Here is a 57671-nt window from a genome sequence, read left to right as displayed (position 1 = left end):
AAGTTATCTGCGCTACCAAGGCGATAGTTTTGCCAATACCTTTGATGCGAACTCTTATATTCGCATCACCAAAGCGCTGGATTATTTCGATCTCGCGCGCGAATACAACGATGATCCGGTGATTGCATTCCAGCAAACCAAAGCAAAATTTTTGGTGATTTCATTTAGCACTGACTGGCGTTTTGCACCCGAGCGCTCGCACGAAATTGTGAATGCATTGGTTGGCGCAAATCGTTCAGTGACCTACGCAGAAATCGAATCCAAACACGGCCATGATGCCTTCTTACTGCCCGATGAACGCTACCAGCAAGTCTTCGGTCGCTACCTTGCCGGAGTGGAAATCTGATGCGTATTGATCTCAACGAAATCCAGCACTGGATTAAACAAGGTAGCCGCATTCTCGATTTGGGTTGTGGCGATGGCACACTGCTAAAATTTTTGATCGATACCAAACAAGTACAAGGCTATGGTTTGGAAATCGACGCAGCGCAAATTAATGCCTGTATCGATAAAGGCTTAAACGTTATCGAACAAAACCTCGATCGTGGTCTGGGAAATTTTGCCGATAAAAGTTTCGATACAGTACTGATGACTCAAGCGCTGCAAACGCTGCATTTTCCGCATTTGGTATTGGATGAAATGTTGCGCGTAGGCAAAGAGTGCATAGTCACCTTCCCAAATTTCGGCCACTGGAAAGCGCGTTTACATTTAGCACTGCGCGGCCGTATGCCGGTATCGGATCTGCTGCCCTACGAATGGTACAACACACCAAACATTCACTTTTGTACCTTTAAAGATTTTGAAGTGCTCTGCCGCGAGCGCAATATCAAAGTGATTAACCGCCAAGTGGTGAATGAGCAATCCGGTCAAGGCTTAAAAGATTTTATGCCCAACCTGTTTGGTGAAACGGCGATTTATCATTTAAGTAAATAAAAAATAACTCTCAAAAATAAGGACAGTTTATGAATATTTTAAAATGGGTTGCAGTTATTGTTATTGCGTATGCCGCGGGATATTTTTCTCGCTCGCCAGAACCTGTGGTAGCGCCGGAAGTTATAGCAGATTGTTTGCGGCTGGATGCGTTTAAAGAAGTACAAAGTGCGTTGCAGGAAGGTCAGGAGCGATTTGAACGGTTAAAGGCAGCAAAGGCAGAGAGCAAAGCAAGTTCATCAAGAATGAACGAACAGGAAAAAATTGCTGAGCAGCCTGTGCCCGATATTTACCCACAAAAAATACCGGAAAATGCTATCCCTTTGGCCGGTACAGGAATTGATCCAAAAGACTATCCTCCAAAGAGTGAATCTAATATCACGGATGAAGAAATCGATAACTTGGTTGCTGCGCCTTTTAATGAAAGCCTTAAACGCACTATCGGGCCATTGCGTGAAAAGTATAAGAGTTTTGCAGAAGCAACCGAGCAAAGCGATTGGGATTCCAATACGCAAAACCGAATGACAGATGCATTGCTAGGTAATCAATATTCCAAATTTATCGAATTGGAATCGCTAATCTGTCGAGCAGATTACTGTGAAATACGTGGTCGGGAATCAAAGTCCGGCGTGTTTGGTTTAATCATGTCAGAAATGATGCTGCAGGATTGGTGGAAAATGGGTCACTCTCAATGGACTAATGGGATAGACAGCAACGCATTTTATGCACTTATCACAAAAGCTCCTGAAATACAGGGGCAGCAATAGTTGAGGTGGTATATGAAATTAATTGTTAGTTTTTTAGGCGTGCTCTTTTGCTCGATGCTTGCACAGGCCCAAATCGATCAACCAAAAGAAATCAGTACCACCGAAAAATTTGGCGATTACACAGTGCATTACACGGTTTTTAACAGCACCGATATTCCTGCCAAAGTTGCAGAAGCCTATAAGCTGGTGCGTGGTAAAGATCGCGCATTGGTGAATATCAGTCTTACTAAAACGGAAAATGGTGTAACCAGTTTGGGGTTGCCCGCACAGGTCAGCGGGAAAACTAAAAATTTAATGCAACAGCAACAAGCATTGAAGTTTATTGAAATTAATGAAGGTGATGCGACTTACTATTTGGCGCCTTTCGTGTTTAACAATGAAGAATTTCTGCACTTTGAAATTCAGGTTAGTGAGAGTGAAAATTCAAAGCCTATGTTGGTTAACTTTAACCGAACGCTTTATTTTCAATAAAACGGAATAAAATTTTGTACGGAAAGGCGCCCAGTGGCGCCTTTTCTTTCAGCGATGTTTTTAACATCGATAAACAACAGATTAATTGATATGAAAAAAATTGTCCTCGCCAGTGGTAATGCCGGTAAATTGCGCGAATTTCAGCAGCTATTAAATGGCTGCGGTTTTGAAGTGCTGCCACAGTCGGATTTTTTTAGCGAGAACGCTGAAGAAATCGGTTTGACCTTTGTGGAGAACGCCATTATCAAAGCGCGCTATGCTTGTGCCAAAACCGGTTTGCCGGCGATTGCGGATGATTCCGGTATCGAGGTGGATGCACTTAATGGTCGCCCCGGAATTTATTCCGCGCGCTACGCAGGCGAAGGCGCGAAGGATGCGGATAACAACATTAAACTGCTGCAAGAGTTGGATGGCGTTCCAGCTGAAAAACGCACAGCGCGCTACCACGCGGTGCTCGCATTTATGCGTCATGCAGAAGACCCGACGCCGATATTATGTCACGGCACATGGGAAGGTGTGATTCTAGATGCGCCGCGCGGGGAAGGTGGTTTTGGTTATGATCCATTGTTTTTTGTGCCCACTCATAATTGTGCATCGGCCGAGTTAAGTAAAGACGAAAAGAATCGCATCAGCCATCGCGGCAAAGCGATGCAGGAGTTGCTGCAAAAATTATCTGCATTGATTAACTAAGTTGTCGGTATCGGATATGTCCCTGCAATTACCGCCGCTCTCGCTTTATGTACATGTACCTTGGTGCATTCGCAAATGTCCTTATTGCGATTTCAATTCCCATCAGGCGAAAAATGATATTCCTGAAACGGATTACGTTGCTGCACTGCGTTTTGATTTGGAACAGGATAAAGCTCTGGCGCAAGGCCGCAAACTTACCAGTATATTTTTGGGTGGCGGCACACCGAGCATGTTATCGGCACAAGCAATTGGGCAGATATTAATTGATGCTGAAAATATCATTGGTTTTGAACCGGGTATTGAAATCACCCTTGAGGCAAATCCCGGAACATTTGAGCAGGAAAAATTTTCCGGTTTTCGCGCCGCTGGGGTAAATCGCTTATCGATTGGTATTCAAAGTTTTAATGACCAGCAATTAAAACTGCTTGGCCGAGTGCATGGGCGCGATGAAGCACTGCGGGCAGTTGGCGTCGCGCGCAAAGCCGGTTTCAATAATATAAATCTGGATTTAATGCACGGTTTGCCAGAGCAATCAGTTGATGATGCCAAAGCGGATTTACAACAAGCAATTGATCTCGCGCCGGAACATCTCTCCTGGTATCAACTCACTATCGAACAAAACACGGCATTTTATTCCGCGCCACCAGTGTTGCCGGAGGAAGAAATTCTTGCGGATATTCAGGATGCTGGTATCGAATTACTGGCCGCTGCAGGCTACGAGCAATATGAAATTTCTGCTTACGCGCGCGATAAAAAACGTGCGCGGCATAATCGCAATTACTGGGAGTTTGGCGATTATCTTGGCGTAGGTGCAGGTGCTCACGGCAAAATTACGTTACCTGCTGAAAATAAAATCCTGCGCTTATGGAAAACTCGTCTGCCCAAACATTATTTGGATGCAGTAAACAGCCAGAAAATTTCCACCAACCTCGGCGGGCATCAAAATGTATTTGGCGGTGGTAGCGATTTATTATTGCCCGATGCATTGCCGCTGGAATTTATGATGAATGCACTGCGTTTAAATGACGGTGCTCCACAAGCCTATTTTAAAGCGCGAACCGGTCTTGATTGGTCGACTATTGCTGCAACTTGGCTGCACTTGGAACAGCAGGGCTTGGTTGAAATAGTGAATGATGTTATTCGGCCTACGGCGATGGGACGTCGTTTTCTCAATCGTGTGTTACAGGCTTTTATGAAGGATGATGAAGAGTAAAAGGCAGGTAATCTTTAGTAAATGCCATTGCCTCTGTAAGTTGTTCCATAGTTTTATTGGCTTTTAAATCAGAGGAGCCGATAAATGACCGATACTAGCCGCCGCAATTTTTTAACTACCAGCGCTATCGCGGGAGCCGCATTGGTCGCTGGTGATGCCTTAGCCAAACCTGCAACTGAGAATGCTGCCATGCCTAAATTACTTCACCATGTTTTTTTCTGGCTGAAAAATCCGGACTCAAAAGAAGACTTGGCTAAATTGATTGCCGGTGTTCAATCGCTTGCGGCAATTGAAACTGTGCGCAGTATTCACGTGGGCGTACCAGCGTCGACTGAAAAGCGTGAAGTGGTGGATAACTCCTATCATGTGTCTGAATTATTGGGCTTTGATGATGTAGCAGGGCAGGATGCTTACCAAGTACATCCGCTGCATCAAAAGTTTGTCGATGAGCATCAGCATTTGTGGAGCAAGGTTGTGGTTTATGATGCGCTTGCTGTGAAATAAATTATGTAAGCAATGAAAAACAAAAAGCCCGCTGGGATTATTCGCAGCGGGCTTTTTTGTTGGTGCAGCTTATTCAGTAATTAAACGATTAGAGTTCAATATCGTAATCGATAATCACCGGCATATGGCTGGAAAACTGTTGGGTTTTGTAGATAGTCGCGTATTCGACTTTAGGGCCCAAGCTATTAGACACAACTTGGAAGTCAGTACGCCAGCCATCACCATCATCTTTCAAACCGTTTGGCCACCAGCTGTATTCGTCGCCATCTTTATTCACTTTACGGAAAGCATCGACATAACCAATTTGGTTAAACAATTGGCTCAGCCATTGACGCTCATGCGGTAGGAAACCGGAGTTATGCTGATTGGTGGTGCTATTGCTCACATCTTTCGGTGTGTGCGCCATTTGCCAATTGCCACAGAAAATATATTCGCGACGCTTGCGGGTAATTTTGTCCAGATGGGCTTGGAAATCATCAAAGAATTTGATTTTGACTTCTTGCGATTCCATCTCGGAGCTAGCGCTGGGTGCAAGCAGAGAGCCGATACTTAATTGCTCAAAATCCACTTGCAGGTAACGGCCTTCCATATCGACACCAGACGCAAAACCCAAACCATAAATAAGCGCTTTAGGTTGCAAACGGGAATAAATCGCAACACCATTGTAATGTTTAGTGCCTGAATCGAAAAAATAGGAATGGTAACCCTTGAGTTCGAACTCGGGTTTTTCCAGCTCGCGCTCTAGTGCGCGAAGGTCTTGCAGGCAGATAAAATCTGCATCCTGATTCGCGAGCCAAGTGTATAGGCCGCGCTGCGCCGCCTGAAAAATACCATCGACGCTAAGACTGATAACTCTCATGTTAGCCCCTTGATTACGGACTGTGTATCATACCCGAGCTTTGTGTGATTGTGTTACCGTAAAGACTGGGTTTTTTGTGGTAAGCGTTACGATTTTTCACATCCTTACATTTGTCACGCTGTTGCGTCCCAAATGCGGGTCTGGCTCTTGGGCAAGACCTCGTTGTATTTATTTTGTCATCTCAAACTTAGTTCATAGTCGGATACTTTGCATGGAAAAATACCAATTTGACTTCATTCAGCTAGCAGTTAAGCACCAAGCCTTATGCTTTGGTGAATTTTTGCTCAAGTCTGGCCGCACTAGCCCCTACTTTTTTAACGCGGGCAAATTCCAAACCGGGCAGGCACTGGCTGAACTAGGCCGTTATTATGCGGCGGCTATCACTGCATCTGGCGTGGACTTCGATATAGTGTTTGGCCCTGCTTATAAGGGAATTCCGCTTGCGGCGACTACCGCGATTGCTCTGGCCGATGGTCATGATCGCGATCTGCCCTATTGTTACAATCGCAAAGAGGCGAAGGATCACGGCGAAGGCGGAACCTTGGTAGGAGCGCCATTGCAGGGAAAAGTTCTGATAGTGGATGATGTTATTACTGCTGGCACTGCAGTGCGCGAAGTCATGAGCATCATTGATGCAGCTGGTGCAAAACCTGCCGCTGTCTTGATTGGCTTGAATCGTCAGGAAAAAGGTAAGGGTGAATTGTCTGCGATTCAGGAAGTCGAGCAAACCTTCGGTATTCCGGTGATTAGCATTATTAATTTGAATCACATCATCGACTATCTTGAAAGTCAAAGCGGACAAGAGGCGATGGTCGATAAAATAAAAACCTATCGCGCGACTTACGGTGTTGAGCTGGCGTGACACGAACGAGGTAGTTGATCCAGATGCGCAACTTGTTATTGGTATTCATCACTTGTAGTTCGCTGTTGATGAGCGGTTTGCTTGCCGCGCAAAACAATGGCAAAAGCAAGGTGATTTATCGCTATAAAAACAAGGAAGGCGTGACCGTAATGGATAGCACTATTCCTCCTGAGTATGTAAATAGTGGCTATGAGGTGTTGTCGCATTCCGGGCAGGTGATCAAGCGAGTTAAGCCTGTTGCCCAAGGCCCGGAAGCCGAGCGTTTACAGCGTGAACAATTGGCGCGTCAGGAGCGCGAACGCGACGATATTCAATTGCGTCGCAGTTACAGTAATGTAGCTGATATTGATGCTGCCAAACGCCGAAATATGGAAAGCTTGCGTGGCAATATCAATATTCTTGAAGCGAATCAGATGTCGGCCAGGTCGCGCTTGCAGACTTATCAATCGCAAGCGGCAGCATTAGAGCGTGCAGGCCGCACACTGCCTGAGGATTTGTTGAAAAATATCAGCAATCTGGAGCAGGAAGATAAAGATATTCAAGAGCAAATTCAGCAGCGCGAGCAGGAACTGGAAACAGTAGAAAAAAAGTTTGATGCGGATCGTAAACGTTTTATTGAAATCACTAAAAATAAATAGTGAAATGAAAGCATAAAAAAACCGGCAGCTGCCGGTTTTTTTATGCCTGAAAATTTTGTGCTATTAATTTGCCACCAAAAATCCCTGTGCGATTAATTGCCACTGCTCTTGCCAGTGTTCGCTCGGGCGGCGGCGAAATTCGGTGCGTACAAATTCGGCGATGCGACCATCTACCAGTGCGATCATCAAGTTGGCTGCGGCTGCAACCGGCAGTGTTGGATGTAGCCCTTCGCGCAATTCTGCCTCGCGCAACACCTGTTTTAATTGGGTTTCTATGCGATCAAAAAACTGTGCGATGCGCACGCGCAAACGTTCGGTTTCACCGGTCAGGGCATCGCCGGTTAATAAGCGCGTCAAGCCCGGATTGCGTTCGGCAAAGGTCAGCAATAATGCGAGGGTTTTTTCACAGCGTTTTAATGCGGATTTTTCTTCTGCAAGAATCAGTGTGATGCGCGAAAAAATAGTCTCTTCAATATATTCAATCAGGCCCTCAAACATTTTGGATTTGCTGGGGAAGTGGCGATAAAGCGCTGCTTCAGACACTCCAACTTCTTTCGCCAATGCCGAAGTGGTGATGCGTTCACCTGGGCTGGCCTCCAGCATGCGCGCCAAACATTCAAGAATTTGCTGGCGGCGCGGTGTTTTGCTTGGCGATTGAATCATACTGGCTCCATTTTCAATCAGCTCCTATTTATTAAGTCATTGAAGGAGTGATTCCATTTGACTTCATGCGCACCCGAAATTTTCAGGCGCGCATAAGCGGATTATGCGTTGCGAGATTTGTTGGTAATTAATGTACCCACACCGACATCGGTAAATATTTCCAGCAGTACTGCGTGATCAACACGGCCATCAATAATATGCGCGCTGGTAACGCCCGCTTTTACTGCATCGAGTGCGCAGGCAATTTTTGGCAACATGCCACCATAGATAGTGCCATCGGCGATCAAGCCATCAACTTGCTCTGTGCTTAAGCCAGTTAATACTTTGCCTTGTTTATCTTGCAGGCCGGATACGTTAGTCAGCAGCATTAATTTTTCAGCTTTTAAAAATTCCGCCACTTTACCCGCAACTAAATCGGCGTTGATATTGTAGGACGCACCATCTTCACCTACGCCAATAGGTGCGATTACCGGAATGAAGTCGCTGTTGATCAGCATGTCGATAACAGCAGTATTTACATTGGCTACTTCACCGACGTGACCGATATCGAGAATTTCCGGTGCGAGCATTTCAGGTGTTTTATGGGTAACAGTTAATTTTTTTGCTTGGATTAATTTTCCATCTTTACCCGTTAGGCCAATTGCTTGACCGCCGTTGCGGTTAATCAGGCTGACGATTTGTTTGTTAACCGTGCCGCCCAATACCATTTCCACTACGTCCATAGTGGCGCTGTCGGTGACGCGCATGCCGTTGATAAATTCGGATTTGATATTGAGTTTTTCCAGCAGGCTGCCAATTTGTGGGCCGCCGCCGTGCACTACAACCGGATTCATACCAACGAGTTTCATCAGTACGATGTCGCGTGCAAAACTGTTTTGCAGCTCCTCGCCTTCCATCGCATTGCCGCCGAATTTTACGACGACAGTTTTGCCAGTGAAGCGTTGAATATAGGGTAGGGCTTCGGTTAAAACGTTGGCGATATTCATCGCCGATTCACGATTCAGTGACATAAAAAATTAATCCTGTGAAGGTAAATTAAAGGTTAAACGGTTATCAACTTTGAGTAATTCCCGTTTGAATAGTTGTTGGATTTTTTCCAGTGATTCTTGTGATTCCGCTTCAAAACGCAGCGTTAATGCGGGCGATGTATTTGAGGCGCGCACCAGACCCCAGCCTTTGGTGTAATCGACGCGCAGGCCATCAATAGTAGTGATGGTGCCGTTGGCAAAATCACCTGTCTCGCTAAGTTTTTTGATCAGCCCGAACTTGTCTGCATCAGGGACGGCGATTTTAATTTCCGGTGTAGGAAATAGCTGTGGAAATGCAGCAAAAATATCATCAATTTTTTGATCGCGCAGAGTAATGATTTCAAGCAGGCGCGCCATTGCATAGATTCCATCGTCAAAACCATACCAGCGATCTTTAATAAATATATGGCCGGAATATTCGCCGCCGATCAGCGCTTGGGTTTCTTCCATTTTGGCTTTCATGGGCGAGTGACCGGTTTTCCACATGATCGGTCGGCCGCCGTAGCTGCTGATAACCTGATTCAATTGGCGCGAGCATTTTACATCGAACAGCACATCGGCGCCGGGGTTGCGCGCGAGCACATCCTTGGCAAACAGCATCAGCAAACGGTCTGGCCAAATGATGTCGCCTTTGGGGGTTACCACTACGAGGCGATCACCATCGCCATCAAAGGCGACACCTATATCGGCATTGGTTTCCTGCACCTTGGCAATTAATGCCTGCAGATTTTTTTCTTCGGTTGGGTCGGGATTGTGATTGGGGAATTCACCATCGAGATCACAAAACAGTGGCGTAACATCGCAACCTAATTCTTCAAACAGTGCCGGTGCAACCAAACCTGTCACCGCATTACCGGCATCAACCACAATGGACACGTTACCTGCTAAGGCGACATCGGAAAAAATGCGATCGATATAATCGGGAATAATAGTGCGCGGAATTTCTTCGCCCAGCCCTTGGTGAAAACGCTGGGCAATAATACGTGAACGCAAATCGACAACCGCATCATCCGCTAGTGCGCGATTATTAATCACCACTTTAAAGCCGTTGTACTCTTTGGGATTGTGGCTCGCGGTGACCATCACGCCGCTGCTGGTATCGTCAAAATGGAAAGTGGAAAAGTACATTAGCGGTGTGGGAACTACACCGATATTAATAACGTTGCAGCCCGAACGCAGAATGCCGCGAATCAATGCCTGTGTTAGTGATTCGCTGTGCGTGCGACCATCGCGCGCGACAACAATTGCCTGCTCACCCTGATCAATCGCTTCACTGCCAACCGCTTGGCCAATTAATTGCGCAAGTTCGGGTGTGATTTGGCTGCCCACCAAACCGCGAATATCGTATGAGCGAAAAATTTCGGCGGGCACATCGTCTTCATTAATTTTCTTGCGCGCAGAAGCTGCTGATTTTTTACCTGAAGTTTGCTGCAGGCCGAGAATATTTTCATCCTCATCAATCACGGCGATATCGAGAATATCCTGCTTCTGGAATAGCGGGTTGGTCATGGCTTCTTCGGTGTTGATGGATTCTTTGCTGGTAGTAACAGTGTCGGCAACCGAAGGCGCCGGAATATTTTTTTCGCCCAGTTCAATACGCACCAAAATTTTGCTGAGGAACCAGACCAGCGCCAAACTGCCCGCCACAATTAAACCGGTAATGCTCAGCCAAAGTGCTGGTAGTTCTTCGGCCAATTCGAGTGAATGAGTTGATGGTGTGAATTTAACAATCAAATGGCTACCGCCGAGATTACTTTGTTTTGCTTCGCCTGCGGTACCTGTACCCAGCTTGGTAATCACTTGTGGTGGCGTGCCAGTAAATTGTTGCAGCAGTACATATTCGCCGTGATTTTGTTCAACCATTTTGAATAGGTTAATTAATTCGGCGGCATCTATGGTGACCATCAGGGTACCGAGTGGCGGACTTTTTTCATCACTTGCGAGCGGGCGAATCCAGTTAATCATCCAGCGATCATTGATAGCGACCAATTCTGGCAATGCAGCTTGGCGCTGCTCGGCGCGTTGGATTAAATCCAGCTCTGCATAACGAATGGGAAATTCTGCTTCGCGATCCAATTGTGCGCTGCCGAGCGGAATCAAACGTAATTTGAGTGCTGAGGGTGTTTTTTGTAGCCACTCAGTTTCCAATTGATTGCGCGCATCAGGTGTGTTCGCTGGATTGCTTAAATCCAAGCTAGCAATTAATGCAGGCTCGGTGGCTAGCTTGTCGATAAGTTGTGTTTGTTGCTGAAAATAGCGTGTCAGATTTTTATTCTGCTCATCGACTTTTTCTTGCGTTAACTGCAGCAAATTTTCTTGCTGTTGTTGGATTACCAATTTTTGGTAGAGCAGATAGCCCACTATGGCATTAATCACCAGAGCTATTCCGAGCAAGATCAACAGAATTTTTTGTTGCACCGCTGCTTTGCGCTTGGCGGCATCCAGCGCGCGCTGTTCGCTGCGCGAGAGATGCGTTGCTGTGTCAGCTTTGATTTTTAACGGATCCTTTGGGTTCACACCTGTACCTTTTCGCTAGCTAGTTCGTGATGATTATTGTGCTGTTATTTTTGTTGCAAAGAGGGCGATCAATTCGCGCGCCAGCTGTTGTTTACTGCGCTGGCTTATATCGGTAATCGATGAGTTTTCTACCAGTGTGACGGCGTTGTCGTCGCTGTTAAAACCAATCTGGCTATCGCTAATATTATTGGCGATCACCATATCCAAATTTTTGCGTACCAGTTTTGCGCGCGCATACTCCAGCAGGTTTTCACTTTCTGCGGCAAAACCAACCGTAAAAGGTTTGCGTTCAAGCGCGGCGACGCTGGCGATTATGTCGGGATTTTTCACCAGTGTCAGCGTGAGGGTATCGTCCGCGCCCTTTTTCATTTTTTGGCTGGCAACCTGCGCCGGGCGATAGTCCGCCACTGCTGCTGCGGCGATAAACAAATCGCAGCCCTGAGCTTCGCGCAGGCTGACGGCGTACATATCCTCGGCGCTGATCACATCGATGCGATTTACCTGCGCAGGTATTGCGAGCTGGGTTGGGCCGCTGATCAAAACCGTCTGCGCACCTGCTTCTGCGGCCGCTTGCGCCAGTGCATAACCCATCTTGCCCGAGCTGTGATTGCTCAGGTAGCGCACCGGATCTATCGCCTCGCGCGTTGGGCCAGCGGTAATCACCACTTTCTTACCGGCGAGGCTGCCAGGGGTAAACAAACTGGCAGCGGCATCCACCAATTGCAGAGGTTCAAGCATGCGCCCAGGGCCAATATCACCACAGGCCTGCCCACCTTCGGCGGGGCCAAACACATGAACTTTACGCTTGACCAATATAGAGAGATTGGCTTGGGTCGCCTCGTTGTGCCACATGCCTTGATTCATCGCCGGCGCTATGGCGATAGGCGCGGCAGTGGCGAGGCAGATACTGGTGAGCAGGTCATTGCCCATACCTTGGGTGAGGCGCGCGATAAAATCCGCTGTAGCGGGGGCGATCAATACCAAGTCCGCCCAGCGCGCCAGTTGGATATGCCCCATACCGGCTTCGGCCTCCGGGTCGAGCAGTTGGGTGTGTACAGGGTTGCCGGAAAGAGCTTGCAGGGTCAGCGGGGTAATAAATTCCTGCGCCGCTGGAGTCATCACCACCTGCACCTTGGCGCCCGCGTCTTGCAGGCGGCGCACCAGATCGGCACTTTTATAGGCGGCAATACCGCCGGTCACGCCGAGCAGAATTTGTTTATTGGCAAGTGATGTCATAGGTATTGGTCGATCTTTATCGATGCGCTGGTCATCCAGCAGTAAAACGGACGCTTAGTGAACAACCTTAGACCCGCTTTGTGTAATTGGCCACTAACGGCGCTAGCCGCGCGCCGCTTGACGAAAGCGGATAAAGATACCATTCTTGCCCGCGTTTTCGTACCTATCGATAGCATTCAAATCGATAGCAATCAAACGCTGGTTGATCACCCCCGAAAACAATACTCAAGGAATGTTCAAATCCCCCATAAAAGGAATGCATTATGTCTATCGCCCATTGGCCTGCGGCCGAGCGCCCGCGTGAAAAACTCCTCTCCCTCGGCCCGCGCGCCTTATCTGATGCTGAATTGCTCGCCATTTTCCTGCGCGTTGGCTGCGTGGGAAAATCCGCCGTCGATCTTGCGCGCGAGTTATTGCAGGAATACGGCGGCTTGCGCCAGCTGTTGGAAGCATCCCAAACCGAGTTCTGCAAAGGCTTGGGGTTGGGCAGCGCCAAGTACGCCCAGTTACAGGCGGTATTGGAGATGGGGCGACGGCATTTATCGGCGGCGATGAAAGCGGGCGATCTGCTCACTAGTCCGGATTTGGTGCGCCAATATTTAAGTGCCCAATTGCGCCACCAGCCGCGCGAAGTCTTTGCCGTCCTGTTTCTCGATAGTCAGAATCGCCTTATCACCTACGAAGAGCTGTTTTTTGGCACCATTGATGGCGCTTCAGTTTATCCGCGTGAAGTGGTGCGGCGCGCCTTGGCGCACAATTGCGCGGCAGTTATCCTGAGTCATAATCACCCGAGTGGTATTGCTGAGCCTAGTCAGGCTGACTGCCGTATCACTCGCCGCTTGCAGGCAGCATTGGAATTAATTGATGTGCGGGTGATCGACCATATGGTGGTAGGTGATGCGGAGGTGATTTCGTTTGCCGAGCGTGGATTATTGTAATCATTTGTCGGTGTGATGATTTTGATGCCAAAATGCCTCGCACGCCCTGAAATTCTGCTATACCCAGATCGACCCTGAGGGAGATGTATCCCCCTGACTTGTATTGGATGACAATCGTGACTGACCACCTGGATATATTGCTGGACATGCTTTCCGCTCTGCCTGACCCGGTATTTGTATTAACGGAGTCCGGGCGCTACGCCGCGTTGATTGGCGGGCAGGATCGCCAGCATTATCACGATGGCGCGCATCTGGTCGATTTCAGCCTCTACGATGTTCTGCCCAAGGCCAAGGCCGATTGGTTTCTGGAGCAGATTGTCACCACCCTTGAGCAAAACCAGCTGCGAATTGTTGAATACGGCCTCGCTGGTGCCGATGTTGATGGTCTGGATGCACAGCAAGGGCCAGAAGGCGAGATCTGGTTCGAAGGCCGCGTTCAACCGCTGCCAATGCCGGTCAACAATGAGCGCGCGGTAGTCTGGGTCGCCTGTAACATCACCCGCCGTCATCAGTTGGAAGCCCAGCTGCAACAGTTGAGTGAAACGGATGAGCTCACTGGTGCCAGCAACCGCCGCAAATTGCTTGATGCGCTTACTTTGTCGTTGCGCCGTTTTCGCGAGCGGCAGGTGTCTACCGTCGTGGTGTTAATGGATGTGGATTATTTCAAATCCATTAATGATCGCTATGGGCATATCGCGGGCGATCAGGTTTTGCGCGGCATTGCCCATCAGGCGATGACACATCTGCGCGAAGGCGACCTCTTTGCCCGTTTTGGCGGGGAAGAGTTTGCGCTTTTGCTGCCCAATACCTCTCTTGAGGCGGCTTACGTCACCGCTGAGCGCCTGCGTCTGGCGATTGCCAGTGGCGACTTCCTGCCCGATAGTGATCCGTCATTAAAAGTCACTATTAGTATGGGGCTGAGTCATATTCAGGCGCAGGATCAGGATATAGAGTCAGTCTTGCGCCGCGCCGACGATGCCCTCTACCAAGCCAAACACAATGGCCGCAACTGTCTGGTATTGGGTGACTGATTTAATCGCGACAAATCCGTTTATTTTTCAGTCTGATACGAACAAGAGCAGATCGCAGCGATAAATTGTCAGTTTTTTGGTCAAAAAAACAGCTTTTCATTGCTATTGAAGGTCTGTTTTGGTATAAAACGCGGCTCTTTGCGGCAGGGTTGTTAATACGCACTAAGAGAGCGTCATTTTTGAGTAAATTTCCCGCTGAAATTTACTGCTCCGACCCTGAAATTACCCGCGTTTAGGAAAGAATAGGCTGCTTACAACAATGCTCTAGGCTGGTTGTTAGTCTGTTTGACGGTTCTAACACAGCGCTTCCAGCTTAGCGCGCTGAATTTTTTACGAGGCAATAAAATGTCCAAGGTATGTCAAGTTACTGGTAAACGTCCAATTACCGGCAACAATGTTTCCCACGCAAAAAACCACACCAAGCGTCGTTTTTTGCCAAACCTGCAATCTCACCGTTTTTGGGTGGAAGCTGAGAAGCGTTTCGTGACTCTGCGCCTGACTCCAAAAGGTATGCGTATCATCGACAAGCGCGGCATCGACGCTGTGTTGGTTGATGTTCGTGCCAACGGCCACAAAGTGTAATTAGGAGCTATCGTCATGCGCGAAAAAATTCGTCTGAACTCTTCTGCTGGTACTGGTCACTTCTACACTACTGACAAGAACAAGCGCACCATGCCAGAAAAGATGGAAATCAAAAAGTTTGATCCAGTTGTTCGTCAACACGTGATCTACAAAGAAGGCAAAATCAAGTAATTACTTGATTTGCTTGCGAAAAACCCGGTCTTTGGACCGGGTTTTTTTGTTTTCTACGGCGGTGTTTTTACGATTGAGGTTGTTATGCCCGAGTTGCCTGAAGTTGAAACTACCCTGCGCGGTATCGCCCCTCATGTCGTCGGTCGTACCTTGACCGAGTTAATCATTCGCCAACCGCGTCTGCGCTGGCCAATTCCGCCGGAGCTGGCGGATTTGTGTGTCGGGCGCAAACTGCTCAAGGTGCTGCGACGCGGCAAGTATCTGTTGCTCGACTTCGGCAATGGTCATGCGCTTATCCATTTGGGCATGTCGGGCAGTTTGCGCATCGTTAAGCCGGATGAACCGCCTTCATATCACGATCACTTCGATCTGGTGCTCGGCAAACAAGTGCTGCGCTACTGTGATCCGCGCCGCTTTGGCTGTCTACTGTGGGTCGAGGGTGAGCCGGAGGCGCATAAGCTGCTGGCCGATTTGGGCCCGGAGCCGCTCGCCGATGGCTTTACCGCCGAGTATCTCTACGCGCGCAGCCGCAAGCGTACCCAAGCAATCAAGCAGTTCATTATGGACAGTAAAATCGTAGTGGGAGTGGGCAACATCTACGCTAATGAATCCTTGTTTATGGCCGGCATTAAGCCGATCCGTAAAGCGGGCTCACTGACGCGCAAAAACTGCGAAGACCTGGTGCGCGATATCAAATTTGTATTGCAGCGCTCGATTGATCAGGGTGGGACAACGCTGAAGGATTTTGTCGGCGGCGACGGCAAGCCGGGTTACTTCAAGCAGGAGTTACTGGTGTACGGGCGCGGCGGTGAAGCCTGCACCCGCTGCAAAAAGCCGCTCAAAGAGGTGCGCATGAATGATCGCACCACTGTGTACTGCGTGGATTGTCAGAAGTAGGCGAGGTTATTTTCTGGAGGCAAATTTCTGCTTCAGCGCCGCCTCGACAGGGGCGGCGACAAATTTGCTGACATCGCCGCCTAAAAAGGCGATTTCGCGCACAATCGACGAAGATATATAGGAAAGATGCTCGGAAGGCGTGAGGAAGATACTTTCCATAGTCGGTGCTAGCGCGCGGTTCATATTGGCCAGCTGGAACTCATATTCAAAGTCAGACACAGCGCGCAAGCCGCGCAATACCGCCTGCGCTTTCTGCTGGCGCACAAACTCCACCAGCAAAATATCAAACCCACACACGGTCACATTAGGCACATGGGCGAGAGTTTCTTTGGCCAGCGCGACTCGCTCATCGAGGGTAAATAGCGGGTTTTTGCGATTGCTCGCCGCCACCGCCAGAATCACCTTATCGAACAGTTTGCAGGCACGCTCGACCAGATCGATATGGCCGTTGGTGATGGGGTCAAAAGTGCCGGGGTAGACCACTGTGCGCATAGGAGTATTCCGTTGGGTGCCGGTTGGCGGGGCGCGCATGGTACAAAATTCACTGCTGGCTCGCCAGTTAATGCGCCATTTGCGGGTTTATGCATCGGGCTATAAGTCTAGTTGTTATTTTGAATCTATGACTTTGCGTTGCGGTAATACAGGCGGTAACTAATTTGCCCGGCCTGTTTATCGCGATGCAATTGCCAGTTGGCGGGCAGTTGCAACTGGGCGTCGCGCGGCGCTTCCAGATAAATCACTGCCTCATCGGCCAGCCATTCGCGGTTTTCCAGTGCGGCGACTACGGCGTTCCATAAATCCAGCGCAAAGGGCGGGTCGATAAACACGATATCGAACCTGTGTGACACTTGTGCAGAGTTAAGCCATTGCAGGCTGTCTGCCTGTTCGACGCGGCCATTTTCGGCTTTCAGCAGTTGCAGATTGGCTCTGAGTTGCGCCGCTGCTGCCGGATGTTTTTCCAGTAGCAAGCTGGATTCTGCGCCGCGCGATAAGGCTTCCAATCCCAGTGCACCGGAACCGGCAAACAGATCGAGGCAGTGCGCGCCCTGCATATCCGGCGCAAGCCAGTTAAATAGAGTTTCACGGATGCGATCACCCGTGGGACGCAGGCCGTCCACATCGGGAAAGTTGAGTTTGCGCCCGCGCCAGAGTCCGCCAATGATGCGCAATTGGTTGTTTCCGGCGGATTTTGCGCCAGAATTTGTGCGGTTTGCGGTTTTTACGACAAGTTTGGACAAGGCTTTTCTCTATGGGCAGGCGATGGACAGACTATGAGCAGATCAGAAGTGGTAGCATAGCGGCTTTGCGTTTGCCAATCACTGTCAGTTTCAATTTCCTACTTTTATATCCCAGATCAACACTATGTTTTTCAATCTGTTTAAAAAATCCGAAAAGCCCGAAACCCCTACCGAGAAGCCGGAAGACGCTTCGCTTGAATCCCTGGTCGAAACTGCCATTGAGCCAGAGGCTCCCGCAGTAGAAGCGGCGGAATCGGCTCCCGTTGAGGCAACTGCGCCAGCGGTCGAGCCTGTTGTTGAAGTTGCGCCGGCAGTTGTTGAAGCGCCGGCCAAGTTGGGCTTTTTCGCCCGCATCAAGCAGGGATTGAGTCGCACCAGCAGTAACTTTGCCGAAGGTTTGGGCAATTTGTTTCTCGGCCGTAAAACTATCGATGAAGAGCTGTTTGAGGACTTGGAAACCCAGTTGTTAGTTGCCGATGTGGGCATGGAGGCGACTAGCGAGATTATCGACAATCTCACCGCCCGTGTGGCGCGCAAGCAACTCAACGATGTGGATGCGCTCTATAAAGCCCTGCGCGAACAGCTCACCGACATGCTGCGCCCGGTGGAAAAACCGCTGGTGATCGACAGCGGCAAGCAGCCCTATGTGATTCTCGTGGTAGGCGTAAATGGTGTGGGTAAAACCACCACTATTGGCAAGCTCGCGAAGCGCCTGCAAAACGAAGGCAAAAAAGTCATGCTGGCTGCGGGGGATACTTTCCGTGCGGCGGCGGTCGAACAACTGCAAGTTTGGGGTGAGCGCAACAATGTGCCAGTGATTGCCCAGCACACAGGTGCAGACTCGGCCTCAGTTATCTTTGATGCACTAAATGCCGCAAAAGCACGCGGAATTGATGTGATCATCGCCGATACGGCGGGTAGATTACACAACAAAAACCATTTGATGGATGAGTTGTCCAAGGTCAAACGCGTGATGGCCAAAATCGATGACTCAGCGCCCCATGAGGTGCTGTTGGTGCTGGATGCGGGCACTGGCCAGAATGCCGTTAACCAAGCCGAGCAATTCCGCGATGCCGCAGGTGTGACCGGTTTGGTGTTGACCAAGCTTGATGGCACAGCCAAAGGCGGGGTGATTTTTGCGCTGAGCAAGAAGTTTGCGCTGCCGGTGCGGTTTATCGGCGTGGGCGAGGCCATCGACGACTTGCAACCATTTACCGCCGAGCCGTTTATCAAGGCACTGTTTAATCAGGCAGATGTTTAACCAAGCGGACGTTTAATCAAGTTAAATAATTTAGTAGACAGGGTTGGTTGTGATTCGATTTGAAACCGTAAGCAAGCGCTATGACACCGGCTACGAAGCACTGGCGCGTGTGGATTTTGAGGTGCAGGCCGGCGAAATGCTGTTCCTCACCGGCCACTCAGGCGCCGGGAAAAGTACGCTGATGAAACTCATCATGCTCATGGAGCAGCCGTCGAACGGCCATGTGTTTGTCGATGGCCATCATCTCGGGCGCCTGCCCAAAAGCCAGATTCCCTACTTCCGCCGCAATATCGGCGTGGTCTTCCAGAATCACCAACTGCTGTTCGATCGCACGGTATACGACAACGTCGCCCTGCCGCTGCAAGTGGCGGGTTACCCCCATCAGGAAATCGGCAAGCGTGTGCGCGCGGCGCTGGATAAGGTCGATCTGCTCGACAAAGAGCGCTCCAATCCCATGACCTTGTCGGGCGGGGAGCAGCAGCGGGTGGGTATCGCCCGCGCCGTAGTGAACAAGCCGACCCTGCTGCTGGCAGATGAGCCGACCGGTAACCTCGATCCGGAGTTGTCGAACGAGATCATGACCTTATTTCGCCAGTTCAACGAAGTTGGCACCACAGTGATGATCGCCACCCACGATATTGAACTGCTTAAACGTATGAACAAGCGGGTGTTGGGTTTGGTGCAGGGTAAATTGGTACACGACGGGGTGCTCTGGTGAAATCGAATCGTCCCTCCAAGCCCGAGCGCCGCCCCAATCGTATGGGCGCGAGTGCAAATACCCGCAACGACCGCCCGCGCCGCGAACCGCCCATTCGAGCGGAAACACCGCGTGCCCAAGGTGCGGTGCAAAGCCAGATGTCATGGCGCGACAAGTTTGATGCCTGGAGTGCCCATCACAGCAACTCGGCAATTGAAAGCCTGCTGCGCATGCTGGAAACCCCGCTGCAAAGCCTGATGACCTGGCTGGTGATCGCCATCGCCATCGCCCTGCCGGCAGCGCTGTTTGTGGTGTTTAGCAATGTTCAGCAGATCGGTCAGAGCTGGCAGGATTCCAGCCAGATTTCAGTGTTCCTGAAAAAGGATGCCAATGCCAATCAGGCGCAGGACTTGCGCGGCCGCTGGGCGCAGCGTGGTGATGTTGCTCAGGCAACTTATATATCGCCTGAACAGGCGCTGGAAGAGTTCAAGCTGGGTTCCGGATTGGGCGAGCTGGCCAATCATCTTGATGAAAACCCGCTGCCAGCGGTCATTCTGATCAAGCCCAAAATCGGTGGCAACGCGCCCGATGCGCTGAATTCCTTGCAGCAAGCGCTGGTGGCTGACCCGTTGGTTGCCGATGTGCGCTTGGATATGCTCTGGGTAAAACGCCTGCATCAATTTATCACCGTCGCCGAGCGCTTTGTGGTCGCGCTGGCGGGGCTATTGGCGCTGGGGGTGTTGCTGGTGATTGGCAATACCATCCGTATGGCAATTGAGGCTCGTCGCGATGAAATTGTGGTGGTGAAGTTGGTCGGCGCAACCGATGCTTATGTGCGTCGCCCTTTCCTTTACTCCGGTCTATGGTTTGGTGTGGGTGGTGGCATTTTGGCTGCGCTCTTGTTGGCGATAGGTTTTTGGTGGTTGTCGGCACCGGTGGCACAGCTCGCCGATCTGTATCAAAGCAGCTTTCGTTTGCAGGGTTTGGGGTTCATCGAAAGCTTGCAGTTGATCCTGATTGCTGGTGTGACGGGATTAGTTGGCGCCTGGATTGCGGTAGCGCGCCATTTGTATCTGATTCAACCGAGGTAATTCCCCCGTTTTTGTGCGCCAAAAGAAGGTGCAATATCTGCGTAAACTGAACTTTTTCGGTGCTAGCGGAACCAATAAACGGGTGATACACTCGGGCAATATCGAATTTGGAGGTAACTATGAACACAAGCTCAAGTCTGCAACCTGTTGGCATTCTCGCCCCCGGTGCAAACCTGAATGCCTATGTTCAGGCGGTCAGTAGCTTCTCTATTCTCACTGTTGAGGAAGAGCAGGAACTGGCGCGCGATCTGGTCAGCAACGGCAATCTCGATGCCGCACGTAAGCTGGTTATGGCGCACCTGCGCTTTGTGGTGCATATCGCCCGCTCCTATAACGGTTACGGCCTACCACTGGGTGATCTGGTGCAGGAAGGTAACGTCGGTCTGATGAAAGCGGTTAAGCGTTTTGATCCGGACAAGGGCGTGCGTTTGGTGTCGTTTGCGGTGCATTGGATTAAGGCTGAAATCCACGAATTTATCCTGAAAAACTGGCGTATCGTCAAAATCGCCACCACCAAAGCCCAGCGCAAATTGTTCTTTAATCTGCGCGGTGCCAAAAAGCGTCTGGCGTGGTTGAGCAATGATGAAGCTCACGCAGTTGCAGCGGACTTGGGTGTTGATGTTAAACAAGTGCGTGAAATGGAGGGGCGTCTGGCCTCTTACGATGCCGGTTTTGATGCGAGCGATGACGATGACGATGAAGGCTATGTAGCACCTGCGCACTACCTTGAAGATAATCGCTATGACCCGGCAGTTCGCTTGGAAGAATCCAACTGGGAAGAATCCAACGTCAACAGCTTGGAGCGTGCGCTTGAAAAACTGGATGATCGCAGCCGTGTGATTCTGCAGCGCCGCTGGTTGAATGACGACAAGGCAACCTTGCACGATCTGGCTGCCGAATATGGTGTATCCGCTGAGCGTATCCGCCAGTTGGAAAAAAATGCCATGAACAAAGTTAAAAACATGATGTTGGAAGCCTGATTCAAGTATTCATTGCATCCCTAAAAGCCGCGCCTAGCGCGGCTTTTTTATTGCTCATAAATCCACGTCAAGGAGCATGTTGTGCCCCGAATTTTTTTGATGATCGCTGCAATTAGCGGATTTTTCGCCGTAGTTATCGGTGCTTTTGCTGCTCACGGACTGAAAAAAATTCTTACCCCGGATATGGTCGATGTAGTTAAAACCGGGGTTCAATACCAGATGCATCATTCTCTGGCGCTGCTGTTTATCGGCCTCTGGCTCAGTTACAAGCCCGCTACATCAGGTTTAAAAGCAGGTGGCTTGGCATTTATACTAGGCATACTGATGTTTAGCGGCAGTCTTTACGCACTGGCCTTGGGGGCTCCGCGTTGGCTTGGGCCAATTACCCCTCTGGGCGGGCTCTGCTTTTTGGTTGGCTGGGTGTTGCTATTGATCGCCGCATGGCGCGCCTATCCAGATAACTGATTTTCTCACTTCGTATTTTTCACTTCGTAATGTATCCCTTATGTCTGACTTACCTGAACTAACATCTGATTTTGAATCCGGCGAAGATGGCTTTTTAATCAAGCCTGAATTTAAACCCAAAGCCATTCGCAGCTTTGTGATTCGCGCCGGGCGTATCACTGTCGGGCAAAAAAATGCTTTTGATACTTGGTGGCCGGTTTATGGCTTGAGTCTTTTTAAGGGGATGATCGACCCCGAACAGGTCTTTGGTCGCAAAGCACCATTGGTGTTGGAAATCGGTTTTGGCATGGGCGATTCGCTGCTCGAGATGGCGCGCAATGAACCCGAAAAAAACTTTATTGGTATCGAAGTTCACCCGCCAGGTGTGGGGCGATTGATCAATGTGGCGGGGCAGGAAGGGCTCACCAATTTGCGTGTGTACATGGCAGATGCGATGGATGTATTGGAGGATTGTATCCCTGATAATTCTATAGATCGCCTGCAATTGTACTTCCCAGACCCATGGCATAAGAAAAAACACCACAAGCGTCGTATCTTACAGTCAGCTTTTGTTCAGAAACTTCGCCCTAAGATTGCGCCCGCTGGAATATTCCACATGGCAACTGATTGGCAGCCTTATGCTGAGCATATGTTAGAGACGATGAATGTTGCGACAGGTTTTGTGACTGAGTTCACAGAAACCGGATATGCCCCTAGGCCGGATTATCGACCCATTACTAAATTTGAGAGGCGGGGCGAGCGTTTAGGTCATGGTGTATGGGATTTGTTGTTTAAAAAAACATCATAAATTGGCATAAACTGCTTTAGTTTGCTAATGTAACTAGCTGAAAATAATGATGAAAGGGAGTTCTACAGGAGTAAGTTTTTAAGTCGATATTTATCGATAGGCTGTTACCAGCTTTGGAATTTAATCAATCGAGGGAATCAGATTGTTTTGGGAACCTCGCTATTTTCTACGGAGAACTATTAGCTATGAAACACACACGCACACTTGCACTCTCAGCTGCAATCGCAGCAATCATCTCCACCGGCGCTCAAGCAGATGGCAACCCAGCAGTAGAAATTCACGCTGATGGTGGTCGTTATTTCTTTGAAGATACTTACAATGATTCGGCCACTTGGGATTATGGTATCGGCTTCGGCTTGGGTGAAAACTGGATGCTGGATCTGGTTGTTAAGCAGTGGGATTCTGAAATTTCTGCTTTAGGTGATGCGGGCGACGTGGACGGCATCCAATACCGCGCCGACATGCTGTATCACATCACCACTGAAAGCAAATGGCGCCCCTATGTTGCCTTTGGTATCGGCGATCAGGAGCGTGAATACTTCACTCCTACTGACTCCCACACCGAGCGCGACACCATGGTTAACCTGGGTGCTGGTCTGAAGCGTCGTTTGGGTGACAACTTCCAATTCCGTACTGATATCCGTGCATTCAACAGTCTCGACAATGAATACACCGATCTGGCAGTGACTGCTGGTATTGCATTGGTATTTGGCGGCAAGTCAGCGCCAGCACCAGCGCCAGTTGTTGCAGCACCAGTTGATGTTGATAGCGATGGCGACGGTGTATATGACTCACGCGACAAGTGCCCAGACACTGTTAAGGGTCTGAAAGTTGACGAGGTAGGCTGCCCAATCGTTCTGGATAAGACTCTGGAAATCAACTTGGACATCCTGTTTGACACTGCCAAGTCTGAAATCAAGCCAGAATACATGTCTCAAGTGCAAAAACTGGCTGATGCTATGAATCAGTACGAAAACACTGTAGTGCATGTTGAAGGTCATACTGATAGCCAAGGTTCTGATGCTCTGAACCAACGTCTGTCACAAAGCCGTGCAGACTCTGTGAAGGCAGCCTTGATCACCAAGTACGGTATTGCGGCTGATCGCGTAACTGCAACTGGTTACGGTGAGTCTCGCCCAATTGCTGATAACTCAACTGCTGACGGCCGCGCACAAAACCGTCGCGTAGTGGGTTCAGTAAGCGTGAAATACAAAGAAGCAGTAACTCAGTAATCTTGAGTTGTTGTGAAAAGCCCGGCCTTGCGCCGGGTTTTTTTATGGTTTTTAAATAGGCTTAGTTGATGAGTTTAATGTAACCGGTACGAAATTCCGGGTAGCGAAATTGATAGCCAGTGCCGATAAGTCGCTGATTGCTAATCCGTTTGTTGCCGCGCTCGTTGGTGGCATCGGCTGCGAGAAAATCTTTTACTTTCAACTGCTCCGCGATCCAGCTAACTACCTCAAGCATGGGAGTGGGTGATGAGTCTGTTGCGAGATAGATATCGGCCAGTGGCTGTTGATGTTGTAATCCGATCAAATGGTCGAGCACACCAGCGCAGTCGTCGGCATGGATGCGATTGGTGTAATGAGGGCTGGCAGATGCACTGCGCTGTTTCACCTGCTCGATCAAACGATTGCGGCCGGGGCCGTAAATCCCGCTAAAGCGCACAATGCAGTGCGCAAACTCGCTGTGTTGAATAATCTGTTCTGCTTCCAGCAATCGCTTGCCGCTAAAACTGTCGGTTTGGGTGGGCGATTGTTCATCGACCCAACTGCCATCGTTCTGCGCATAAACGGCGGTGCTGGACACAAAGATGATAAGGCGCGGCTGGCGCTGATATTGCTTCAGTGCGGCAACCAAGTGCTGACATGTGTGTACATAAGCCTGCTCATAACCTAAATCGCTACGTTCGCTGGGTGTCATGGTGATGACAATCACATCATAGTTTTCGCTGCTGAAAAGCTTCTCCAGCTGCCCGGCTTGAGTTGCATCGCAAGCTTGATATTGGAGATGGGGCAGATTTGCCGGAGGGTGGCGGCGCAGACCAGTGACTTGGTAGAGAGTGGAATCGAGTTGTTGCGCGAGGCGCTGGCCTATATCACCGCAACCGATAATCAGCAGTTTTTCGGGAGTTGCCTGTTTTTCGTGTGAAGATGCGTTAATTGTCATTTGATAAATGTCGCCAATCTGATAGTTTTAGGCTATTCAACAAAGCCATTGTAATGGAGCTGCATTATGACCCTGACCGAACTGCGCTACATAGTCACTCTCGCCCAGGAACAGCATTTTGGCCGCGCGGCGGATCGTTGTTATGTGAGCCAGCCGACCTTGAGTATCGCGGTCAAGAAGTTGGAGGATGAGCTTGGAATTGCCCTGTTCGAGCGCACCAAATCACGTGTGCAGCCAACCCCGCTGGGTGAACAGATAGTAGCGCAAGCGAATTTGGTGTTGGAGCAGACAGCGGCCATCAAAGACCTTGCCGACGCCGGTAAAGACCAGCTCAGCAGCCCATTATCGGTTGGCGCCATCTTCACCATTGGCCCTTATTTATTGCCGAAGTTTATTCCTCATCTACAACAATTGGCGCACAAAATGCCGCTTTATGTGGAGGAGGGTTATACCCACAATCTGCGTAAAAAGCTGCGCAATGGCGAGTTGGATGTGATCATTGTGGCGCTGCCGTTTGTGGAGCCAGATGTGGTGACGCAGGTGTTGTACGACGAGCCGTTCGTGGTGTTGATGCCCAAGGATCACCCGCTTGCCGCCAAAGACGCGGTCGATCAGGCCGATCTCAGTCATGAGCAGTTATTGCTGTTGGGCGAGGGCCACTGCTTCCGCGATCAGGTTTTAACCACCTGCCCGAGTGTGCAGCATGGCGCAGAGGCTAGTGCTAATAGTAGTAATGTGCGCACTGCTGCTGAAGGTAGTTCGCTCGAAACCCTGCGCCATATGGTCGCCTCAGGTTTGGGCTTGACGATTCTGCCGGCCTCGGCCGCTGAAAGTTCGCTCTACAGCTCCGATGTATTGGTGACTCGCCCCTTTGCGGAGCCATCGCCGAGCCGCACCGTGGCGCTGGCCTGGCGCGCAAGCTTCCCGCGTCACAAGGCGATAGATGCGTTGCGCGCGGCGATCAAAGCCTGCCGTGTCTGATTCAGTGCTAGCTGATGTTCTCTTCCAGCGCTGTTTCCGGCAGCGATAAAACTCTCGATCAAATCCCCACCAGCGCCTTAAAGGGCGTTGGCGCTAATTTGGCTGCTAAATTGGCGAAGATCGGCCTGTTTAGTCTGCAAGATGTCCTCCTGCATTTGCCGCTGCGCTATCTGGATCGCACCCGTATTACGCCGATTGGCGCGCTTCAGCCCAATCTCAATGCAGTGATTGAAGCGGAAGTGCGCGCTTGCGATATCGTTTTTGGTCGCCGTCGCAGCTTGGTGTGCAAAGTTCAAGATGGCACAGGCACCATCACTCTGCGTTTTTATCACTTCAACAATGCGCAAAAGCAGCGGCTGGTCAGCGGCACGCGCTTGCGGATTTTTGGTGAGACGCGCCGTGGCGCCTCGGGTTTGGAGATGTATCACCCCGAATACGATGAGCTGGATACGGCGGCGCCTCTACCGCTGGAGCAGTCACTTACCCCGATTTACCCCGCTACTGAAGGTCTGACCCAACCGCGCTTGCGCTCGCTGGCGGTACAGGCGCTGACCTGGCTCGATAAACACGCGCTCAAAGAGCTGTTGCCCGAGGTGGTGCGCCGTCAGCTTAACCAGTCATCGCTTGCCGATGCGCTGCGCTATCTGCATCAGCCGCCAACCAACGCCAATATCCAGCAGCTGTTGGATGGCGAGCACCCTTATCAGCAGCGCTTGGCGTTTGAGGAGCTGCTTGCCCATCACTTGAGTTTGTTGTTATTGCGCCGCGAAACCCAAGCCGATGGCGCGACACGCTTGAATCTGGATGCCGATTTACACGCGCGCTTTTTGGCGCAATTGGGCTTTAATCTGACTCGCGCCCAAGGCCGGGTGGTGGATGAAATCGCCGCTGACCTCGCCAAACCGATCCCCATGTTGCGTTTGGTGCAGGGCGATGTGGGTTCCGGTAAAACCGTAGTGGCGGCGCTGGCTGCATTGGCGGCGGTCGCGAGTGGCAAACAGGCGGCGATTATGGCGCCGACCGAAATTCTCGCCGAGCAGCACCGCATTAACTTTGGTAAATGGCTCGAACCGCTCGGGATCAAGCTGGGTTGGCTGACCGGCAAGCTCAAGGTTGCCGAGCGGCGCACGCAAATGGCAGCTATCGCCAGCGGCAAGGCGCAAGTGGTGGTTGGCACCCATGCGCTGTTTCAGGAATCGGTCGAGTTTGCCAATTTGGGCTTGATTGTGATCGATGAGCAGCATCGTTTTGGTGTGCACCAGCGCTTAACCCTGTCGGAAAAAGGCACCAGTGGTGATGAAACTCGACGCTCCGGTCTGCTTCGCCCTCATCAATTGATTATGACCGCCACTCCGATTCCACGTACTTTGGCGATGAGCGCTTACGCCGACCTCGACTGCTCGGTGATCGATGAGCTGCCGCCTGGCCGCACGCCGATCAGCACTGTGGTGATCAGCGACAACCGCCGCGAAGAGGTGATCGAGCGGGTGCGGCTGGCCTGTGAGCAGGGGCGCCAAGCCTATTGGGTGTGTACGCTGATCGAAGAGTCTGAAGCGCTGGAGGCGCAAGCGGCTGAAGCGACTGCAGCCAATCTCACTGAATCCCTGCCGCATCTGCGCATCGGCCTGATTCACGGGCGCTTGAAACCCGCAGAAAAAGAGGTGGTGATGGCGGCCTTTAAAGCCAATGAGCTGGATTTGTTGGTCGCAACCACGGTTATCGAAGTGGGGGTGGATGTCCCCAACGCTAGTTTGATGATTATCGAAAACCCCGAGCGCCTCGGCCTCGCCCAATTGCATCAACTGCGCGGGCGCGTCGGGCGGGGTTCGGCGGCAAGTCACTGCGTGCTTTTGTACGGATCGCCACTCTCCAACAACAGCCGAGAACGCTTGCGAGTGATGCGTGAAAGCAGCGATGGCTTTTATATCGCCGAACAGGATTTATTGCTGCGCGGCCCTGGCGAAGTGCTCGGCACCCGTCAGACCGGCGAAATGCAATTCAAGATCGCCGACTTGCAGCGTGACAGCCATTTACTGCCCGATGTGAAAGACGCGGCGCTCTTGCTGATGAGCGATTACCCGCAGGTGTGTAGCCAATTAGTGTTGCGTTGGTTGGGTGAAAACCAGCGCTATTTGCAGGTGTAGATAAGATCTTGCAATTAGGTTTGGCGGATATTTCCACCGGCACTGAGAACTTGAGCGCAGTTATGCTCATCTTCAATCCAAATAGCCTGTGCGGGCGCAAATTTGATCTATGCTTGGTTAAATCATCAGCTGCTAACCGTGGTTACACGCAATTATGTTGGGTGACTATATGAGATTTAAGTTTGCTCGATTACACTCCCCGCATTCCTGTGTGACTGAGTTAGTTAACGCTATGCTTTTCAATCGCTTACCAAAACCAAAAGGAGTAGGCCGTGCCAGTACCTACCAGTGTTCAATCACTGCTCGACAAACAAAATGTGCATTATCAGGTGTCTGACATGCCAGTGAGCGAACATGAAAGAGCACAGTGGCACGACCAGCATTTACGTACCATGAGTGCAGCCAAGTCGGTCATTCTTCAGGATGGAAAAGGGCGGGTGCAGGTGATTTTTGCCGCGGATCGCCTGCTGGATTTGAAAGCCGTTAATCGTCAGCTCGGGCGCGAACTTCACGCCGCCAAGCCGGAAGATATTCACAAGTTCTGCCTGTCCCATAATCTGCATTCCATTCCCGCACTGCCCAAACTGGCAGGCCTGTTGACTCTGATTGACCGCAGTCTGGTTGAGCGCAGTGAGTTGCTGGCGGACTCGGGCGATGAACAACAACTGCTGAAATTCAGCCGCGATGAATTCAAGCAGATAATGGATGACGCCACTATCTGTGACATAGCGGTACCGCTGGAGCCGCTGGAAACGGACGATACCAGCAGCAGCGATACCGACCAGATCCTCGGTGCGGTGCGCAGTTTTACCCAGTTACGTGTAAAACAGCGCTTGGAAGAAACCCTCGAATTACCGCCCTTATCGGATACCGCCCAGCGTATTATCAAGCTGCGCGTGAACCCTAATGCCGATATCAGCGACCTCGCGCAGATTGTTGAAACTGATCCGAGTCTTGCGGCGCAAGTCGTGAGCTGGGCGGCATCGCCTTACTATTCTGCTCCAGGCAAAATCAAATCCATTCACGATGCCATAGTGCGCGTGCTGGGGTTTGATATGGTGCTCAATCTTGCTCTGGGCTTGTCGCTGGGCAAGGCTATGACTATCCCAAAAGAAGGTCCGCACGGTTCTCTGCCTTACTGGCAGCAGGCGGTTTACATGGCGGCGACCATTGAAGGCTTGGTGACGGCGATTCCGCGCGATCATCGCCCCAGCTTTGGTATGGCCTACCTGTGCGGCCTGCTGCACAACTTCGGCTATCTGATTATGGCCGAGGTGTTTCCACCTTATTTCCATAACTACTGCGAACTGGCGGATACCAATCCACACGTCAACCATCAGGCAGTTGAGCGCCATTTGCTGGGCGTGACGCGCGAGCAATTGGGTTCAGCGTTGATGTCACTCTGGTCGATGCCGGAAGAAGTGGTGGTGGGATTACGCCATCAAAACAACCCGCAATATCAAGGTGAACACGCGGTTTACGCCAAGTTGATATTTGTCGCCCAGCGTTTGTTGCAGCAGCACAATATTGGCCGCGGCCCGAAATTGGCGATTCCCCAGCAGGTGTTTGAAGACCTGCACCTCGACCCGGAAAAGGCCAATACCACTGTGGCGAATATCATTGAGTCGAGCGATGACCTTAAACATATTGCCCACGAATTGGCGCCGCATCACTAAGCGGTGTGCAGTGACTAACAAACGCCCCGATTGAAAGAAGCCCCTGTCACAAGGGGCTTTTTGTTTCTGGTCTGTTTGTTTCTGGCACGGGGGAAAATTGAGCGTTATGCTGCGGGCGATTGCTACAAACAGTTGCTACAAACTATCCCAACAACAGCGAACTATAAAAACCTGAATACAAAGAGAGACAACTTATGACCATCGATTTCCCCGCCGCCGATGCGGCAGCAATACTGGTTCAACGTCGTATCAGCGGCGCCCAGGCAGAGCGTTTACCGGAAGCCTGCCGCCCGCAAACCCTTGAGCAGGCACTGGAGATTCAAGCCGCAGTCACCGAGCAATGGTGCGCGCAAATGGACGATAGCATCGGTGGCTGGAAGTGTTTGCTGCCGCCGGAAGACAAGCTGGTGGTTGGCCCTATTTATACCCGTACTATCGATTCAGTTGCGCCAGTGACTCTTTGGACTAAGGTTGCGGCTGAAGGTGAGCGCGCGCGCATCGAGCCGGAGCTGGCATTTTTCTTTGGCAAGGATTTACCTCCGCGCGCCGAACCCTACACGCCTGCCGATGTGGATGCCGCCATCGCCCGCACTCATATGGCGCTGGAGCTGATCAACAGCCGCTACGCTGACCCTGCCAGCTGTGAATTCCCCGAAATGCTCGCCGATGGTCTCGTCAACCAAGGCTTATTTATCGGCCCGCAAGTGGATTCCGACAGCGCGCGCGGCGCCAGCAGTTTTACCATCACCATGACCTGCGCCAATGGCGAAGTAATTGAGCGCCAAGGCTCGCACCCCAATACCCATCCGCGTGCGCCGCTCTACTGGCTGGCTGAATTCCTGCGCAGCCAAGGGCAGGGAATTGTCTCCGGGCAGGCGGTGATTACCGGCTCCTACGCGGGAGTGATTGAAGTGCCGGTCAATACCGACATCCAGATCGACTACGCCGGTCTGGGCAGTATGCAGGTCAGTTTTAACGCCCGTCAGGCGGGCTAGGGGAGCAGATGAGCGAGTCAGAACAGCCAGTTGTATTTGCCTTTTCGTGCGAGATGCCGGTGCGCTGGGGCGATATGGATGCCTATGGCCATGTGAATAACACCGTCTATTTTCGCTACTTTGAAGAGGCGCGCTTCCAGTGGATGCTGGACAAGGGCGTGCCGACGCTGGGCGATACCCATCCGGTAGTAGTGACTATTGGCTGCACCTTTTTGCGGCCGATTTTCCACCCCGACAATTTGCGCATCGATGTGTTTGTTGGCGAACCTGGGCGTTCCAGCTTTATGGTGACCTACAAGGTCTATACCTCAGCCGACCCGGATACCCCCGCCGCCGAAGGCTACTCCAAGGTGGTCTGGGTGAGCGCGACTAACGGTAAATCCGTACCTCTGCCGGATGTAGTGCGCGGCTGGTTTGAGGCCACGTAATGCCGGTCTGGCTGGAGGCGGGCTTCTGGGGTTTTGTCGCCGCCAGCGCGCTTTTGCTCGGTGCGGCCTTGGGCTGGTTTGTCCGCTTTCCGCCCAAGGCAGTCGCCTATGTGATGGCCTTTGGCAGCGGCGTGCTCTTTGCCGCGCTCGGTTTTGATCTGGTCGGCGATGCGTTGGCCGAAGCCGGAATCGGCTGGGTGGCGGGTGGATTTATGGCCGGCGCCGCGGCCTTTTCGCTGATCAACCACTGGCTGAACGCGCCGGTGAAACATCGCAAGCGCTCCCACCATCAGCCGTCGGCCTCCAACAATAGCGGTATGGCGATAGCCGCTGGCACTCTGCTCGACGGCCTGCCCGAATCTATGGCGATAGGCTTATTGGTCGCCAGCGGCGGCAAACTTAGCCTCGCCACTGTGGCGGCGATTTTTATCTCTAACATCCCCGAAGCGCTCTCAAGCACCGCCGGTATGCGCCGCGCGGGTCACAGCGGCTGGTTTATTCTGCGTTTGTGGGGCGGCATGGCGCTGTTGTCGGGGGTGTTTGCGATTATCGGCGCAGTGTTTTTTGGCGCTGCGCCCGCTTATGTCAAAGCGCTGATTACCTGTATCGCCGCGGGTGGAATTTTTGCGATGGTGGTGGAGACCATGATCCCTGAAGCCTTTGCCGAAACCCATGAGTTGTCCGGCTTGATCGCCGCGCTTGGGTTTATCTTGGCGGTGATGATGCAGGCGCTGGAAGCCTGAGCAGGCCATTCTGCCGTGCTGCGAATCAGCTCAACCTTTATTAAGTTCGATATCTCGTGTTGTCACATAAATGCCACACTTCTGTAGCAAAACAGCAGCAGTCAATTTCGACCTGTTTTAGATGATTTCACAAGGTGTTCCTAATGCGTTTAACCCGTCGTCACTTCCTTAAAAATGCCAGCGCTGCCGCTATCGCCCTGGGTGGCTTGCGCGCGTTGCAACTCAATGCGCAGGTCTATGCGCAAGACCCTATCTACGGCATAGATAAAGTGGGGCAGCTCATGGCTGACCCAGCGGGCATTCTCAATTTGCCGCGCCACTTCAGCTACAAAATCATCGCGCGCACCGGCGACCGCATGAGTGATGGCCTGTTTATGCCCAGCGCCTTCGATGGCATGGCTGCCTTCCCAATGCCGGGCGATGCGAGCAAATGTCTGCTGGTGCGCAACCACGAGCTGGATTCAGTGGGTGAAGAAGTCGATGCCTTTGGCGGTGACAAAGACCTCGCGCGCAAAATCGTCGGCAGCAAAGCCTATGATCATTTTGGCGATTTGCCTGTTAATGGTGGCACCAGCACCCTTGTGTACAGCCATCGCAGCCAGCAAATCGAACGCAGCCACCTGAGTCTTATCGGTACAGTGCGCAATTGCGCGGGCGGCGCTACCCCTTGGGGCAGTTGGCTCACCTGTGAAGAAACACTGGTGGGCAAAGATCAGGGCTACGGGCGTGAACACGGGTATCTTTTTGAAGTACCCGCGCAGGCCAAAGGCTTGGTCGAAGCTGTACCGCTCAAAGACATGGGGCGCTTCGTGCACGAGGCAGCCGCAGTGGACAGCACTAATGGCATCATCTACCTCTCGGAAGACTACGAGCGCGGCCTGTTTTATCGGTTTATCCCCAAAACCCCCGGCGTACTGCGCGATGGCGGCCGCCTGCAAGCCTTGGCTATTCGCGGCTGGGAACAGGCAAACACCCGTAATTGGCCAGATGATGCAAATGACAAAAACGCGCGCAAAGTGGCCATGCGCCAGCGCTTTGAATGCGAGTGGATCGATCTGGATGATGTGACCTCGCCCAACGGTGATTTAAGCACTCGCGGCGAAGCCCAAGGGGCGGCGATTTTTGCACGTGGTGAAGGTCTGGCGTTTGCGTTGCGCGAAGACAAAACCCGCGAAATCCTCTTTGCCGCTACCGGCGGAGGGCCGTTGCAAATCGGCCAAATCTGGCGCTATCAACCGAGTGAATTTGAAGGCACGGCGCGCGAAAGTGAGCAGCCGGGGGTGATGGAATTGCTCTATGAAACTCACAACCGCGCGATTATGGAATCCTGCGATAACGTGGCCGTTGCACCTTGGGGCGATTTAATTATCTGCCAAGACAGCTACTCGGAAACGCCGGATACCGTGAACTACCTGCGCGGTCTTACACCAGACGGGAAAATCTACACTCTCGCCATGAACGCGCATCCGGAGCAGGGCGAATTCTGCGGCGCCTGCTTCTCACCGGACGGTAGCACTCTGTTCGTCAACATCCAGAAGCCCGGCTTCACCATCGCCATTACCGGCCCTTGGGCAAATTTACGCAATCAGGCGCAGGGCATTAAGCCCTTGGGCTAACTCTCTGATGCGCTGGAGTATTAATCGCGATCCCCGGCGCGCGCGTGAATAACTAGGCTTCTGCCACCTGCAATTCCTGCCAGTGGATTTTGTCGCTGTGATGCAGCAGGCGCATACGCCCCTGATGATCTTCCACCAGCGCGGTGCAGTTTTCGATCCAGTCGCCGCAGTTGGCGTAGCGTAAACCACCCTCTTCGCGCAGCGCCGGGTAGTGAATATGGCCACAGACTACGCCGTCGTAACCGCGGCGTTTCGCCTCGCCAATCGCCTCGCGCTCGTAGGTTTCAATTGCCGCCTTGGCGCCTTTGATATTGCTTTTGATCAAGCCAGCGAGCGAGAAGTAGGGTTTGCCCATCCACTTGCGCATGCGGTTTGACCAGCGGTTGATAAACAGCAGCAGCTCATAACCGTGGTCGCCAATCACGCGCTTCAACCAGCTGTGGTTGATGTAAGCATCCATCGCATCGCCGTGCATGATCAGCAAATGCTTGCCGTCGGCGGTGACGTATTCGTGCTCCTGAGCGATTTCAATCGGGCCAAATAACTGACCGCTGAAGTGGCGGATCGGTTCATCGTGATTGCCCGGCACATAGACTACACGTACACCCTTGGCGGCCAGCTCGTGGAATTTGAGCATCACTTGATAGTGTTTTTGCGGCCAACAGAAGCGGCGTTTAAGCGACCACAAATCCACAATATCGCCCACCAGATACAGGGTGTCGCAGTGGATGTGATTGAGGAAGTCGAGCAGGTAATCGACCTTACTATCGCGAAAGCCCAAGTGGATGTCGGAAATCCACACAGTGCGGGCATTGATCAGGTGGCTGGTCGGTTTAGGGTGGTTTGTTGCGGGGTCGAGAAAGTCGCTAGCAGTAGCGGTGGCAGATAAAGATGCAGCAAGGGCATTGGCTGGAGGAGTCATAATGCGTTTCCATGGCTGTTTCGCGCAAGTTTGCGGCGATCATGTGACGAAAACGCAACATTTTGATGAACTTTGGGTGACAGCTAGCTCGCTTTTTGTGCCTCGGCGGAGGCGCTGGTGTGATCTTGCAGCAGCCAGTTCAACACTGCTTGGCGGCTTTCCAACATCTCTTTATAAGTTTGTAAAACGATAGGATTGGGATTGAGTTGTTGTTGCAGGTGCTCGATACGTGCGAGCAAAAAGTCCACGTCGTTTTGGACTTTTTCGGCGACTTCCACACTGTTAAACGCTTCATTTCCAATATTTAAAATAGTCATTAGGCATTGTCCTTGCTGATTTTGCCGCCAAGTTGTGCATCAGTGCCAAGGCGGGATGTTGAGCAGTATCGCGGAATTGGAAGTGTGAAAATAGTCGCAATTCTCTCTAAATCTTGTGCGATATTGCCTACAAATGGCGCCTAAATATACAAATTGATGCGCCATTGTGCGGATTAAGTTTGTTGTTTTCTGAGCAGCGTCAGGCTAAACAGCAGGGTGGTGGACAGCACTATCGCAGGCCCTGCGGGTGTATCCCACCAGTAGGAGGCGGCGAGGCCAGCGATTACAGCGCTGACGCCAAGCAGGCTGGAGACAATCGCCATCTGTTCCGGGGTGTGAGTCAGGCGGCGGCTGGCGGCTGCGGGGATAATCAGCAGCGCGGTAATCAGTAGTACGCCGACCACTTTCATCGCAATCGCAATGACCAGCGCCATCAACAACATAAGTGCAGTGCGCACGCGCACCACCGGCACACCTTCTACCTGCGCCAATTCTTCATGTACGGTGATCGCCAGCAGCGGGCGCCAGAGCCAGATCAGCGCGCCAATTACGGCGATGGAAATCACCCAAATACTGATCACATCGGTATGGCTGACAGAGAGAATATCGCCAAATAAATAGGCCATCAGATCGATGCGATTGTCGCTGAAGATGCTGACGCAGATGAGCCCGAGCGCGAGGGTGGAGTGGGACAAAATCCCCAGCAGCGTATCTGTGGCAAGAAAGCGATTGTTTTGCAGCGCGACCAAAATCAGCGCCAGTAGCAAGCAGCCGAGGGCTACGGCGAGGTTGAGGTTGATGTCCAGTAGCAGGCCAAAGGTGACGCCAAGCAGCGCTGAGTGGGCGAGGGTATCACCAAAATAGGCCATGCGGCGCCAGACAGCGAAAGCGCCGAGGGGGCCAGCGACCAGTGCTACGGCGATACCAGCCAGCAGGGCGGAGAGTAAAAAATCAGGCATGGTGGTCGTGTCCGCAGGAGCTGGTGTGTACGTGCGCGCCGGGCTTGGTCTTGATGACATTGCCGTGGGCGTCGTGCTGGTGATCGTGGTGGTGGGTGTAAATCGCGACTTGCGGTGGATTGGCCGCGCCAACTACTTCGCCAAAGAGTGCGAGGTAAGCTGGGTCGTTAGTGACTTGCTCCGGGTGGCCTTCGCAGCAAACGTGCTGGTTGAGGCAGATGACGGTGTCGGTCGTTGCCATCACCAGATGCAGGTCGTGGGAGACCAACAGTACACCGCACTTGCGGCGTTTACGGATTTCGTTGATCAGTGCGTAAAGCGCTGATTGTCCCGTCACATCCACACCTTGTACCGGTTCATCGAGCACCAGCAGTTGCGGATCGCGCAACAGTGCGCGAGCTAGCAACACGCGTTGAGTCTCTCCACCAGAGAGCGACTGCATCGGCATATTGATCAGTTTGTCGATGCCGGTGAGTTCCAGAATTTCGTTTAGATCGACCCGCGCTTTGCCGCCCAGCGCCAGAAAACGTGCTACTGTCAGCGGCAAGCTGGCGTCGATATGGAGTTTTTGTGGCATGTAGCCGATGCGCAAATCCGGCGCTTTGGTGATTTCGCCTTCGTCGACCTTGATCAGCCCGAGCACGGCGCGCACCAGCGTGGTTTTGCCCGCGCCATTAGGCCCAATCAGGGTGACGATTTTGCCGGCTTCGAGGGTTAGGTCGGCGCGTTGCAAAATATGGCGGCCGTTGCGCACCACGCCCAGCCCGCGCGCTTGCAGGAGCAGATCACTCATGGTGATGTCCGCCGTGCTGTGGGTGAGCGGCACAGTTGGCGCAGAGGCCGGAGACTTCCAGTGACTGGGTTTCCACCACAAAACCTGCGTCTTGAGCCACGTTGATAATCTGTTGGCTGAGCGCGGGTTGATCCAGTTCAATGGCAATACCACAGGCGTGGCAAATCAAAAAATGGCTCTGGTGTTTGGTGCCCGGCGCGGGGCAGCCGATAAAGGCGTTGAGCACATTAATACGGTGAATCAGTCCCTGTTCCAGCAGAAAATCCAGCGCGCGATACACGGTCGGCGGCGCCACACGGCGGGTATTCGCCTTGGCCAGCATCTCCATCAAGGTATAGGCGCCGAGCGGTTTGTGGTTTTGCCAAATCAGCTCCAGCACCTGCAAACGTAAATCCGTCAGACGCACGCCGCGACTCTGGCAAAGTTCGCGCGCGGCGCCGAGTGCATCGCTAATGCAATGGTTGTGATCGTGATGGCTACAGGCGATGGGCGTATGTTCCATAAAAAGCTCGGCTGGCTGTGGCGATAGTTGCGCCACTGATTATGTCGGCGTCGAAAAGACAGGGCGATCAAATATGGCGGTCATGTTACACTATAACCTTTTGTCTGGCATGATTTTCACTGGTTTGGTCTGGGTGTGTGTATGAGTAATTGGGGTATTTGGGGCGGCTCGAAAGTGCGCAATCTGGCGCTGATGAGCGTGGCATTGCTATTGGCTGTGCCTGCCCAGGCCAAGTTGCAGTTGTTGGCGAGCATCAAGCCGCTGGCATTGATCGCGCAGGAAGTAGCGGGCGATCAAATTGAAGTCGCTACTTTGCTGCCGGTCACTGCCTCGACTCACGACTATCCGCTCAAGATGTCTGACCACAAACGCCTGCGTGCGGCTGACTTGGTGCTTTGGATTGGCCCGGAAATGGAGAGTTTTCTCGCTCGCCCGCTAGCTAATTTGCCTGCCGACAAGCTAATCACCAGCTACGAGTTTTCCAATCTTCATTGGCCGGAAGAAGCTACAGATGACGCTCATGATCATCAGCACGCCAATCACAGTCACACGGGCAAAGATCCACATCTCTGGCTTGATCCGCGCAATGCAGCAGTGATCGCGCAGGTAGTAGCCGAGCGCCTGGCGCAGTTGCAACCTGGGTCGGCACCAGTGTTTCGCGCCAATGCCGAACGTTTTGCTGTGTCCATGAAAGCATTGGATCAGCAGCTCGCGCAGCAATTAGCACCGGTAAAAAACATTGGTTTTGCGGTTTATCACGAAGGTTACAGCCATTTTGTGAGCCGCTACGGACTGCATCAGGTGGCTTACGTCACCTACACTCCAGAGCAGCGCCCGGGTGCAAAACATCTCAAGATGATGCGCGAAGTGCTCGCCAAAGAGGGCAAATGTCTGTTTATGGAGCCGCACTACAAGGTGCGCGCAATGGACGATATGGCTGCAGATCTGAAGCTGCGCATAGGTTTATTGGACCCGATTGGTGATCAGCAGGTCAGCAGTTATCAACAGCTATTGGAACAGTTGGGGCAGAGCTTTTCGCGCTGCCTCGCAGATACTTGAGGTTGTCGACTCCCAAGATAATCGATTCGTGGATAAAAATTCCTGAATAAAAAAAGCCCCGCTGTGACCGAAATCAAGCAGGGCTAATACACGAGGAGAAAATAAGGGAGATAGTCCAAATACAACAGCTTTGAGAAGCTCACCGCAGCGATGACTAATCGCTGCAGTTACAACTTAAAGAGCAAATTCTTGTGCAATCTTGGCTTCCAGTTTTTGTTCGAGAGTTGCGTTTGCTTTCTCGTTCAATACTTCAGTCTTTGCAGTCAATTCATCAGCAATACGCGCTTCCGCATCTTCCTGAGTTTCAACCCAAGCTGTCTTAACGCCTAAATCGGCAGCAGCCAGAGTCAGTTCGGTATTCGTTACGTCATCAGCAAAAGCGCTGGTGGCAGTCAGTATTAGGGTTGCAAATATCAGTGCAGTCTTTTTCATCGTGGGTTCCTCCGATGGTTTCAAATCCAGTTGCCTTTTGAGCAACCTTTTTGTTTTGGGTTAGGTTTACTCGGTAGCAAAATGAATTTGGGTGTTTCCGTTTTGTTACCTTATGTAACGCATAGTAACAGATATTTTTCCTTTGGCTAGTCTCGAATTAAATCTTTTTGTTATACCTGTCTTAAAAATGTGAATAAATACCGATGGTTATGGGTGAAAGTCAGGTTTTAGTTAAGGTTTGTCGCGTGGTAACACATTTTGTCGCTGGTAACACTTTTTGAGTGAGTTTTGATCTCTGTGTTACCAAATCGTTAGATGATCGGGCATCAATGCCCGGTAAAGGGCTGGATTGCGGCAAACCCCTATAGGGCTTTGGTGTATCCTGCGGCCATCAAACCGCCTTAATTGCAGATTTTTACTATGACCCAGACTCAAACAGCCCGGGCGCCCTTGGTGCTCGTCGATGGTTCTTCTTATTTATATCGCGCCTATCACGCGTTACCGCCCCTGACTAACTCCAAAGGTCAGCCTACGGGCGCAGTAAAAGGCGTCACTAATATGATGCGCCGGCTGCTTAAGGATTATCCGAACAGCCCCATCGCCGTTATCTTTGATGCCAAGGGCAAAACTTTTCGCGATGAGATGTTTGCCGAGTACAAAGCCAATCGCCCGCCCATGCCCGATGATCTGCGTCCGCAGGTGCAGCCGATTCACGACATAGTGGAAGCAATGGGCTTGCCGCTGTTGGTGATTGAGGGTGTTGAAGCTGACGATGTAATCGGCACCCTCGCGCGGCAGGCGACCGAGCAGCAGTTGCCGGTGGTTATCTCAACCGGCGATAAAGATATGGCGCAGCTGGTGAATGAGCATGTCACGCTGGTGAATACCATGACCGAGACAATTCTCGATATTCCCGGCGTGCACGCAAAATACGGTTTTGGCCCTGAGTTGATGATCGATTACCTCGCGCTTATGGGCGACAAGGTGGATAACATTCCCGGTGTCCCAGGTGTAGGTGAAAAAACCGCGCAGGGATTAATTCAAGGTGCTGGTGGTTTGGATGCGATCTACGCTGACTTGGAAAAAGTGCGCACGCTGTCATTTCGCGGCGCGAAAACTATGCCGGAAAAATTACTTGAGCATCGCGACATGGCCTATTTGTCTTATCGCCTCGCGACTATTAAAACCGATGTGGAATTAGCGATTGCGCCGCAAGCGATTGAACGCGGCCAGGCGGATAATAATCGCCTGCGTGAATTGTTTGAGCATCTGGAATTTAAAAACTGGGTGAAAGAATTAGGCGATGATAATGGCAGCGCAACGGCTGCGGTTTCTGCATCGATTACTGAAACTCCCGCCGATAAAAACGAAAGTGTTTTTGTGCAACCCGCTGCACCTGCGGAAGTTCACTACGACATCATTACCGATAAAAATTTATTTGCTGACTGGCTGCAACGTTTGCAGCAAGCGCCGCAGTTTTCGTTTGATACCGAAACCACTGCGCTGGAGATTATGGATGCAAAAATTGTCGGGGTAAATTTTGCGGTTGAAGCAGGTGTTGCCGCTTATGTTCCCTGCGGTCACGACTATATGGGCGCGCCTGAGCAGTTGCCGTTGGCGTGGGTGCTCGAACAATTAAAACCGATTTTGGAAGATGCCAATAAAATAAAAATTGGCCAAAATTTAAAATACGACCGCAGTGTGCTGCTCAATTATGGCATCGAATTGCGCGGAATTAAATTCGATACCATGCTCGAATCCTATGTGTGGAATTCCATCGGCAGTCGCCACAATATGGATGACCTCGCGCAAAATTATCTCGATTATAAAACCGTCACCTTTGAGGAAATTGCAGGCAAGGGTGTCAAGCAGCTCACGTTTAATCAATTAAAAGTGGAAGAAGCTGGGCATTACGCCGCTGAAGATGCGGACATCACTTTGCGTTTGCATCAATTCTTCTGGCCGCAACTTGAACAAGTGCCTTCATTAAAATCTGTCTTCGATTCAATCGAAATGCCACTGGTGCCAGTGCTCTCGCGCATCGAGCGCAACGGTGCCTTGGTGGATGCGAATTTGCTCGGCAAGCAGAGCATTGAATTGGGCGAGCGCTTAATTCAATTGGAGCGCAAAGCTTATGAGATCGCCGGGCAAGAATTTAATTTAAGTTCGCCAAAACAACTCGGTGTGATTTTATTTGAACAGCAAAAGTTGCCGGTTCTGAAAAAAACGCCAACAGGAACACCGTCTACTGCAGAAGAAGTATTGCAAGAATTAGCGTTGGATTATCCATTGCCAAAATTGCTGATGAAGTATCGCGGCCTTGCGAAATTAAAATCCACTTACACCGATAAATTACCGCTGGTTATCAATAAAAGTACTGGCCGCATTCACACTAGTTATCATCAAGCTGTTGCAGCGACCGGCCGTTTGTCATCGCAAGATCCCAACCTGCAAAACATTCCAATTAAAACCGAAGAAGGGCGCCGCATTCGCCAAGCATTTATTGCACCTAAAGGTTATAAATTGGTTGCGGCGGACTACTCGCAAATCGAGCTGCGCATCATGGCGCACTTGTCGGACGACGCGGGTTTATTGAGCGCGTTTGAAAAAGGGCTGGATGTGCATCGCGCTACCGCTGCGGAAGTATTCGGTGTGAGCCTGGATGGCGTGACGCCGAAAATGCGCCGCAGTGCCAAGGCGATTAATTTCGGCTTGATCTACGGTATGTCGGCGTTCGGGCTCGCCAAGCAATTGCATGTGGGGCGCAATGAGGCGCAGCAATATATCGACCGCTACTTCGAGCGCTATCCCGGTGTACAGCGCTATATGAACAATATTCGCGCGCTGGCGCATGAGCAGGGTTATGTTGAAACGATTTTTGGCCGCCGGTTGTATCTGCCTGAGATCAATGCCAAAAACAAAAACCTGCAGATGGGCGCCGAGCGCACAGCGATTAACGCGCCTATGCAGGGTACCGCTGCCGATATCATTAAAACCGCGATGATCAAAGTACAGGAGTGGCTGGATGAGTCGCAACTGGACGCACAAATCATCATGCAGGTACACGATGAGCTGGTGCTGGAAGTGGCTGAATCGCAACTGGAGCAGGTGCGCGAAGGCCTGATTGAGCATATGTCGTCAGCTGCTGCGCTGAAAGTGCCGTTACTGGTTGAGGCTGGTGTGGGTGATAACTGGGATGAGGCACATTGATAAGTTAGGTGTCGCCTAAATGGCTTTTCAAACACACCAAACCTGAATGATGTATTAATAAAGACTGAGCTTGATTGATTTTTAAGCCAAAATTCGATTTTGATCAGTTTTTAAGTATTTGTTTTTAAAGGGTTTTGTATAATTAACAAAGAAATGTGCAAATTTGTAAAAATTTTTTTGAACTTATTTTAAGAGGGGTGGGTCTCAGTAATGTGTGTTTTACGATCATGAGCTAACTCCTCCCCTAATGGCGTTTATGCCAGCTGAGCGAAGAATGCGAAGCCAACCCCGATAATATCGGGGTTTTTTTTGCCTGAAATTTTTATCCGTCTAAAAATTTGTCTGCTCAAAAAACGGCCAAGTGTGCAAGAAATATTGCAGTTACAAAGCTTTACGTTTTCGCCTGAACTTTCTTTGTTAGTGTTCTGTCCTAGTTACAACTCGATTGGATAGCGCTTGTTTCTTCCCCGAGTGTGTATTTTCTCTTTCTTTCCTAGCCCATCTGGCACCACCCCAAGGGTGCCAGTTTTTGTCCGGCGATTCATTGAATCGCCGGTTTTTTTATTTGGGCTTTTTATTAGGGAATGCTTTCTTCTGATGTCGCTGTTTGCTCCGGAGCAAGCCAGAATTGCAACTTTGCCTTGAGTTCATCCAAACCCGCGTATTTCAACGCCGAAAAACACTGGATGCTGACCTGCTGGTCGAGCTTGGCTTGCTTGAGCTGCTTTTGCACCGCAAACAATGAGTTGTTGGCTTGCATGCGGCTGAGCTTATCTGCCTTGGTCAATAGGATGTGCACCGGCATATTGCCGCGCACCGCCCAGTCGAGCATGGTGGTATCAAATTCCTGCAGTGGATGGCGAATATCCATCAACAATACCAAACCTTTGAGTGACTGACGTTTTTGCAGATATTCAGATAAGTCGCGCTGCCACTTGTCTTTTTGCTCGCGCGATACCTTGGCGTAGCCGTAGCCGGGCAGGTCAACGAGGCGCTGATCCTCGCCCACATTAAAGAAGTTGATCAGTTGGGTGCGGCCGGGGGTTTTACTGGTGCGCGCCAACTTTTGGTTGGTTAAGGCATTGATAGCGCTGGATTTACCCGCATTGGAGCGCCCGGCAAAGGCAACTTCGGCGCCAGTTTCAGGCGGGCATTCGCGAATGCTGGGGGCACTTTTGGTGAAATAAGCCTTGGTAAAAACGATATCGGTCAAGATAATAACCCTTCAAAATAGTGTGTTATTAGCGCGTTGGTAATATAATGCCGCCGCTTTTACCGGCCGCCGTGCGCGCCGAAAGCAGGAATCATGCGGAATCAGATGAAATAAAGGGTGCGATTGTAGCTTGTTGACCTGTCATTAAGCGAACCCTCAGCTAAATTCCTACGTATACTTGCCAGTAAAGACGCACGCATAACAATCAGATTCATCGATCAATCGGATTAGCCAATGAAACATATCGTAAGAAATGCACTTTTATCCTTGGGCTTGATCGCTGCAGCGCAGGGCGCTATGGCGGCGGGAGATGCAGCCGCTGGTGCAACCAAAGCAGCCGTTTGCGGCGCGTGTCACGGTGCAGATGGCAATAGCCTGATGGGAACCTTCCCGAAATTGGCTGGTTTGGGCGAGCGTTACTTGCTCAAGCAAATGACTGACATCCAAGCCTGGGATTTGGAACAGGACGCAGAGAAAAAGGCCAAAACCGGCCGCGCAGTAGTAGAAATGACAGGTCAGCTCGCCAACCTGAGCAAACAGGATCTGGAAGACATTGCGGCGCACTTTGCTGCTCAAACTACCCAGTTGTCCGGCTCCAAAAAAATCGAAGTGCAAGTAAACTCAGGTATCAAAGTGGATGGTTTGGAATTGGGCGAGCGTATTTATCGCGCCGGTAACCCAACTACTGGTGTTCCCGCCTGTACCGGCTGCCACGCACCGGACGGCAAGGGCAATATCCCTGCCGGTTTCCCACGTTTGAGCGGCCAGCATCCTGAATACATCGAGAAGCAATTGCGCGCCTTCCGCGCGGGCGATCGCACTAACGATGGCGATCAAATGATCATGCGCTCGGTAGCTGACAAGATGAGCGATGCTGAAATCATCGCCTTGGCTAACTACATTGCAGGTTTGCACTAATCATCAGCGATGATTGAGTGAATTGAAAAAGGCGACCTTGGTCGCCTTTTTCATATCTTTGCTTTACAGATTCTGCGCAGCGCTAGAGAATCCGACCCCAGATTGGGAACTTGGATGACATTTACAGGACTAATGGCGCGATATCCCATTAAAAATTGCCGTCATCAACGGCGTCCACATTCATGAATTACACACTTATCTATTCACAATAAGAGTCTGAGGAGCAGTTTATGCGTATGTTGGTAGCCCTTGTGGGCTTGGTTTTTTCATTAAGCGCCTGCGCGCAAGAGGCATCGAGCGAGTATCTGGAAGGTCAGCACTACATTTTGCTGGAGCAGCCAGTGCGCACTTCCGATCCAAGCAAAATCGAAGTGGCTGAAGTTTTTGCCTATTCCTGCCCACACTGTTTTGATTTCGAACCTCTGCTGCAAGCATGGGAAAAGAAGCAGGATAAAGATGTGTATCTCTCGCAAACTCACGCCATGTGGAATCCACAAATGGAGCCGTTAGTACGTGGTTACTACACTTCGGTAGCGCTGCACTTGAAAGAAAAGACTCACATGGCGGTATTTAACGCTATGCATTTGGAGCACAAGCAATTTGCTACTGCCGATCAATGGGCTGATTTCTTTGCTACCTACGGCGTTGATAAAGCTAAAGCACTGAGCACTTACAACTCCTTTGGTGTTACCAGCCAGATCAAACAAGCGGAAGCGCGTGCGCGTGGTTACAAGGTAACTGGTACTCCCGAGATGGTAGTAGAAGGTAAATACCGCGTTAGTTCGCGCTTGGCCGGTGGCCATGCCGAAATGTTGAAAGTAGTGGACTTTTTGGTTGCCAAAGCACGCGCTGAGCGCGGCACTCAAGCGCCAGCGCAATAATTGCTACTGAGTTTGAAAAAACCCGCTTCGGGAAACCGAAGCGGGTTTTTTTATTGGATTATTTTTTGCCGATAGCGCATGAATCGACGCTGTCTGACTATACTCAGCAAACCTTCCATCTCTTCACTCTGCAGGTTTTAGCGTCTTTATGGCAGTCAATTCGGGCGATAACAACTGGCGCGAGAAGTACCTTAACGCGCTGGATGACCATGATCAGTTAGAGAAATCCTATACCCAGCAACAGGAATTGTTGCGCAGTGCCTTGGTGCGGGTAAGCATTGCGGCTGATGGTCAGGATGAAACCCTCGACCGGATTATGAATAAACTGCGCGAGCAGTTGCGCGGAAATTTGAGTGCAGCGGATTTCAATAGCTTGCTGGCGCAACTGGAAACTGCAGTTTTAACCTTTGAGCAGCAGCGCGAGCAGAGCACGCAGGATATCCGCCAAGCCTTGATGGAAACGGTAAAGCCACTGCAGGGCTTCAAGTTATCGCGCGGGGTCAAAAAAGACCTGAGTGAGTACCTTGCGCAGTTGCCGCAGCGCAGCAAAAAAATCCGTCTCTATCCTGCGCTTTTACAGCAGTTGGCAAATATCCAACAGCAGGCGCTCGCTGAAATCGAACAGCCCAAGCAGGGATTGTTCGATAAATTCCTCGGTGCTAAAACATCCCATAAAATTGACGAATCTGTCGCTAGTGATACTGCTATTGCGAATTCTGTTGTTGATGAGATGGCGGTGGAACCTTTATCGGAAAGCTCGCTAGAGCTTGCGTCACCGGAAACGCCTAAAAATTATTTGGATGCTGAATACTCCGCGCAAATTATTCGCGTGCTCAACCAATTTTTTACCAGTCTTGAAAGCGAACCAGCAATTCAGACAAAAGTAGAACAGATGCGCCACAAGTTGGAGCAGGGTGTTAATGCGGATTCATTGATTCCTTCGCTGGATGCGGTGCGCGATCTGGTGATGGAAGCCTATCTCGCCGCTAATCAGGCATTTGCCACTTATCTGAAGAACGTCAATCAGGAATTGGCGGAAATTTATTCGCTGCTTGGTGGCGCGGTAAAAAATACACGCGATGAACGCGAAGCTTCGCGCAAATTACAAGCCGATGTTATGCGTGAAATGAGCGACTTGGAAAACACGGCGGCGAGTGCGACGGATATTAACCATCTTAAAAATACCGTGAAGTCGCAGCTGGGAAATATTCGTCAAGCGATAGACAGCTATCAGCAGACTGATCAGGCGCAGCAATATCTGGCAGAGCAATTACAGGCATTGGGTGCAAAAATAAAATCCATGGAAGCCGAAGCAGAAAGCAATCGCACTACATTAGAAAAACATCGCCAAAAAGCCTTGCAGGATACGCTCACCGAGTTGCCCAATCGCGAAGCTTACAAAGAGCGTGCAATTGCAGAAGTACAGCGCTGGCAACGCTATGGGCGCCCGCTAACAATTGCGATTTTTGATATTGATTACTTCAAAAAAATTAACGACACCTACGGCCATCAGGCGGGTGACAGGGTGATTAAAGTAATTGGCCGTTCGATTGCAAAGCGTCTGCGCGAGGTAGATTTTTTCTGCCGCTACGGAGGTGAGGAATTTGTGGCTTTGATGCCCGAAACTGATAGTTCAACCGCCTTGGGTGTATTGGAAAAAATCCGCGAAGCCATTGCCAAAGCATCGTTCAATTACAAAGAGCAACCTATGTCGATAACCCTGTCTATTGGGTTAACAGAATTTAAATCTAACGATAATTTGGCTTCGGCGTTTGAGCGTGCCGACCAGGCGCTCTATAGCGCTAAAGCGGCGGGCAGAAATTGCTGCCAGTTAACATGAAGGTATAGACAAATGGTGGGTATCCGCTGTGTGTTGTATTTAGCGTTATTGACTTCACTGCCGGTGTTCTCGGCGCAATTAAACATGACGGTAAATGATGCTGAAGGCAAAAGCATTAAAGATGCCGTTGTTGCGCTAATCCCCATTCAAGCTGTCGACTTTCAAAAAGTGCCTACCGCCATTATGGATCAGCGTGAAAAAATGTTTGTGCCCAAAGTTTTGGCGATTCGCGTCAATACACTAGTGAGCTTCCCCAATAGCGATGATATTCGCCACCATGTGTATTCATTTTCCCCGGCTAAAAAATTTGAACTGCGACTTTATCATGGGTTAACGGCGGAGCCGGTATTGTTCGATAAGCCGGGCACAGTGGTGCTGGGCTGCAATATCCACGACTCTATGGTGGCCTATATCTACGTAGTAGAAACCGATTTTTTTGCTGTGAGCGATGCTCAGGGTAAATTAGAAATAAATGCCCCTGCGGGCAAATACCGCTTGCAGATTTATCATCCGCAATTAAGTGAGGATTATTCCGAGTCCAGTATTACTCTGACTGAGCCGCAGCTAGAGCACAACATAATGCTCGGTAAGTTAAACATGCCCGCACCGTCGAAACCAGCCGACGAATTTTCCAACTTGTTCTAGGCGGATTTGATTCATGCCCAGATTTAGTTACCTGCTCAAACTGCTCACTTTTCTGATTAGTTTGGTTCTGGCGCTGGAGGCTATTTCGTATTTAGCCACGCGCTTGGTGATCAACAAAGCGGTTACCCAAAATGCACGTACTGAATTGCTCTCAGGTGGCGAATTATTTACCCGCATTATGCAAAAAAATGTCGAGCAACTTGCGCTCTCGGTGAAAGTATTAACAGAAGATTTTGGCTTTAAAGATGCAGTGGCAACTAATGATGAAAAAACGATTGTCTCTGCTTTGATCAACCACTCTGCGCGTGTTAAGGCTGACATAGGTGTGCTTATCAGCAGTGATGACAAACTCATTTTCAGCGATGAATTATTTGGCTTGCAAATTGTTGACGAATTCAAGCAGCTTAAAGAGCAAGCGCAAACACGCGGTCAGGCTTACGACATTATTATTATCGATGGTCGTGCCTACCAGTTTGTGATGTTTGCAGTAAAAGCCCCAGTCATTATTGGTCTTGCTGGGATGGGTTTTGAAATTAAGCAAGAATTCAGTGCAGAACTTCAACGTTTGACTGGACTGGAGGTTTCATTTGTTATTCACGACGGCAAACAATTTCATTACCTCAATGGTACCTACGACGATGGTGAGCGAGATAATTTGGTTCGCCAATTAAAGCGCGAACAAAAGCAAGGTGAAGTGTTTGTTTATGATGATTTAATGTCGTTGGCGGTACCAGCGGTGCGTCAAAATAATTCCTTGCTGGCGGTGCTGCAGGTACCGCTCAGTCAGGTGCTGGCGCCTTTCTCGCGTTTGAACGTCCAGTTATTTTTATTGGCATTGGTGTTTTCAGCATTGGCTGGAATTGCTGCGTTCGTACTTGCGCGCAGCGTGACTCGCCCTGTTAGTGTGCTGGCGGATATAGCGCGGAGAATTGCTGGTGGCTTTTATACTACGCCGATCACGATTGATGCCAAGGATGAGCTGGGTGATTTAGCGCGCGCTTTTATCAGTATGCAGCAGGCAATTGGCGAGCGTGAACAGCAAGTGATTTATCAATCTGAACATGATCCCCTTACTGGTTTGCCTAATCGATTGCGCATATTTCCAGAGCTGGATGATGCTATCTCGCGTGCGAAACTGGTAAAAGAGTCGGTTTTTTTGCTGGTTATTGATGTAAAAAATTTTACCCAAATAAATGACGAACTCGGTCAGGAAATTGGCGATCTGGTTCTGCGTGAAGTCGGGCAAAAAATTGCGCGTATTCTTACTCACGGTGAAGTGTTGCGATTGGGAAGCGATGAGTTTTTGGCGATTTTGATGGCTGCAGACGCAGAGACAATCGCCGAGCTTGCGGCATTGATTCATGCGGCATTTAAAACACCACTGTTGGTGAATGGTTTGCAAGTGAGTGTTGAGGTCAATATTGGTTTGGCAGCTTATCCGGGTGATGCCAAATCTTCTGAAGTGCTATTGCGTCGCGCTACGCTCGCTTTGAACGAAGGGCGCACGAGTGAACGCAGCACTTGTTGGTATCAACAGGGTTGGGATGAAAAACACCTGCGCCGCTTACATTTATTTCGCGAATTTGAAAGTTCACTTAGCAATGGTCATATCAGCTTGTATTACCAGCCAAAAATTAATCTGGAACAGCCTGATATCCTAGGGGCGGAAGCGCTAGTGCGCTGGCGTCATCCCGAATTAGGTTTTGTCAGCCCGGAGGAATTTATCGGGGTGATTGAAAGCTCGGGGCAGATTACGATTTTGACGCGCTGGGTATTAAAAACGGCTATTGCACAATTGCGCATGCTGCTCGATGAAAAAATCAAAATCACTTGTTCTGTGAATTTGTCTGCGCTGGATTTACTGGTTGAAGAATTGCCTGCTTATGTGGCGGAGCTTCTGCAGTCGCACAGAGTGCCGGCACAAAATCTATATTTGGAAATTACTGAAAGTGCAATTATGCGCGAGGCGGATAAATGTCTGCACAATTTGCGGCGCTTACGCGATCTGGGAGTAACCTTGTCGATCGATGATTTTGGCACGGGTTATTCATCGCTGTCGCAGTTGAAAAAATTGCCGGTGTCGGAATTAAAAATTGATAAGTCGTTTATCCTGAATTTGGATACGAGTGCTGATGATCAATTAATTGTGCGCTCTACTATCGATCTGGGGCACACGCTCGGGTTAAGCGTAACGGCGGAAGGCGTTGAATCAGAGGCGATTAAAGCGCTGTTAAACACCTATGGTTGCGATACCGCCCAGGGCTATCTGTACAGCAAACCACTGCCCGCTAATGATTTTATCAAGTGGGTGCACGATTACCTTGCTGAATTGTAGTGACCTTCTGCTTATTCCTTTAAGGAACAGAACAATGGCCTCTAAAAAAATTCTTATTATCCATATCCTTACACTGCTTATTTTTTTCCAAGCATTATTTGTATTCGCTGCTGATCAATCCAGTTCATCACTCATTAATCGCAGCCGTTTATTGGCAACAGGGGGTGCCAGTACCATTGAAGGTACTGCTGGTGGCGGCATAGTGCCAATGGCAGTTATTGCTGGCTATGGCGCACAAGAAGAGCAAGGTGGAGTTGTCTTTGGCAGTTATGTGGACACCAGTGATTACCAATTGGAAGTAATTGGCGGTAGCTGGGCATGGCGCAATCGACTGGAGCTTTCTATTGCACAACAAAAACTCACGCACGATTCATTGACCGCGGCTTTGAGTTTACCTACAGACTCAATTAGTCAGCGCATTTTCTCGGCAAAAGTAAGAGTAACGGGTGATTTGATTTATACCGCAATGCCGCAAATCAGCTTGGGTGTGCAATATAAAGAGAATCTGGATTTTTTAGTGCCCCGTGCTGTTGGCGCAAAAGATGATTCAGGTACAGATGTAAATTTGACGGCTACCAAATTAATTCTGGGTGGGGCTTTTGGCCGTAATCTTTTACTCAATACCAACCTGCGCTACACCAATGCCAATCAAACTGGTCTGGTTGGTTTTGGTGGCGATAAAAATGACGATAAAGAATTGCTGTCGGAAGTATCTGCCGGCGTGTTATTAAATCGTTTCTGGCTGGTGGGAGCAGAATATCGCCAAAAACCCGATAACTTATCGTTCGTTAAAGAAGATGACTGGCAAACCGCGTTCGTAGGTTGGTTTCCAAATAAATCCATCGCATTGGTTGCCGCCTATGTTGATTTGGGAGAAGTGGCGACCTTTAAAAATCAAACAGGTTGGTATCTCTCATTGCAAGGGAGTTTTTAATGATGTTGGGGCGAAAATTAAAAATGACTATTGCATTGGGATTCATGCTGTTCTGCGTCGCTTGTGCGAACACACCCAAACAAACTCTGTACGATGAACTGGGCCAGTACGAAGGGATCGATAATATAGTGCGCGAGCTGATTTTTATTATCGCTCAGGATGAACGGGTAAAGCCGCGTTATAAGGGCGTAAATTTACAGCACTTTAAAAAAGGGTTGAGCGATTATATTTGTCAGTTGGCCGACGGCCCTTGCCAATACGAAAATGAAAATATGAAACAGGTTCATGCAGGGCATAATTACACCAACACCGAATTTAATGCGATTGTCGATAACCTGATTTTGGCAATGGAAAAGCGAGGCGTTCCGGTGGGAGTGCAAAATCGTCTGCTTGCCAAATTGGCACCCGATTACAAAAATGTGGTTTACCAATAATTAGGTTGTGCCTGCCAACGATTAACATTATTTAACCTATATCGACAAATTTATTGTCACTTCTTTTGTGTCACTGGCATATGCTTTGGTGTGATTTGACTATAAGTAATTTTCACTAACAGCTCATACCAATAACAACCGGGCACAGACTATGAAAAAAAATTCTTTTGCAGTGAGCATGCTGGCTGCTGCTATTGCGCTTTCATCTTTCAGTTTTGCTGACGAACTGGCAATCAACGATAAAGACTATTTTGAAATGCAGGGGCTTAACGTCACTGTGTTTAGCGATATCTATCCCGATGGGCACCAGACGGGTGTAACGGTTATCCAACATGGTAGCCGTGTTGCCGCCAATGGCGATTTGCGCTTGGAAATTTCTCCGGGGCAATGGTCGCCTGTGCCGGTTGGAGGAAAACAAACTGTTGATAAAAAAGCACAGACGATTACCCAATCCCTCTCCTACCCAGACCCGAGTAAAGACCGCAAAGGTTTTAACCCGATAATTTATCCCGATTTGAAATTTACTTATCAGGTCAGCGTAACGGCGCTGGATGAAAATCAATTCAAAATTACTGTGGATTTGGAAAAGCCACTGCCGCAAGAGTGGGTGGGGAAAATTGGTTTTAATTTTGAAATTTTTCCTGGAGAGTTTTTTGGGAAGTCATGGCTGATGGATGCGCAAGCGGGGATTTTTCCGCAGCAACCTAATGGCCCTTTGGTGAACCCGCATGGTGAGTATTTAACAGCGCCACTTGCAACAGGTAAAAAATTGGTGGTTGCGCCTGATTCTGATAAACAACGAATGTTGATTGAAAGTAAAACCGGTACATTGGAGTTGTGGGATGGCCGTGCCAATCACAATAACGGTTGGTACATAGTGCGTGGTGTCATTCCTGCAGAAAAAACCACAGCAGCTCTGGAATGGATTGTTACTCCGCATGTAATTAAAAATTGGATGTACGAACCGGTTATTCAGGTATCACAAGTTGGTTATGGTACGGAGCAACCCAAGCAGGTTGTGATCGAACAGGATAAACGTGATACCAAAGCATCAAAACTCGAAATATATAAATTATCCGAAAGCGGAAAAACGCTGGTGCAAAAATCCAAGGTAAAACCTTGGGGGAATTTCCTGCGCTACCAATACATGACATACGATTTCTCGGATATTAAAGAACCGGGCATGTATCAAATCAGTTATCGCGATAAAAGCTCGCACGCATTTAAAATTGGCGACGATGTTCTCTCTCGTCATGCATGGCAACCCACGCTCGAATATTTTTTACCAGTGCAGATGTGCCATATGCGTGTGAATGAAAAATATCGTGTCTGGCATGGATTGGATCATCAAGACGATGCCATCATGATGCCGCTCAATTTTAATCATATCGATGGTTATATTTCCGACGGCAGTACGCGCACAAAATATAAGCCGGGGGAGCGAGTGCCGGGTTTAAATGTCGGCGGTTGGCACGATGCGGGCGATTACGATTTGCGTGTTGAATCCCAAGCGGGAACTATCTGGTTGCTCGCTGCTATGGTGGAAGAGTTTGGTTTAAATCACGACTCGACCTTAATTGACCAAGAGAAAAAATTGGTAGAAATTCATGTTGCCGATGGCAAAAATGATGCGCTGCAACAAATCGAACATGGTTTGCTAAGTGTGCTCGGCGGCTACAAAAGTATGGGGCGTTTGTATCGCGGCATTATTGAACCGACCATTCGTCAATATGTGTTACTTGGCGATGCTATGGTGCAAACCGATAATCTGCCTTATGACTCGTCGCTCAGTGACGGCGAAGTAAAAAATGGCAAATCCGGCACGCCGGATGACCGTTGGGTATTTACTGAAGATAATCCCGAGCGTGAGCTGGATGTCGAGGCTAGTTTGGCTGCTGCTGCGCGGGTATTAAAAACCTACAATCCGCAAATGGCGAAAGATGCGCTGGATGCTGCGCAAAATCTTTATCGTATTGCTGCACCAAAAACCCAAAAGCAAGATGTGCGAGTTTTTGCATTGGCGGAATTAATTCTGGCCACAAATAGCGATGCCTATCGTAAAGAGTTGGTTAGCTTGCAGAAGGAGATTGTCAGCGATATTGAAAAAACTGGCTGGGCAATAGGCCGGGTGATGCCATCGATAAACGATGAAAAATTTGTCGCTGTGGTTAATAGCGCAGTAGATACTTATCAACAAAAAGTACGCGAGCGCGCCAAAACTGAATCGCCCTATGGTGTACCCTACAAGCCCAATATTTGGGGTGCGGGCTGGAGTATTCAGGATTTTGGCGTTAAACAATATTTCTTTAATAAATCCTGGCCGGAATTAACGGGTACAGATTCCTACGTCAATGCGCTCAATTTTATTCTGGGTGTTCACCCCGGTGATAACACACAAAGTTTTGCCTCTGGTGTTGGTGCTAACTCCGCAACTGTTGCCTATGGTGTGAATCGCGCGGATTGGTCCTATATTCCCGGCGGTGTCATTTCCGGTACGGCGTTAATTCGCCCGGATTTACCCGAATTAAAAATCTGGCCATTCTTCTGGCAACAAACGGAATATGTGATGGGCGGTGGCGAGGCTAATTACATGTTTTTAGCATTGGCGGTCGATCAGTTAAATAGCCAAAAATAAAAACTAATGTAGAAAAACTTTATTCGGCGCCAACAATAATAAAAAAGTGCGTTTTTGGCGCCGAACTGTCTGCTTCTTAGTTGCGATTATTATTTCATCAGCCATAGTTATCCTCGTGCCTTTTTTGGGCAAATGTTTAGATTTGTAAAATCTTCATCTCTTGTTTTTAAATCGCTCTTTATCTCATTGAAATGCAAGGACTTTTAACTTTGTTTCGAATCTACCCATCGTTGACAACGTTGTCGATTGGGAGCTATTTTGCAGGCGACAACAACTTATGTTGTTAGTTTCATTCTGTTGTTGGGAAGCTTCGAACATTAAAAATAGCTAGAGGGGAAAACCATGACGAATACACTAAGAGAAGCAATCCGCCAGGTAAATCGCACAGTCGTTCTTTGCGGTTCCGCGGCAACTTTGGCCATGCTTGCGTCCGGCGTGCAAGCGCAAAGTGATGTAGAAGAAGTTATTGTACAAGGCGTGCGCGCAGCGCAAGAGAGCGCCATTAATACCAAGCGCAATGCAGCGTCTATTGTTGACGGTATTGCGGCAGAAGATATTGGCAAGCTGCCAGACGTTACCGTGTCTGACTCCTTGCAGCGTATTCCCGGTGTTCAGGTTGAACGTACTGCGGGCGAGGGAGGCCCGGTACAAATTCGCGGCCTGAGCAACGTGGCTACCACCATGAATGGTGAAACCTTCCTGAGTGCGACCACCATTGACAGCGCAGGCGCTGACTTTGGTGATTTGCCATCCCAATTGATCTCCGGGGCTGATGTATACAAATCAGCGCGTGCAGATCTAACCGGTTTGGGCATCTCCGGTACTATCGATCTGAAAACCCGTCGTCCGCTGGATATGGATGAGGGTTGGACTTTTGCTGGTGGTGCGGAAATTGACCAAGGTTCAATCAGCGATGAAGCTGACCCAACCATCAACGGTTTGGTGGCTTGGAATAACGATACCTTCGGCTTTTTGCTGAGTGCGGTTACCACCGAGAAAAATCTGGCAACCGACTATAACGGTTATTTCGATACTTCTGAAAACGGCGGTATCGGTGCAACTAACAGCAACCATTCATGGAGCACGCCAAAACAGGACGCGGATGTGTATCACGTCATGCCCCAAGGTTTTGCTGCCTTCCATAAAGAAGAAGAGCGTCAGCGCGATGGTATCAATGCATCTTTCCAAGCGCAGTTGACCGACGGTGTTGAATTGGTTGCAGATTATTTTTATAGCAAACAAGACCGCTTCAATCGCCGTATGGGCTTCTCGCACAACAACCGCTGGCAAACTTTTACTGATTACGCCTATGCAAATGATTTCGGCTCTAACAGTTTTGTTGATGACAATTCTGTTGATGATGATGGCAACGTTATTTTGCAGGACTGGAGAACTGTTAATAGCTTTAGTGCAAACCCCTATCGCGTACAGTCTTTCACTCAGGTAAACCGCAACACCGAAGAGTCGGAAAACGCGAGTGTCGAGCTTAACTTTGATAACGGCGGCCCCTTGACTGGTCAGGTGCGCGTCACTCGTGCCACTGCAACTGCCAGCATGCGCCACGGTTATATCGAGGGCGACATGATGAGTATCGATAGCGGCACCTTGGTCACTGGCCCAGGTGGTATGTTGCCAGCAGCTGATTGTGCTGAGTACGGTGTCATTCCTGGCTCTTTAAGTGGTGAGGATGGCGGATGCTATGTTCAATATTCGCCCGGCGGTATGACCGGTACCGATTGGAAAATCGATTACGACGCTTCTGGCGAGCACCCAGTGTTCAGCGGTTTTGACCAAATGGTAAATGGCGGTCAAGGCATGATGAGTGTCGCTGATTATATGGCGAGCATTGATTCCTATCATGTAGGTGCAATTTCTTCAGAAAACAATACTGACGACGATGGTGAAATGAATACCTTCAGCACGCGTTGGAAATATGAATTTGAAGACGCGGGCTTCGTGAAAAACGTAAATTTCGGCTTGCGTCAAAGCGAGCGTGAAGTTGACCACAATGCATTTTCTTACTTCGCCACTTTCCCTGAGACCGGCTGTTCAGCTCAGTGGAAGGCGGTTGACCAATTCGCCAATACTGCTGAATGTAATATGGACTTGCCGCAAGGCGAGTACGTTGTAGACGCAAATGGTGACCGCGTATTAGATGAAATTATGGAAGACGGTGTGGGCACCGGCGAGTTTGTAGAGCGTTTTGCGCCTTACACGCTGCTAAAGCCTACTCGTTTGGATCAGTACGCAAGAGTTAATTTCATGACTGATTTTGGTCCGGTAAAAGGTATTCCAGGTGTGTGGGTGGTTGATCCACACGAGCTGGATAACACCTTGGCCTTCCAGGAAAAAGTCTTTGGTGCGCAAACCAAATTTAACCAGCCCGGCCAAAGCTATGGTGTAGGTCTGGATGAATTCAGTTACTTCCTGCAAGGCGATTTTGAAGTAGGTGCTTTCCAAGGTACCTTGGGTGTCAAAGTGGTTGAAACTGATTTAACCATCTTGCAAAACGTTACTGGTGATTCGGTGCCTCACTCGGGTGTGAACTACGATGCGGGTGACACCGTAACCAAGCGCAGTTATACCGATGTGTTGCCAGCGTTGAACATTTCCTATGACTTCACTGATGAACTGAAACTACGTGCGGCCTATGGTGAAACCATGCAGCCGTTGGATTTGTTGCAATGGGGTGGCGCCAAGTCGGTCGCGCGCGTATTCAACGAAGACTGTAACTGTATGCGTGTAACTGATGGTGGCGCGCTTAACGGTAACCCCGATCTGGATCCAACTCGCGCTAAAAATATGGATCTGGCTTTGGAGTGGTACTTTGGTAATGCTTCTGCCGTAACCGCAACTATTTTTAATATTGAAATTGACAGCTTTATCACCACCGGCAGTGTGATGATTGATGAACCGGATGCTGATGGTATCTACCGTGGCCCATGGCGTTTCAACTCTCCCATTCAGGGTACCGGTGGTGAAGTTCAGGGTGTGGAATTGGCAAGCCGTGTAGCGTTTGCTGACTTTGCCGATGGTTTCCTGTCTAATTTCGGTTTTGATGTGAACTACACCAAGTCAGACAGTTCGCAAGACGCTAAAGGTGTAAACGATAAAGAGTTGCCGTTTGTTAACAACTCGGAAGATACCTATAACCTGATTGGCTGGTTTGAAAATGAAAACTGGTCGGCACGTTTAGCGTATAACTTCCGCTCCGAGCGTTTGGTTGCACAAGGCAACTCAGCAATCGGCCAACAAGCTTTGTATCAAGATGATTACGGTCAGCTTGATATGAACGTGACTTGGGATGTTACCGACAATGTTGCGTTGTATGTAAATGGCTCGAATATTCTGGAAGAGTACCAACAGACTTATCTTGAATACAAAGAGCAAAAAGCTTTCCAAAACATTTACGAAGCACGTTGGGCGTTGGGTGCCCGTGTAAACTTCTAATCACGTAAATTTGCGATTAGATGAGAGAGAAGAAAGCCACGGTAAGCAATTACCGTGGCTTTCTTGTTTTTAATGAATTAAGTTAATAGTAGTGGTGATAATAAATTTTGAAAAATCGCGGAGTAGCTGTGAGCGAATACCATTCCGTTAAATCAATTGTTATTGCTGGTGGTGGCACTGCCGGTTGGATGGCGGCTGCGAAACTCAGCAAACACTTTGCTAAAACCAAGATCAAAATTACTTTAATCGAATCCAGCGTTATTGGCACAGTGGGTGTAGGAGAGGCAACCATTCCGACACTGCGCCGTTTTTATCAGTCGCTCGGTATGAGTGATATGGATGTCATGCGCAAAACCAGCGCAACCGTTAAACTCGGTATCGAATTTAAAGATTGGCATAAGCCGGGTACTTCATTTATTCATCCGTTTGGACTGTTTGGTCATCAGGCCAATGGTATTCGCTTTCATCACTATTGGATGAAGTTGAAATCCTTGGGCGATACCAGCAAGCTTGAAGAATATTCATTAGGTATTGCCTTGGCGCGTGCAAACCGATTCACCTTTCCTGCTGAAAATCCGAGTTCTGCATTATCTGTTTTTGATTGGGCATTGCATTTTGATGCAAGCAAGTTTGCAGTGCTAATGCGCGATTTCGCCATGGAAAATCGAGTTGAGCATATAGATGCAAAAATCGAATCTGTGCAACTCAATCCTGAGAATGGTTTTATTCAATCACTCAGACTGGATAATCAAATTGATCTTCATGGCGATTTGTTTATCGATTGCACTGGTTTTAATGGTTTATTAATTAAGGGTGCATTAAAAACAGATTATATAAACTGGAGCCAGTGGTTATTGTGCGACAGTGCGCTGGCAGTGCAATCGGAATTGGTGGGTGAGCCAGCCGCGCGAACGGTTTCAGTGG

The 57671-nt window shown here is 50.0% G+C and carries 55 protein-coding genes (2 of these 55 cut by a window edge); 40 read left to right on the top strand and 15 right to left on the bottom strand.

Annotated features, from left to right (window positions below):
- The 7 genes from metX to SPL68_RS01940 form a co-directional block, all read left to right on the top strand.
- Positions 1-346, top strand: the end of a protein-coding gene (metX, locus tag SPL68_RS01970) for a homoserine O-succinyltransferase MetX (protein WP_323813383.1). 797 nt of this gene lie to the left of the window's left edge; only the last 346 of its 1143 coding nucleotides appear in the window; the start codon falls outside the window, past its left edge; it ends in the stop codon at positions 344-346.
- Positions 346-933 (top strand): methionine biosynthesis protein MetW, encoded by a 588-nt coding sequence (gene metW, locus SPL68_RS01965; protein ID WP_323813382.1) that lies wholly within the window; start codon positions 346-348, stop codon positions 931-933. Before metX ends, metW begins: the two co-directional genes overlap by 1 nt.
- Positions 934-962: 29 nt before the next feature.
- Positions 963-1697, top strand: a complete 735-nt coding sequence (locus SPL68_RS01960) for a P-loop NTPase family protein (protein ID WP_323813381.1) — start codon at positions 963-965, stop codon at positions 1695-1697.
- Between the two features lie 12 nt (positions 1698-1709).
- Positions 1710-2168, top strand: coding sequence for a DUF4426 domain-containing protein (locus SPL68_RS01955; RefSeq protein WP_323813380.1), 459 nt, complete (start codon positions 1710-1712; stop codon positions 2166-2168).
- A gap of 90 nt (positions 2169-2258) precedes the next feature.
- The gene (locus SPL68_RS01950) at positions 2259-2858 is read left to right on the top strand and encodes an XTP/dITP diphosphatase (protein ID WP_323813379.1); all 600 of its coding nucleotides are present in this window, start codon (positions 2259-2261) and stop codon (positions 2856-2858) included.
- Between the two features lie 16 nt (positions 2859-2874).
- Positions 2875-4071 (top strand): radical SAM family heme chaperone HemW, encoded by a 1197-nt coding sequence (gene hemW, locus SPL68_RS01945; protein ID WP_323813378.1) that lies wholly within the window; start codon positions 2875-2877, stop codon positions 4069-4071.
- Positions 4072-4155: 84 nt separating this feature from the next.
- Positions 4156-4575, top strand: a complete 420-nt coding sequence (locus tag SPL68_RS01940) for a Dabb family protein (protein WP_323813377.1) — start codon at positions 4156-4158, stop codon at positions 4573-4575.
- Between the two features lie 88 nt (positions 4576-4663).
- Here SPL68_RS01940 and SPL68_RS01935 read toward each other — a convergent pair whose 3' ends face one another.
- Entirely contained in the window at positions 4664-5434 is a 771-nt protein-coding gene (locus tag SPL68_RS01935; RefSeq protein ID WP_323813376.1) for an exodeoxyribonuclease III, read from the bottom strand.
- 211 nt (positions 5435-5645) lie between these two features.
- Here SPL68_RS01935 and pyrE point away from each other — a divergent pair, with 211 nt between their 5' ends.
- Positions 5646-6296, top strand: coding sequence for an orotate phosphoribosyltransferase (gene pyrE / locus SPL68_RS01930; protein ID WP_323813375.1), 651 nt, complete (start codon positions 5646-5648; stop codon positions 6294-6296).
- A gap of 23 nt (positions 6297-6319) precedes the next feature.
- A complete protein-coding gene (locus SPL68_RS01925; RefSeq protein ID WP_323813374.1) occupies positions 6320-6934 on the top strand; it encodes a hypothetical protein in 615 nt (204 codons plus the stop codon).
- A 63-nt stretch (positions 6935-6997) separates the two neighbouring features.
- Here the strand turns inward: SPL68_RS01925 and slmA are convergent, their stop codons facing one another.
- The 4 genes from slmA to coaBC form a co-directional block, all read right to left on the bottom strand.
- Positions 6998-7597: a nucleoid occlusion factor SlmA gene (slmA, locus tag SPL68_RS01920; protein ID WP_323813373.1), complete on the bottom strand. Its 600-nt coding sequence runs from the start codon at positions 7595-7597 to the stop codon at positions 6998-7000.
- A 101-nt stretch (positions 7598-7698) separates the two neighbouring features.
- Positions 7699-8607: an acetylglutamate kinase gene (gene argB, locus SPL68_RS01915; RefSeq protein ID WP_323813372.1), complete on the bottom strand. Its 909-nt coding sequence runs from the start codon at positions 8605-8607 to the stop codon at positions 7699-7701.
- 6 nt (positions 8608-8613) lie between these two features.
- Positions 8614-11142: a phosphomannomutase/phosphoglucomutase gene (locus SPL68_RS01910; RefSeq protein ID WP_323813371.1), complete on the bottom strand. Its 2529-nt coding sequence runs from the start codon at positions 11140-11142 to the stop codon at positions 8614-8616.
- A 33-nt stretch (positions 11143-11175) separates the two neighbouring features.
- Positions 11176-12378: a bifunctional phosphopantothenoylcysteine decarboxylase/phosphopantothenate--cysteine ligase CoaBC gene (gene coaBC, locus SPL68_RS01905; RefSeq protein WP_323813370.1), complete on the bottom strand. Its 1203-nt coding sequence runs from the start codon at positions 12376-12378 to the stop codon at positions 11176-11178.
- 263 nt (positions 12379-12641) lie between these two features.
- On the opposite strand from coaBC, the gene radC reads away from it, so the two are divergent.
- The 5 genes from radC (at position 12642) to mutM (ending at position 15997) form a co-directional block, all read left to right on the top strand.
- On the top strand, positions 12642-13316 hold the full coding sequence (gene radC, locus SPL68_RS01900; RefSeq protein WP_323813369.1) for a RadC family protein: 675 nt from the start codon (positions 12642-12644) through the stop codon (positions 13314-13316).
- A 116-nt stretch (positions 13317-13432) separates the two neighbouring features.
- Entirely contained in the window at positions 13433-14347 is a 915-nt protein-coding gene (locus tag SPL68_RS01895; protein ID WP_323813368.1) for a sensor domain-containing diguanylate cyclase, read from the top strand.
- A gap of 345 nt (positions 14348-14692) precedes the next feature.
- On the top strand, positions 14693-14929 hold the full coding sequence (gene rpmB, locus SPL68_RS01890) for a 50S ribosomal protein L28 (protein WP_133680424.1): 237 nt from the start codon (positions 14693-14695) through the stop codon (positions 14927-14929).
- A 15-nt stretch (positions 14930-14944) separates the two neighbouring features.
- A complete protein-coding gene (rpmG, locus tag SPL68_RS01885; protein WP_062058336.1) occupies positions 14945-15100 on the top strand; it encodes a 50S ribosomal protein L33 in 156 nt (51 codons plus the stop codon).
- Between the two features lie 84 nt (positions 15101-15184).
- Positions 15185-15997, top strand: coding sequence for a bifunctional DNA-formamidopyrimidine glycosylase/DNA-(apurinic or apyrimidinic site) lyase (gene mutM, locus SPL68_RS01880; RefSeq protein WP_323813367.1), 813 nt, complete (start codon positions 15185-15187; stop codon positions 15995-15997).
- A 6-nt stretch (positions 15998-16003) separates the two neighbouring features.
- Here mutM and coaD read toward each other — a convergent pair whose 3' ends face one another.
- Both coaD and rsmD read right to left on the bottom strand, forming a co-directional pair.
- Complete coding sequence (gene coaD / locus SPL68_RS01875; protein ID WP_323813366.1) at positions 16004-16489, bottom strand: pantetheine-phosphate adenylyltransferase; 486 nt, start codon at positions 16487-16489, stop codon at positions 16004-16006.
- A 125-nt stretch (positions 16490-16614) separates the two neighbouring features.
- Positions 16615-17235 (bottom strand): 16S rRNA (guanine(966)-N(2))-methyltransferase RsmD, encoded by a 621-nt coding sequence (rsmD, locus tag SPL68_RS01870; RefSeq protein ID WP_323813365.1) that lies wholly within the window; start codon positions 17233-17235, stop codon positions 16615-16617.
- Positions 17236-17359: 124 nt separating this feature from the next.
- Here rsmD and ftsY point away from each other — a divergent pair, with 124 nt between their 5' ends.
- The 7 genes from ftsY (at position 17360) to SPL68_RS01835 (ending at position 23748) form a co-directional block, all read left to right on the top strand.
- Positions 17360-18496, top strand: coding sequence for a signal recognition particle-docking protein FtsY (ftsY, locus tag SPL68_RS01865; RefSeq protein WP_323813364.1), 1137 nt, complete (start codon positions 17360-17362; stop codon positions 18494-18496).
- A gap of 49 nt (positions 18497-18545) precedes the next feature.
- Positions 18546-19214 carry a cell division ATP-binding protein FtsE gene (gene ftsE, locus SPL68_RS01860; protein WP_133680412.1) on the top strand — a complete coding sequence of 223 codons (669 nt, stop codon included), beginning with the start codon at positions 18546-18548 and terminating at the stop codon, positions 19212-19214.
- Positions 19211-20284, top strand: a complete 1074-nt coding sequence (gene ftsX, locus SPL68_RS01855; protein WP_323813363.1) for a permease-like cell division protein FtsX — start codon at positions 19211-19213, stop codon at positions 20282-20284. Before ftsE ends, ftsX begins: the two co-directional genes overlap by 4 nt.
- A gap of 119 nt (positions 20285-20403) precedes the next feature.
- On the top strand, positions 20404-21264 hold the full coding sequence (gene rpoH, locus SPL68_RS01850) for an RNA polymerase sigma factor RpoH (RefSeq protein WP_323813362.1): 861 nt from the start codon (positions 20404-20406) through the stop codon (positions 21262-21264).
- Between the two features lie 81 nt (positions 21265-21345).
- Complete coding sequence (locus SPL68_RS01845) at positions 21346-21729, top strand: DUF423 domain-containing protein (RefSeq protein ID WP_323813361.1); 384 nt, start codon at positions 21346-21348, stop codon at positions 21727-21729.
- Between the two features lie 40 nt (positions 21730-21769).
- Positions 21770-22516 carry a tRNA (guanosine(46)-N7)-methyltransferase TrmB gene (gene trmB / locus SPL68_RS01840; protein ID WP_323813360.1) on the top strand — a complete coding sequence of 249 codons (747 nt, stop codon included), beginning with the start codon at positions 21770-21772 and terminating at the stop codon, positions 22514-22516.
- Positions 22517-22701: 185 nt separating this feature from the next.
- Positions 22702-23748 (top strand): OmpA family protein, encoded by a 1047-nt coding sequence (locus SPL68_RS01835; protein ID WP_323813359.1) that lies wholly within the window; start codon positions 22702-22704, stop codon positions 23746-23748.
- 61 nt (positions 23749-23809) lie between these two features.
- Here SPL68_RS01835 and SPL68_RS01830 read toward each other — a convergent pair whose 3' ends face one another.
- Positions 23810-24685: an SDR family oxidoreductase gene (locus tag SPL68_RS01830; protein ID WP_323813358.1), complete on the bottom strand. Its 876-nt coding sequence runs from the start codon at positions 24683-24685 to the stop codon at positions 23810-23812.
- A 66-nt stretch (positions 24686-24751) separates the two neighbouring features.
- On the opposite strand from SPL68_RS01830, the gene SPL68_RS01825 reads away from it, so the two are divergent.
- From SPL68_RS01825 to SPL68_RS01795, 7 genes are all read left to right on the top strand, one after another.
- Positions 24752-25666 (top strand): hydrogen peroxide-inducible genes activator, encoded by a 915-nt coding sequence (locus tag SPL68_RS01825; protein ID WP_323813357.1) that lies wholly within the window; start codon positions 24752-24754, stop codon positions 25664-25666.
- 14 nt (positions 25667-25680) lie between these two features.
- Positions 25681-27810 carry an ATP-dependent DNA helicase RecG gene (gene recG, locus SPL68_RS01820; RefSeq protein WP_323813356.1) on the top strand — a complete coding sequence of 710 codons (2130 nt, stop codon included), beginning with the start codon at positions 25681-25683 and terminating at the stop codon, positions 27808-27810.
- Positions 27811-28082: 272 nt separating this feature from the next.
- The gene (locus SPL68_RS01815) at positions 28083-29486 is read left to right on the top strand and encodes an HDOD domain-containing protein (RefSeq protein ID WP_323813355.1); all 1404 of its coding nucleotides are present in this window, start codon (positions 28083-28085) and stop codon (positions 29484-29486) included.
- Between the two features lie 194 nt (positions 29487-29680).
- Positions 29681-30481, top strand: coding sequence for a 2-keto-4-pentenoate hydratase (locus SPL68_RS01810; RefSeq protein ID WP_323813354.1), 801 nt, complete (start codon positions 29681-29683; stop codon positions 30479-30481).
- An 8-nt stretch (positions 30482-30489) separates the two neighbouring features.
- Positions 30490-30909, top strand: coding sequence for an acyl-CoA thioesterase (locus SPL68_RS01805; RefSeq protein WP_323813353.1), 420 nt, complete (start codon positions 30490-30492; stop codon positions 30907-30909).
- The gene (locus tag SPL68_RS01800) at positions 30909-31652 is read left to right on the top strand and encodes a ZIP family metal transporter (RefSeq protein ID WP_323813352.1); all 744 of its coding nucleotides are present in this window, start codon (positions 30909-30911) and stop codon (positions 31650-31652) included. The genes SPL68_RS01805 and SPL68_RS01800 overlap by 1 nt, the downstream gene beginning before the upstream one ends.
- A 143-nt stretch (positions 31653-31795) precedes the next feature.
- Positions 31796-33268, top strand: coding sequence for an alkaline phosphatase PhoX (locus SPL68_RS01795; protein ID WP_323813351.1), 1473 nt, complete (start codon positions 31796-31798; stop codon positions 33266-33268).
- 52 nt (positions 33269-33320) lie between these two features.
- On the opposite strand, the gene SPL68_RS01790 is transcribed toward SPL68_RS01795, so the two are convergent.
- The 5 genes from SPL68_RS01790 to SPL68_RS01770 all read right to left on the bottom strand — a co-directional run bounded on the left by SPL68_RS01790 (position 33321) and on the right by SPL68_RS01770 (position 36761).
- Complete coding sequence (locus tag SPL68_RS01790; RefSeq protein WP_323813350.1) at positions 33321-34190, bottom strand: UDP-2,3-diacylglucosamine diphosphatase; 870 nt, start codon at positions 34188-34190, stop codon at positions 33321-33323.
- Between the two features lie 83 nt (positions 34191-34273).
- Positions 34274-34507, bottom strand: a complete 234-nt coding sequence (locus SPL68_RS01785) for a hypothetical protein (protein ID WP_323813349.1) — start codon at positions 34505-34507, stop codon at positions 34274-34276.
- A 173-nt stretch (positions 34508-34680) separates the two neighbouring features.
- Positions 34681-35466, bottom strand: coding sequence for a zinc ABC transporter permease subunit ZnuB (znuB, locus tag SPL68_RS01780; RefSeq protein ID WP_323813348.1), 786 nt, complete (start codon positions 35464-35466; stop codon positions 34681-34683).
- The gene (znuC, locus tag SPL68_RS01775; RefSeq protein WP_323813347.1) at positions 35459-36259 is read right to left on the bottom strand and encodes a zinc ABC transporter ATP-binding protein ZnuC; all 801 of its coding nucleotides are present in this window, start codon (positions 36257-36259) and stop codon (positions 35459-35461) included. The genes znuB and znuC overlap by 8 nt, the downstream gene beginning before the upstream one ends.
- Positions 36252-36761 (bottom strand): Fur family transcriptional regulator, encoded by a 510-nt coding sequence (locus tag SPL68_RS01770; protein ID WP_323813346.1) that lies wholly within the window; start codon positions 36759-36761, stop codon positions 36252-36254. Before SPL68_RS01770 ends, znuC begins: the two co-directional genes overlap by 8 nt.
- 141 nt (positions 36762-36902) lie before the next feature.
- Here SPL68_RS01770 and SPL68_RS01765 point away from each other — a divergent pair, with 141 nt between their 5' ends.
- Positions 36903-37820, top strand: a complete 918-nt coding sequence (locus tag SPL68_RS01765; RefSeq protein ID WP_323813345.1) for a zinc ABC transporter substrate-binding protein — start codon at positions 36903-36905, stop codon at positions 37818-37820.
- Positions 37821-37994: 174 nt separating this feature from the next.
- Here the strand turns inward: SPL68_RS01765 and SPL68_RS01760 are convergent, their stop codons facing one another.
- Entirely contained in the window at positions 37995-38252 is a 258-nt protein-coding gene (locus SPL68_RS01760; RefSeq protein WP_323813344.1) for a hypothetical protein, read from the bottom strand.
- A gap of 420 nt (positions 38253-38672) precedes the next feature.
- Here SPL68_RS01760 and polA point away from each other — a divergent pair, with 420 nt between their 5' ends.
- Positions 38673-41462 carry a DNA polymerase I gene (polA, locus tag SPL68_RS01755; protein ID WP_323813343.1) on the top strand — a complete coding sequence of 930 codons (2790 nt, stop codon included), beginning with the start codon at positions 38673-38675 and terminating at the stop codon, positions 41460-41462.
- 577 nt (positions 41463-42039) lie between these two features.
- Here the strand turns inward: polA and yihA are convergent.
- Positions 42040-42675 carry a ribosome biogenesis GTP-binding protein YihA/YsxC gene (yihA, locus tag SPL68_RS01750; RefSeq protein ID WP_323813342.1) on the bottom strand — a complete coding sequence of 212 codons (636 nt, stop codon included), beginning with the start codon at positions 42673-42675 and terminating at the stop codon, positions 42040-42042.
- 234 nt (positions 42676-42909) lie between these two features.
- Between yihA and SPL68_RS01745 the strand changes: the two genes are divergently transcribed.
- The 10 genes from SPL68_RS01745 to SPL68_RS01700 all read left to right on the top strand — a co-directional run.
- A complete protein-coding gene (locus SPL68_RS01745) occupies positions 42910-43593 on the top strand; it encodes a c-type cytochrome (RefSeq protein ID WP_323813341.1) in 684 nt (227 codons plus the stop codon).
- Between the two features lie 230 nt (positions 43594-43823).
- On the top strand, positions 43824-44474 hold the full coding sequence (locus SPL68_RS01740; protein WP_323813340.1) for a thiol:disulfide interchange protein DsbA/DsbL: 651 nt from the start codon (positions 43824-43826) through the stop codon (positions 44472-44474).
- Between the two features lie 148 nt (positions 44475-44622).
- The gene (locus tag SPL68_RS01735; protein ID WP_323813339.1) at positions 44623-46314 is read left to right on the top strand and encodes a GGDEF domain-containing protein; all 1692 of its coding nucleotides are present in this window, start codon (positions 44623-44625) and stop codon (positions 46312-46314) included.
- 12 nt (positions 46315-46326) lie between these two features.
- Positions 46327-46959, top strand: a complete 633-nt coding sequence (locus SPL68_RS01730) for a methylamine utilization protein (RefSeq protein ID WP_323813338.1) — start codon at positions 46327-46329, stop codon at positions 46957-46959.
- Between the two features lie 13 nt (positions 46960-46972).
- A complete protein-coding gene (locus SPL68_RS01725) occupies positions 46973-49294 on the top strand; it encodes a putative bifunctional diguanylate cyclase/phosphodiesterase (protein WP_323813337.1) in 2322 nt (773 codons plus the stop codon).
- A gap of 34 nt (positions 49295-49328) precedes the next feature.
- Complete coding sequence (locus tag SPL68_RS01720; RefSeq protein WP_323813336.1) at positions 49329-50228, top strand: DUF3034 family protein; 900 nt, start codon at positions 49329-49331, stop codon at positions 50226-50228.
- Positions 50228-50662 (top strand): group I truncated hemoglobin, encoded by a 435-nt coding sequence (locus SPL68_RS01715; RefSeq protein WP_323813335.1) that lies wholly within the window; start codon positions 50228-50230, stop codon positions 50660-50662. The genes SPL68_RS01720 and SPL68_RS01715 overlap by 1 nt, the downstream gene beginning before the upstream one ends.
- Before the next feature lie 151 nt (positions 50663-50813).
- Positions 50814-53297: a glycoside hydrolase family 9 protein gene (locus SPL68_RS01710; RefSeq protein WP_323813334.1), complete on the top strand. Its 2484-nt coding sequence runs from the start codon at positions 50814-50816 to the stop codon at positions 53295-53297.
- Positions 53298-53639: 342 nt separating this feature from the next.
- A complete protein-coding gene (locus SPL68_RS01705; protein ID WP_323813333.1) occupies positions 53640-56747 on the top strand; it encodes a TonB-dependent receptor in 3108 nt (1035 codons plus the stop codon).
- A 128-nt stretch (positions 56748-56875) separates the two neighbouring features.
- Positions 56876-57671, top strand: the 5' portion of a protein-coding gene (locus SPL68_RS01700) for a tryptophan halogenase family protein (RefSeq protein ID WP_323813332.1). Its footprint extends 719 nt past the window's final position; only the first 796 of its 1515 coding nucleotides appear in the window; its start codon is at positions 56876-56878; its stop codon lies beyond the right edge, outside the window.

It is taken from the genome of Cellvibrio chitinivorans, from assembly GCF_035117775.1.
GTDB lineage: Bacteria > Pseudomonadota > Gammaproteobacteria > Pseudomonadales > Cellvibrionaceae > Cellvibrio > Cellvibrio chitinivorans.
The sequence above is the reverse complement of the archived record's forward strand: the minus strand, read 5'-3'. Positions and strand labels throughout refer to the sequence as shown.

Bases quoted from the DNA above. Each gene is read 5' to 3' on its own strand.
- SPL68_RS01955 (WP_323813380.1), top strand. From the start codon at position 1,710: ATGAAATTAATTGTTAGTTTTTTAGGCGTGCTCTTTTGCTCGATGCTT.
- pyrE (WP_323813375.1), top strand. From the start codon at position 5,646: ATGGAAAAATACCAATTTGACTTCATTCAGCTAGCAGTTAAGCACCAA.
- SPL68_RS01830 (WP_323813358.1), bottom strand. From the start codon at position 24,685: ATGACAATTAACGCATCTTCACACGAAAAACAGGCAACTCCCGAAAAA.
- SPL68_RS01805 (WP_323813353.1), top strand. From the start codon at position 30,490: ATGAGCGAGTCAGAACAGCCAGTTGTATTTGCCTTTTCGTGCGAGATG.
- trmB (WP_323813360.1), top strand. From the start codon at position 21,770: ATGTCTGACTTACCTGAACTAACATCTGATTTTGAATCCGGCGAAGAT.
- SPL68_RS01740 (WP_323813340.1), top strand. From the start codon at position 43,824: ATGCGTATGTTGGTAGCCCTTGTGGGCTTGGTTTTTTCATTAAGCGCC.
- SPL68_RS01810 (WP_323813354.1), top strand. From the start codon at position 29,681: ATGACCATCGATTTCCCCGCCGCCGATGCGGCAGCAATACTGGTTCAA.
- SPL68_RS01940 (WP_323813377.1), top strand. From the start codon at position 4,156: ATGACCGATACTAGCCGCCGCAATTTTTTAACTACCAGCGCTATCGCG.
- polA (WP_323813343.1), top strand. From the start codon at position 38,673: ATGACCCAGACTCAAACAGCCCGGGCGCCCTTGGTGCTCGTCGATGGT.
- recG (WP_323813356.1), top strand. From the start codon at position 25,681: ATGTTCTCTTCCAGCGCTGTTTCCGGCAGCGATAAAACTCTCGATCAA.
- SPL68_RS01710 (WP_323813334.1), top strand. From the start codon at position 50,814: ATGAAAAAAAATTCTTTTGCAGTGAGCATGCTGGCTGCTGCTATTGCG.
- SPL68_RS01950 (WP_323813379.1), top strand. From the start codon at position 2,259: ATGAAAAAAATTGTCCTCGCCAGTGGTAATGCCGGTAAATTGCGCGAA.
- coaBC (WP_323813370.1), bottom strand. From the start codon at position 12,378: ATGACATCACTTGCCAATAAACAAATTCTGCTCGGCGTGACCGGCGGT.
- SPL68_RS01760 (WP_323813344.1), bottom strand. From the start codon at position 38,252: ATGAAAAAGACTGCACTGATATTTGCAACCCTAATACTGACTGCCACC.
- mutM (WP_323813367.1), top strand. From the start codon at position 15,185: ATGCCCGAGTTGCCTGAAGTTGAAACTACCCTGCGCGGTATCGCCCCT.
- SPL68_RS01825 (WP_323813357.1), top strand. From the start codon at position 24,752: ATGACCCTGACCGAACTGCGCTACATAGTCACTCTCGCCCAGGAACAG.
- radC (WP_323813369.1), top strand. From the start codon at position 12,642: ATGTCTATCGCCCATTGGCCTGCGGCCGAGCGCCCGCGTGAAAAACTC.
- znuB (WP_323813348.1), bottom strand. From the start codon at position 35,466: ATGCCTGATTTTTTACTCTCCGCCCTGCTGGCTGGTATCGCCGTAGCA.
- SPL68_RS01790 (WP_323813350.1), bottom strand. From the start codon at position 34,190: ATGACTCCTCCAGCCAATGCCCTTGCTGCATCTTTATCTGCCACCGCT.
- SPL68_RS01835 (WP_323813359.1), top strand. From the start codon at position 22,702: ATGAAACACACACGCACACTTGCACTCTCAGCTGCAATCGCAGCAATC.
- coaD (WP_323813366.1), bottom strand. From the start codon at position 16,489: ATGCGCACAGTGGTCTACCCCGGCACTTTTGACCCCATCACCAACGGC.
- SPL68_RS01735 (WP_323813339.1), top strand. From the start codon at position 44,623: ATGGCAGTCAATTCGGGCGATAACAACTGGCGCGAGAAGTACCTTAAC.
- SPL68_RS01800 (WP_323813352.1), top strand. From the start codon at position 30,909: ATGCCGGTCTGGCTGGAGGCGGGCTTCTGGGGTTTTGTCGCCGCCAGC.
- ftsY (WP_323813364.1), top strand. From the start codon at position 17,360: ATGTTTTTCAATCTGTTTAAAAAATCCGAAAAGCCCGAAACCCCTACC.
- SPL68_RS01770 (WP_323813346.1), bottom strand. From the start codon at position 36,761: ATGGAACATACGCCCATCGCCTGTAGCCATCACGATCACAACCATTGC.
- slmA (WP_323813373.1), bottom strand. From the start codon at position 7,597: ATGATTCAATCGCCAAGCAAAACACCGCGCCGCCAGCAAATTCTTGAA.
- rpmG (WP_062058336.1), top strand. From the start codon at position 14,945: ATGCGCGAAAAAATTCGTCTGAACTCTTCTGCTGGTACTGGTCACTTC.
- SPL68_RS01705 (WP_323813333.1), top strand. From the start codon at position 53,640: ATGACGAATACACTAAGAGAAGCAATCCGCCAGGTAAATCGCACAGTC.
- SPL68_RS01720 (WP_323813336.1), top strand. From the start codon at position 49,329: ATGGCCTCTAAAAAAATTCTTATTATCCATATCCTTACACTGCTTATT.
- SPL68_RS01935 (WP_323813376.1), bottom strand. From the start codon at position 5,434: ATGAGAGTTATCAGTCTTAGCGTCGATGGTATTTTTCAGGCGGCGCAG.
- SPL68_RS01925 (WP_323813374.1), top strand. From the start codon at position 6,320: ATGCGCAACTTGTTATTGGTATTCATCACTTGTAGTTCGCTGTTGATG.
- znuC (WP_323813347.1), bottom strand. From the start codon at position 36,259: ATGAGTGATCTGCTCCTGCAAGCGCGCGGGCTGGGCGTGGTGCGCAAC.
- SPL68_RS01765 (WP_323813345.1), top strand. From the start codon at position 36,903: ATGAGTAATTGGGGTATTTGGGGCGGCTCGAAAGTGCGCAATCTGGCG.
- hemW (WP_323813378.1), top strand. From the start codon at position 2,875: ATGTCCCTGCAATTACCGCCGCTCTCGCTTTATGTACATGTACCTTGG.
- SPL68_RS01795 (WP_323813351.1), top strand. From the start codon at position 31,796: ATGCGTTTAACCCGTCGTCACTTCCTTAAAAATGCCAGCGCTGCCGCT.
- SPL68_RS01725 (WP_323813337.1), top strand. From the start codon at position 46,973: ATGCCCAGATTTAGTTACCTGCTCAAACTGCTCACTTTTCTGATTAGT.
- SPL68_RS01785 (WP_323813349.1), bottom strand. From the start codon at position 34,507: ATGACTATTTTAAATATTGGAAATGAAGCGTTTAACAGTGTGGAAGTC.
- SPL68_RS01745 (WP_323813341.1), top strand. From the start codon at position 42,910: ATGAAACATATCGTAAGAAATGCACTTTTATCCTTGGGCTTGATCGCT.
- SPL68_RS01715 (WP_323813335.1), top strand. From the start codon at position 50,228: ATGATGTTGGGGCGAAAATTAAAAATGACTATTGCATTGGGATTCATG.
- argB (WP_323813372.1), bottom strand. From the start codon at position 8,607: ATGTCACTGAATCGTGAATCGGCGATGAATATCGCCAACGTTTTAACC.
- rpoH (WP_323813362.1), top strand. From the start codon at position 20,404: ATGAACACAAGCTCAAGTCTGCAACCTGTTGGCATTCTCGCCCCCGGT.
- metW (WP_323813382.1), top strand. From the start codon at position 346: ATGCGTATTGATCTCAACGAAATCCAGCACTGGATTAAACAAGGTAGC.
- SPL68_RS01730 (WP_323813338.1), top strand. From the start codon at position 46,327: ATGGTGGGTATCCGCTGTGTGTTGTATTTAGCGTTATTGACTTCACTG.
- SPL68_RS01960 (WP_323813381.1), top strand. From the start codon at position 963: ATGAATATTTTAAAATGGGTTGCAGTTATTGTTATTGCGTATGCCGCG.
- rpmB (WP_133680424.1), top strand. From the start codon at position 14,693: ATGTCCAAGGTATGTCAAGTTACTGGTAAACGTCCAATTACCGGCAAC.